Here is a 57,671-nt window from a genome sequence, read left to right on the forward strand (position 1 = left end):
CACCTAAATTCTTATTCGTCAGATGAAGACGGGGTTAATGTTTGCCATAATTTTTCAAGCTGATAAAAGTCACGAGTACTTTCTTGCATAACATGCAGCACAACTGGCCCCATATCAACTAATACCCATTCGCTATCGGCTTTACCTTCAACACCTAAAGGCATTTCTCCAGCTTCTTTAGCTTCATAAGCAACGTGTTCTGCAATTGATTGCACATGCTTTCTTGAATTACCTGAGCAGATCACCATGAATTCTGTAATGGTGGATGTAGCGCCAACGTCAATGGTAATGATGTCACGTGCTTTAAGATCGTCTATTTTATCTAATACGAATTCTAGAATTTGTTGAGTTTGCAAAGTGGTTATGGACCTGTTTTAACCTTGAAATTGTTTTAGATTCTACTTTGCTAACGCCATAGAGTACAGGGCTAAATAACATCTAAGTGTCTGCTTTTTTGCTTTTATTTAAAGTTAAGCGATTACGACTTGTATAAATTATGTAAATCTATGTATTGCTGGACTGCCGTAGGCAACATAGTTAACTCATTTTTGCTTATATTACTGGCTTTATTAGTGGACTGGCCATACATGTTTTGTATTTCAGAAGAGGAAATGTCGACTTCGGTAACCGAGGTAATAATTACTTGGTTTTGTAAATAGGCTTGTAGCTCAGAAGGGAGTTCATTAGGATTATATTCAACCCCAGGGCGCTGCATAACCAGTAAGTCGCAAAAAGAAAAAATCTCCTGCCACTTAAACCACAAATGAAAATTAATTAACGAGTCCATACCAATCAAAAAATACAATTTATGCTTTGGGTATTTATTATGAAAATACTCGATAGTTTGACGGGTATAAGAGGGCGTTGTTAATTGAGTTTCATAGTCGCTGACTTCAATGCTTAACGGGCTGTTATCAAGGTTTTGTAATGCCAGCTTAGTCATCTGTAAACGATGGGAACTGCTTACATTTGGCGTTTCTTTATGTGGTGGAATATGACAGGGTAAATAGATTAGCTTTTGTGCATTAACCGACTTAGCCGCCTCTATTGCCGGAAATAAGTGGCCATTATGAATTGGGTTAAAAGTACCACCGTAAATCACTATCACGGGCTTGTCTGATAAAGGCATCGCCTTAATTTAACTCCAAGTCTAAGTCCAGCGGTAACTCAACATTAGCCAAGTCCGCAGCACCCGTTAGCATTAAACAAACATGGGCGAACATAGAGTATGGGCAAGTTAACGTGTGAAACTTAATAGCCTGATCAATTTGCGCCAATTGATGCACCGCCGCATTTAAAATATGCGTTGGGATACGCTTGGCTTGATTCAAATAAACTGCCTGTTTGTTTTTCCACACTTTATGGCTGTCTAAAATCGATTTAGTGTCGAGCTTATAGTTTAACGCCTGATTCAATTGTTGGATTAACACCACGTCTTTTTGTAATGCCCAAAGAATAATATTGGGTTCCAACTCTTCAATTTTTAAGCGCTCAATAATATTGACACATTGTTTGGCATTGCCCGCCCATAATTGATCTATAAGCTGAAAAACCGAATAACGAGATTGGTCGGCAACTAACTTTTTAACGTCGGTTAAAGTAACGTTTGACGTGGACAGCGCCATAGATATTTTTTCTAACTCTTGGGCACAAGCCAATAAATTACCCGCGGTAAACTCCAACAAATACACTTGAGCTTCATAACTCATTTGCATTTTATGTTTGGCTAATTGGTCTTTTAACCAACGTTGTAGGTGATTACCGTCAATATCATAAACGGGAATATAAATACCTACTTTGTCTAAACCTTTAAACCAAGCTGCGCGCGTTTGGCTACTTTCTAGTTTTGGCCCAAATATCACTAAGCTAGTCTCAGACGACAATTGTTCCGTTATTTGTTTAATAGCATCGCTGCCTGCTTTGGGCATTTTGCCTGAGGTAAGTTCTAATTCAATTAACTTGGTGGATGAAAACAAAGACATAGACTGGCAATGTTCTATTAAGTCATCCCACTCAAATTGGTCGTCATCAGACAGTCTGATAAATTCTTCTACGCCGTTTTGTTTGGCCGCTTGTTTTATTTGTAAACGACAATCATTAATTTGAAACGGCTCATCACCAAACAACAGATAGCAGGGCGCTAGTCCATCTTTAAGTGTGGTTGCTATTTGATTGGCGTAAATTTTCATAGCGGTTATTTAATACCATTGAGTTGCGACATTATACGGTCGCTAGCTAATACGCGTAACTCAGACAAAATCAATTCACGCTCACGTTCTTTACCAAGCGCATTGTTTGGATCATCTTGAAACTCTCGGGTTAACTCAAAAGAAAAGTGCTGAGCCGGCTTATTAGGTAAACGGACTTCAAACTCAACCTGATAAATTAATTCGTATTCGGCAACTTGGCCGTTAGGGAATAAAGACAGAGTACGGCGCTGAAATTGTTCAGGCAGTATTTTTAATTCGGCATTTTTTACATTGAACTTAGGCAATAAAACAACTTTGTTTTGGCTTAACCTGATTTTCACTTGTTTAGCCAAAGGGCTAAATTTCTTAGTGGAAGTTAAGTACAACGTTTGTAATGACTCAGGCAGGTAGTAATGCCCTTTAAGTTTAAAACCACAACTTGATGAGAATAAAACAATTAAAACAGTGGCGAATACTAATACAGATTTCATAGTTGAAATGGTGCTCATCAATAAGATTAAGGGTGATTAAATTTTATTACCGGACTATTAAACGCTATTTAACGTTTTTTTTAAATAGGCAATATTCAAAGCAAGTACTAAAGCGGCAATTAACAGCAAGTTAGGAAAACTAAAACGTTAAGTAAAAAAGAAGCCAAGAGTTTACCTTGGCTTCTGATTGTATTTTCTAGTTAACGCTAAGAGTCAATAACCGTTAGTTTGCAACGATATTAAGAACTTTGCCTTTAACAAAAATAACTTTACGTACTGTTTTGTCAGACAAGAAACGTTCAACATTTGACTCAGCAAATGCCAATTCTTTAACTTGTTCTTCAGTCGCATCAGCAGCAACGGTTAGTTTACCGCGTACTTTACCGTTCACTTGAACAATAATAAGTTTTTCGTCTTCAACCATTGCTGACTTATCAGCAACTGGCCATTGTGCGTTTTCAACGTCGTTGCCATTACCAAGCATTGCCCATAAGTCGTGACAAACGTGTGGTGTAATTGGCGTTAACATAATAACCACAGCTTCCATGCCTTCTGTTAACACTGCTTTATCAGCATCTGTTTCCAGTGGCGCTTTGGCAAGTTTATTCATCAATTCCATAATGGCAGCAATCGCAGTATTAAAGGTATTACGACGGTCTAAATCGTCGGTTACTTTTTCTATAGCTTTGTGTACTTCACGGCGAATAACTTTTTGCTCATTAGATAAGGTGGCAAAATCAAAGTCTTTTACCAAGCCTGCATCAATCACGTCGTTTGCAAGTTTCCAAACACGTTTAATGAAACGATGCGCACCTTCAACACCAGTATCAGACCATTCCAATGTTTGCTCTGGAGGCGCGGTAAACATCATGAATAAACGAACCGTGTCAGCACCTAATTTGTCGATAACTTTTTGCGGGTCTATGCCGTTATTTTTCGACTTAGACATTTTAGACATACCAGAAGAAATAACCGGCTGACCATCTCTAATATGCCATGCTTTAGTTACTCGGCCTTTATCGTCTCTTTCTACATCAACTTCCGTTGGTGCAATCCAAACTTTTCCGCCATTATCCGCTTCACGGTAATAGGTTTCTGCTAATACCATACCTTGACATAACAAACGTTTAAACGGTTCGTCAGACTCAACCAAACCAACGTCACGCATTAGTTTATGGAAAAAACGAGCGTATAATAAATGCAAGATGGCGTGTTCAATACCACCAACATATTGGTCAACAGGCAACCAGTAATTCGCTTTTTCTGGGTCTAACATCATGTCGTCAGACTGTGGCGAACAATAACGCGCGTAATACCAAGATGACTCCATAAAGGTATCAAAGGTATCGGTTTCTCTGAATGCAGTTTGTCCGTTAATTGTGGTTTTTGCCCACTCAGGATCAGACTTAATAGGTGACGCTGAACCATCCATTACCACATCTTCTGGCAATATAACTGGTAAGTCTTGTTCTGGAACTGGAACCGACGTGCCATCTTCCAAGGTTGCCATTGGAATTGGCGCGCCCCAGTAACGTTGACGAGAAACACCCCAGTCACGTAAACGGAAGTTAACTGTTTTTTTGCCTTTACCGTCTTGCTCTAATTTGGCAACAATCGCGGCAAACGCTTGAGTGAAGTCTAAACCGTCAAATTCACCTGAGTTAATTAACGTGCCTTTTTCTGTGAAAGCAGCAACAGACAAATCAATGTCTTCGCTAGCGCTAATTACTTGTTTGATCTGTAAACCGTATTTTGTCGCAAATTCCCAATCACGTTGATCATGACCTGGAACAGACATAACCGCACCTGTGCCGTAACCCATTAATACAAAGTTAGCCGACCATACTGGTACTTCTTCACCCGTTATTGGGTGAATAGCACGGTAACCTGTATCACAACCAAGTTTATCCATAGTCGCCATATCGGCTTCTGCTACAGACTGGCTTTTACAGTCTTCAATGAACTCAGCTAATTTAGAATTTGTTTCTGCGGCTTTTAATGCAAGAGGGTGTTGTGCTGCAACGGCAAGATAAGTTACACCAAGTAAGGTGTCTGGACGCGTTGTGTAAACCTCTAGTGCTTGCTCTTCGCCAAGCTCTTCAACAAAGCTTGAATCTTTTTTTCCGTTATTCACTAACGCAAATTTGATGTCAGCACCTTCAGAACGACCAATCCAGTTTTTTTGCATGGTCTTAACTTGCTCAGGCCAATTTTCTAATTGGTCTAAGTCTGTTAATAATTCGTCAGCGTAATCCGTGATTTTAATAAACCACTGTGGAATTTCTTTTTGTTCTACTAATGCACCTGAGCGCCAGCCACGACCGTCAATAACTTGCTCGTTGGCTAAAACCGTATTATCAACTGGATCCCAGTTTACCGTTGCGGTTTTTTTATAAACTAAGCCTTTTTCGTACAACTTAGTGAAAAACCATTGTTCCCAACGATAATATTCAGGGGTACAAGTGGCCACTTCACGATCCCAGTCATAACCAAAACCCAAAGAGTTAAGTTGGTTTTTCATGTAATCGATATTTTCGTATGTCCACTTAGCAGGTGCTGTTTTGTGGTTTATAGCTGCATTTTCAGCAGGTAAACCAAACGCATCCCAACCCATAGGTTGCATAACGTTTTTGCCATTAAGTCTTTGAAAACGAGAAATAACATCACCAATGGTGTAGTTACGAACGTGTCCCATATGCAGGCGACCACTAGGATAAGGCAACATTGAGAGGCAGTAAAACTTCTCTTTAGTTTCATCTTCCGTCACTTTAAACGTTTGATTGTCGGTCCAATGTTGTTGAACTTTTTGTTCAATTTCCTGATGGTTGTATTCTGATTGCATGGTTAGATCTCAGTTTGCGGTTACACCTAAATGACTGTATTTAGGCGTATAACGATTAGTCGCGGCATTAGAAATAATATCGAAAAATTGCCGTGGAATTTTAAGGCGCTAAGCATAACGAATAAGCCTGTTAGCAACAAGAGAGGATATGAGAAAAAACGCAATTTGTGTAAAAAAATTACAGTTAGAAATTTAATAAGCTGCACTTATGAAGTAAACAAGTCGTCAGCTCTCAGGCAATAAGTTGTGGTGTAATACCAATTGAATTAATGAATTAGTTATTCAGCGAGAATTAAAAGGTTCATAGGTGAGGCATTGATTGAAGAAAATGGTTGTTCCCTTGTTGAAATCAATAAAGACAATATGCTCCTGCATTGTCACCTTACCCTACATCCTTGTAGGGCAACAAAGCATATGAAGCTTTTAAACTCGCCCTTCGGGAGCTTGTTAGAGGCGCGCCAAACTATTCATATGAGCAGCGCAAAATTTATTTGATGTACGACTGCATGGATGCAGGAGATAGAGCGACTCAGGAGACAAAGCCGAGAATAACTATATCGACACAAATTTTGCTTATTCTCACACCTCTAACATAGCTCTGAACTAATCAATTCATTAATACAATTGGTATTAGTAAATACAGAATGAAAAATTATTTATCTCGCTATTTACTGATCTCAAACAATATTTTAGTTTATAAAGCATATTATGGTGTTATGCAGAAAATAGCATGTTGGCAATCGCTTTATGTAGAAGCTTATAAAAAGAGTAGCTTTGTACAGCTAAGAATTTTGTGCTGGGAGGCAGTAGTATGGAATGGTTCAAAAGTATTTATGACTTTATCGAGAGAAAGTTTTTCTTTACCTTAAGCAGAAAAATTATAGGTAATATAGGTTTTCTATTTTTGTTTCAAATAGCAAATCTGTACTTGTTTTCTAATTGGTTGTCGTCGCCCGATATTGATGAAGACACGATGAAAATGGTTTCGACTATTTTATTTATAGTTAGCGCGTTGAGCTTTATTTTCACCATTTTCTATATGCACCATCTTATTGTTAAGCCTGTGCAAGCCTTACTCTCTACACTGAACAATATAAACCACACCAAAGGCGACCTTTCAACTCGCTTGCCTAAATTTAGCCACGACGAATTTACCGAGTTATCTACAGCGTACAATACCTTTGCCAATAACTTAACTGGCTTAATCAAACAGGTTTACCTAGATGCCCAAAGTGCAACTAAAGCCAATCAAACCGTGACCAGTCTGGTCAACGAGAGTTACCAACAAGCTGATCAGCAAAAAACAATGAGTGACAATATTACAGATGCCGTGACACAAGTCAGCCAAAGTATTTTTGGGATTGTTAGCGCGTCGGAGCAAGTAACCTCAACCAATGAAAAAAACCAAGGGCATGTGCAAAATGCCAATCAAATACTATCAAGCTCACAACAACAAATTGAAAAAATCACCCAACTGTTAAGTCACTTCTCCTCCACAGTAAAAGGCTTACAAGATAACGCAGATAACGTACGTAATATTTTAAAAGTAGTGGAAGGTTTTGCCGACCAAACCAACCTTTTAGCATTAAACGCCGCGATTGAAGCAGCTAGAGCAGGAGAGGCTGGAAGAGGGTTTGCCATTGTAGCCGATGAAGTGAGAAGTTTATCAGCCAAAGTATCGGATGCAACGCAGCAGATCAGCAACTTCTTAAATCAAATGGAAACCTTGGTAAGTGAAACGCATACTGAATCAACCACCTTGATCACAGAGTCTAGTAATATGGAACAAAGCATAAAAGACACATCAAGTATTTTTGAATTGATGATCCGCGATTTTGAAGAAAACGTAACGGCTTTTGGCGTCATTATGGAGTCAGTAACGTCATTAGAAGTACAACAAAATAATACCGCAGATTTTGCCGCAGGAATTACCTCATTAAGTAATGACATTCAACAGCGTTTGCAATCAACCACAGAGCAAGCGAGTAAAGCACAAAGTATGGCTAGTTCTACTCAAAAGGGGTTAGGGCAGTTTGTTGAGTAAAATCAACTGTTTTTTTAGAGCCTCTAATGAGGCTTATTTTCTATTTGGTGTATTAACTTTGTCATGGTGCTTGTCAGAATTCTAAGGTTTCGCCCCTCGGCTGTCATCAAGTAAACATCCCTGTATTGATGACATCCCATCATCCTTGATGTGAACTATACCTTTTTGCAACAGCCCAAAAACGTAACCCGCTCTTATAATGAAACAGAGCGCCGCCCGTCACCAAATATCTATTTGTATTAACTTTTGTTTACTAAATACTAACTTTCATCTTCAAATACGGACGACTCCATGGATGGAGGAGGTAGAGCGAAGCAGGATGCCAGAGCCGAAAAACATTCGTCCCTGAATACTTTCCTCAATCGGGCATCCATGCCCGCTCGATTTGAGAAAAGTTATATTTAACACAGATATTTGAATCGGGAGTAAAAGTAAAAGTAAAAGCAAAAGCAAAAGCAAAAGCAAAAGCAAAAGCATTACAGCTTTATATGCCACTTTCTTCCATAGTCAGGAAAACGGCCCAATAGGTCGTTTTTGTTTTACATGGGAATTTGTACTTAATTTATAAAGTCTATAGATAGTAATAGCTTAATCTTTGTGCTAAAAATAATACCAAAATAAAAACAGCCCAATCGTCGGTAGAAATACAACCCATTGGGTCGATATTAAATTGTTAGCATTGCTTAGAGTCTGTCGTAGTAGCGGTTAAATTATCGAACGTTTATAAAGGAAAGTTAAATTGGAATTAGCAGTAAATGAACTCCCACGCTACAAAAGGTGGCCGTTCAAATTTTTTAATAAAGGACTATACCCGGGTATCTATAGTGTACTTGCTCTTGGTTACATTGGGATTCCCTCTAATATTCAAGAGATGGTTAGACATCAATTGCCTATTGAATGGCGAACGTGGGCATTAAACTATTGGAATTTAGATCAGTGGTTTACTGCTTTGTTTATCACCGCATTAATTGGCGCCATTTGGGGCGGGATTGGTAGTCAGTTAACATCCTCTTTTCTAAATAAAATTTATCGGAGAGTAAAAGAAGAAAATGAGCAGTTAAAAGAGAAAAATAGCAGTACAGCTATCAATTGTTATGAATTGTTTAGCCATTATATTTACAACAATTATTTCGCAAAATTTAGTTTAACTTCTAATGAAAGGTTAAGTTTATATAAATTAGATATGGATTTATTTTTATGTGTAGGGCGGTATTCAGAAAACGAACTATACAGACAAAAACCTAATAGATTATATCCACGCAATGTAGGGTGTATTGAAACAGTTTGGAAAACAGGTAAAGTAGAACACGTTATTCCTTTTGATTCAGAAACTGAATTTGATAAGTGGAAAAAGTACAATATTGAAAACTTCGGATTTGGAGACTCAGTACTAAACAACATGAAAATGAGAAGCCGGGCTTTTCTTGGATTTAGGATTCAAAATTCGCAAAAGCAAACTATTGCGGTATTAATTTTTGAATCCACCCAAGCTAGCGGGTTAAAATTCTCAAAACTAAATACCGCAATGACTCAAAGAGAATTACAAAATATTTCTCATCTTTTAGAATCTTTGAATAGTCATATGCCAAGCTTACAGTCAGCGTCATTGGAGGGTTTCTAATGGAAAACGTAATTATAAATGTCATTAAGTATATTTTATCTGCTTATCCTTATAAGGAGGAGCTTTCAGCATCAAGATTAACCAAAATGCTATATTTAACTGATTGGAAAAATGCTATAGAGCACGATACTCAGTTAAGTCAAACTGTATGGCACTTTAATCATTATGGTCCATATGTTGATGACTTTGTTGATATGGCTCGTAAAGATAAAGATATTAATGTAGTCAATACTAAAACTATGTTCGGTGGTAATAAGCAATTATTTAAATTGTCAGATAAAAATTCTGGAAAAATAGATTTATCTGATGAATTGAAAGTAATTGTAGATTTCGTAATAAACGCTACGAAAGATAAAAACTATGATGATTTTATCAAGCTTGTCTATTCTACGTACCCAGTCATTTCAAGTAGTAAATATAGTAACCTTGATCTAGTATCTAAAGCTAGAGAATACAAAAGTCAATTAAATGCAAGGTAATGATAACAAGCGGTTAAAGGTATGGACGTCTAACGCATGGCTGACATTCGTTCCTCACGATTATAGCCATGCTTTATCGGCCCCTTAACCGGGCGTTGAGGCCGTAGAATAACTCTCTTTAAGAAAAACGGCCGATTACATGGGTTCCAAGTACATTACCTAGTGCAAGAAAAACGTTTAGAATTTGTTACAGGAACTCGATTTTCCATTAATTTGGGCTGTTGGAGTAATTCTACAGCCTCGTTAGGCAATTGAGATAGCATGAGAGTTTATCATTTTTTAAACGAGCAATATGCATTAGATGCCCTAGTTAATAAAACCCTAAAAGTCTCACGATTAAAATCACTGAATGATCCTTTTGAATATTATCATATAGATACTGATAATTGTGGGACACGCTCAGTGATAAAAGGGCGTTTGAACCGAGCAAATAGAGAATTAGGGATAATCTGTTTTAGTCAAAACTATATTAACCCAGTCCAATGGGCTCACTACGGAGATTCACATCGGGGAATTTGTTTAGGCTTTGATATTCCAGATGAACTTCTATTTGAAATTGATTACGTTAAGAAGCGCACAGCAGGGAGTGAGTTTAAAAACTCTTTGGCTTTACAAGGGCGTGATTACATTCAATACATGCTTTCAAAGAAGCATGAGCACTGGCGATACGAAGAAGAAGTTAGAACCATTATTCCATTTTCTGAAAAAGTGATGGATGATCGTCTAATCTTTACTTCATTTAGTGACGAATTATCAGTGCGGGAGGTTATTTTAGGAGTTCGCTGTAAATCTAGTATGAAAGATATAAAGCGTTATATTCGTAAACTTAATTGTGATATTTCTGTTGTAAGATTAGAGATGTCACAAACAGAATATGCTATGCGTCTAGCTGAATAAATTGCCTAATAAAGAATAAAAGAGCCACCAACCTTTAACACCCAATAAAAAGCGAATACTCGGTTCGCTTTTTCTTACAGCTTAAAAAAATAACAAGGCCACCCACCTTAATTTGATAGTTATTTAAATGGCGTTAAAGTGGGTTTCTGTTATGTTGAATGAAGGAATATCATGCTAAAGAAGTTGAAGTCACTATTATTTGGTAAAGATGCTACACCTTCTCAACCAAAATGTAACAAGGCCACCCACTTTAATTTTTAATTAAAAAGGAAGTTTGCAGTGCAATCTAAATTAGGTCTTTCAAGTCTGGGGATTTGGCTATTGGCCATCACCTTAATGGTCGGTTGTGGGAATGAACCTGAGCCGATGAAGTCCAAATCTTTACACCGCTTTGTCGAGGCCCCTGTGATCTCGGGAGTCTTATCGAAAGATACTAAGTTGATCGCCTTATTGACCTCTGATCAACAAATCAGTGTCTGGGACACTGTATCACAAAAAAAGATACATTCGTGGAGCCCTAGGGTGTTTAACGGCGAAATCAATCATGTGGCATTATCTGGGAATAATCGTCGATTAGCAGTAGCGGGACATTGGAGTGTCAATATGCTCAATCTCGTTGATGGCTCTGTGATCACTTCATGGGATGTGGTCGGTTTTCAGGCCAGCGCAACTGTCTCTCAACTTCATGTTGACCACACCGGTCACAAAGTTTTAGTAGGCATGAGCGATGGTGCAGTGTTATCCGTCGACCTTAATTCAGGCTATACCCTTAAGTTAGATCACCATAAATTACAGATCACTCGACTGGCCTATGATGGCGATAACGGTTTTGCCATATCCGGTTCAACAGACAAAAATTTTGCTTACTGGGGAGTAACTGACGGAGATATCTCCTATCAGCATAACTTCCGTTCTCGGGTAACCGCCCTCGCTGTCGATAATGAGTCAAACAAGTTGTTTGTTTCTGACGCTTTGACCGACCATTTGATTTTGGATAAAAGCAGCGGCGAAAAATTGTCGAATCTGAGCTTTTTCGAAAGGTTTCGATTTTTTCGTCACGGATTTTTTGTTGAAAAAGGCAAATATCTTTTTACCACCTCACCGAAAAATGTCATTACCTTATGGGATACTGCCAATGGTGACGAAATTATCTCCTGGACTATCAAACGATATACTGCCGAGGCGACTGTGATGGATTTGTCGAAGAATGCCGCCGGCGATTTGGTAACCTTAAGTTCAGACGGTGCTTTACAAGTATGGGATTACCGAAAATACCTTTAAATTGGATAAGAGTAAAAAATAACAAGGCCACCCACCTTAATTTGATAGTTATTTAAATGGCGTTCAAGTGGGTCTCTGTTATGTTGAATGAAGGAATATCATGCTAAAGAAGTTGAAGTCACTATTATTTGGTAAAGATGCTACACCTTCTCAACCAATAGCTGAGGGAGCGCCTCCAATAGACGTTAAGGTTGCTGTTACCAATCCTTCGCTTGTCGATGCTATGAATCGATTAAATACAGATCAAAGCAGTGCGGCAAAAACCGATCTATTGCTAGAACTTAATAAGTCTAATTATCTGGCTGCTATTTTTTCTGACGAAATGAATATGTCAGAACCCGATGAGAACGGAAATAAAGAAATAGAAAAAGGTAGTCTTATCAAAGTATTAAACACATCAGATAGTGAAGGCAATATATATCTTCCTTTGTTTACTGATTGGTGCGCAATCAAAAATTATATAAATAAACCTGTTGATACTTTAGTATTTTCTCCACAGAAAGCATGGAGTTGGGCTTTGAGTGATTATCATGGCGTTGTTATCTATTCAGAAGAAAATTCACTGCCTTTAAATAAGTCGCAAATTCAATACCTAGCCAGTAAAGTTAACAAACCAACGTAATTAAAAGAATAAAAACAATTAAAGTAGGTGGCTCTGAAAAAGAGCGTGCCTTAAGTTGTCAGTATTAACTTACATAGGTAATATGGGAATTAACGTTATTTAATCTTGTTAGTCACATAATTACAATTGGATATAAATTTAAATATGGAAATTGAAAAAATAATAATTGAAGCACTTAAGCACTTTAATCAAAATAAAGTATTGTTTCTAAAAATATACCTCCCAAGTTTTTTAACTTTAATTGCTATGGTTGTTGGATGGTACGCTTTTGATATTGAAGTTAAAATAAATCAAAAACCTCTAAACTTTGGTTATCTTGCATTAATAATCATATCTGCTCTTATATGTTTAGCTCTTTTTATTAAATCTACAGTTCATATTCATCGGGCTTTTATATTAAATGAAGGCTCTACAATAAAAGCACTATTTAAAATAACAAAAAGAGATTTATATTTTTTTAAGAAAGTAATTTTAATAAGTTTAATTATGTTGTTTGTCACTTTTATAGTTAATTCATCTTTGAATAGGCATTTAAACGAAATTGAAGGCGTTTTTTTGACCCAAGTTTTTGTTTTAATAAAGGCTTTAATTATTGCATATTTAGGGTCTAGGTTAGCGCTTGTTTTACCTGCCGCAGCATTAGAACACAAGCTTTCGTTTAAAAAAGCTTGGGAGATTTCAGGTGATTATTCGGCTAAAATTTTTCTTGGGGTTGGTGTTCTTCCAATCATGACAAATTTGATTCTTTCTAATTTACCGAGTTACACATCGCTTTTTTATATGTTTGTGGTTTTATTAATAACTATTGTCATTACAATAATCGAAATAGGTATATTATCTCTTCTATATAAAGACATAACAGATAATAACCAATATTAGTTAGCGGTGGATTAAGAAAAATTCAATGGTGATAGGTCAGGGTCAGATCACTTTGATCCATAACTATTAAAACGATTTATGTAAACTACTTTTTTAGCAATTAGTTAACCACTTTGGTAAAAATAAATAATTCAGAAAAGTGAGTGATGACTCGGCATTAAAAGAGCCGGCATTAAAAGAGCCACCCATCTTTAACACCTAATAAAAGCGAACATTTAGTTCGCTTTGTTTTTTTATTTTTCTTACCGCTAGAAGCTCACTAAAGGATAATAATAAGATCATGGCTCACCAAATATCTTCAAATTCTGTTAACGTATCAAAGAAGAATGTAAAACTCACATTGCTTACTTTATTAGTCAGTAGTGTTTGCTTATCTGCTTCAGCTCTGACTGAGGCAAAAACTGTAAATGAGGCGCCAGCATTGACTAAAGAACAACTTACCAAACAGCAATTGAACAAACCGCAATTGACCCAAAATAAATTGACCAAAGAACAGGTGATTGAAAAACTTTCATTAGAGCATCATTTTGAAGGTGGGTATTTTCGTCAAACATTTAAAGCAGATCATAGAGACAAGGTAACTACAGCTCGTGGTGATAGAACCACTATGACGGCAATATTTTATATGTTGACGGATGACAATAGTATTGATCATTTCCATACTAAATACTCTGATGGTATTGAGTTTTATCATATGGGAGATCCAATTACTTATCACATGATTTATCCTGATGGACATTACGAAAAAGTAGTTGTTGGTCCGGATATATTAAACGGACAGCAACTACAACTTGCGGTTCCAGGTGGTACTTATAAAGCAGCAGAATTGAGCTCTGGAAGTTATGGCTTAGTTAGTGAAGCTGTAGCACCTGGTTGGGAGCCAGAAGATATGATAGATGTTAGTAAAGAGGAATTACTCAGTAAATTCCCTCAACATAAAATCATCATTGAGCGTTTAGCAAATAAGAAATAGCCGTTTAACATCCAATAAAAAAGCGAACACTCAGTTCGCTTTGTTTTTTCTTACAGCTTAAAACTTACGGCTTACAGCTGCTGTTCCTTAAAACCTTCCAGCCTTAAAGCCTTCCAGCTGCTTTACCTTCAAACCTTCATATCAATTATTTCCATTTCTTAAGTTTCACATAAGTTTCAAGGTTTATTCTATTGGCATACCCAATTTAATAGGCGATTACTGTGAACAACAAATTAATCAAACGTTTTGTGTTAACCATTAGTTTATTTATGTCCTTTGCTTCCTTGTCAGCTTCCATTGACACGCCAGAGGAGCAACTACAAAAAATGTTAAGCCAACATAAAGGCCAAGTTGTGTACTTGGACTTTTGGGCGTCTTGGTGTGGCCCTTGTCGTAAGTCATTCCCATGGATGAATATGGCTCAAAGCAAATACAGTGAATTAGGTTTTTCTGTGATAAGCATTAATTTAGACACTGAAATGCCACTTGCTAAAGATTTCTTAAAAGAAACCCCTGCGTCTTTTCCTGTTATTTATGATCCTGACGGAACCATAGCGCAAGCTTATAAAATCAAAGGTATGCCAAGCAGTTACTTAATTGACCGTGATGGAAATATTGCTAAAGCGCATACGGGATTTTTTACTAATAAACAGGATTTATACCAGCAAGAAATAGAAAACTTATTATCTAAAAAAGCAGATGGCTCGGTGAGTGTGTCTGATCACAAAGTGGAGAATTAATGATGAATTTAAAAGTTAAATTAGTGTTAGCAACGGTTTGTTTTTCAGCTTTATCTGGTTGTTCGTCACTTGGCGTACAACCTTGGGAGAGAGACTTGTTGGCAAAAAAAGAAATGGAGTTAACCAGCTCACCGATAGATGCCGCTTTGGATGATCATATTTATTTTAGTAAAGAAGCGTCAAGCGGTGGACGTGGTTTTGCTGGTGGAGGTTGTGGATGCAATTAAGTAATAAAAAACCAAACGTTGCTAAGTTATTAACACTGGCAACTTGTTCACTGTTAGGTACGGCACCAGATGCTATTGCCGCAGAGGACACAAACCAATGGCGCTTTGATACGGCATTAATGTATTACGGTGAGTCTGAACGAGTGACAGCGGTAGAGGGTATTATTGCTGCCAGTAAAGAGTTTTCTGACCAGGAGTTTTTGAATTTAAAACTGACTTTAGATACGTTAACTGGGGCATCTGCCAATGGTGCCGTTGCGCAACCAAATGTGCAAACTTTTACTCGTCCGTCAGGCCGAGGCAGTTATGATATTGAAGCTAAGGACACGCCGCTAGACGATACGTTTAGAGACTCAAGAGTGCAAGTTAATGCTCAGTGGTCACAACCGTTAGCTGAGAATTACTTAGGATCCGTTGGAGCTTATGTTTCAAGTGAGCATGATTATTTCTCGCTTGGTTTTAACGCTAATATCGCTCGTGAGTTTTACAATAAAAACACCACGTTATCTTTTGGTATTGCGGCGGCTCAAGATCAGATATCTCCAGAAGGTGGTTTACCTACGCCGTTTAGTGAAATGCTTACGGTTCAAGATGGTAATGCCAATGGACTTAATCGACTAGGAGCTGACGATGATAAAACCACGGTGGATTTATTGTTTGGGTTAACTCAAGTTATTAACCGCAAAATGATCATGCAATTTAATTACTCATACTCGCAGGTTGATGGTTATCAAACTGACCCGTATAAAATTGTCAGTGTGGTTGATAATAATGGTTATGCATTGCGCCAGCTTTACGAGTCACGCCCAGACTCGCGCAATAAAAACAGCGTGTTTTGGCAAACTAAATATCATTTAACGAATTCGGTTATCGACTTTTCATATCGTTATTTATGGGATGACTGGGACGTTAAGTCACACACCTTTGATGTGCGTTATCACATACCGCTTGAAGGCGCTTATATAGAGCCGCACGTTCGTTATTATCAACAACAAGCTGCTGAGTTTTATCAGCCATTTTTACTAGACGGTGAGCCATCACCTGAAAATATTAGTGCTGATTACCGTGTTGGTGAAATGAATGGTTTAACGCTTGGTGTTAAATACGCCATGGAGTTAGAAGGCGACTCTGAATTGGCCTTTAGATTAGAGTTTTTCCAACAAACACCAACGAACCCAGGTTTTGAAACGCCAGGGGTGTTAGCTGACGTGGAATTGTTTGAAAGTGTCTCTGCGGTTGTGGCACAAATTAGTTACTCTTTTTGAGTATCGCTTTGACAATAATTTTGATGATTTTTTGAGTAGCAGTTTGAAGCTTTTTTTGAATAACAGTGTGAGAAGAATATGAATAAACGAGTATTTGATGTTTCAGTAAAGGGCACTTGTTATTGCATTGGTTTTGATGCCATGGCAAGTCCCTGTGAAGTACTGATTGAAACTGATGATGCTCAGTTGGTTGATAGATTAGCGCAACAAATAACGGCTGAAACTTGGCGAATAGAAGACAAGTTTAGTCGTTATAACCCCAACAGTCTTGTTAGTAAAATCAACAGGGCAATGGGTAAAAGTATTCCAATCGACATAGAGACATTTAGGTTGTTGGAATTTGCGAATGAGTGTTTTTTATTAACCGACGGTTTATTTGATATTACCTCTGGGCTATTAAGAAAAGTCTGGCAGTTTGACGGCAGCAATAACATACCAAAGCAGTCGCAGATTAATGCCTTGTTGCCCCAAATCGACTGGCAACAAGTTCGTTATACGGACTCAAGTATTACTTTGCCAGCAGGCATGGAAATCGACTTTGGTGGCATAGGTAAAGAGTATGCGGTGGATAAGGTGGTTCAGCTTATTGCTCAAACTTCGGATGCGCCTGTTTTAGTTAACTTTGGTGGTGATTTATGCGCGTCCAAAGCACGCAAAAACAACGAACCTTGGGTGGTTGGTATTGAGCTAAAAGGCATAAAAGAAAATACGGAAACCATCATTTCTTTTTCCCAAGGTGGGGTAGCCACCAGTGGCGATGCCAACCGCTATTTGCTGAAAGACAATGTTAGGTATAGCCATATTTTAAATCCTAAAACAGGATGGCCAGTGCAAGGCTCAGCAAATTCAATAACGGTAGCGTCGCATAACTGTGTTCAAGCCGGAATGATAGCAACGATATCTATGTTGTTAGGCAAAGATGGGCAAGATTTTCTCGAACAAAATGGTTTTAAGTATTGGCTGTTTAACAACCAATAGCTTAATTTTTATATAAATTAAAAGGTAACCTCACAATGGTTAAATCTAAATGTATTTTTAATAATATGAGACAACTGTTGTCACACGTTATTTTATTAGTATTGCTGACGACATCAATGTTTAGCATGTCTTCCGAAAGCCAACTCGATGAAGCTTCGGCAGCAGAGGTTGAATTTTTATCTGCCGATCAGGCATTTAAGTTTAGTTATGTGAAAGCGATTGTTAATCGCGATAGCGCCGACACTAACTTCAGTAATGCTGTCAGTATCAGTATTGATATAGCACCAGGTTATTACCTTTATAAAAGTAAAATCAAAGTGATGCTAGGCAATCAAGTATTGACCAATGTTGACTTGCCAAGAGGCTCGGCTCATTCGGATGAATATTTTGGTGAGCAGGAAGTGTATCGAGATGAGCTTAATTTCATCCTTGAGCTAAGTCAGACCGCACTTGAAAATGAAGTAAAACAAGAGGCTGAACTTAAGATCCGTTATCAAGGTTGTGCTGACTTACAGCTATGTTATCCACCAATCACTCAAAAAATATTATTAGCTGATTTAGGCTTGTCTCTGGATCTAGCTCAAACCCAAACCGCAGAACAAACAAAAAGTGAACCTGCTACAAACGCGGGTGAATTGGATGCATTTTTAGACTCTGAAAATGTAGCTTGGAGTTTGTTTGTGTTCTTTCTACTAGGTTTAGGTTTGTCCTTTACGCCTTGTGTTTTTCCAATGTATCCAATTTTGACTGGCATTATTGTTGGCCAAGGTGAGGCTATTTCCGTTAAACGAGGCTTTTTATTGTCGTTCTTTTATGTGCAAGGTATGGCAATTACCTACACTATGTTAGGTGTCATTGTAGCCTTTGCAGGAATGCAATTTCAGGCTGCGTTTCAACATCCTGCGGTGCTTATCGGCTTAAGTATATTGTTTGTAGTATTAGCTCTGTCTATGTTTGGCGTAATTAACTTAGCCTTACCGGCGAGTTTACAGTTAAAACTGAATGCAATGAGTAATCAACAACAGGGCGGTTCTTATGTAGGTGTTACCTTAATGGGCGTTATTTCCGGTTTAGTGGCCTCACCTTGTACAACCGCACCATTAACCGCTGCATTATTGTATATTGCACAAGATGGCAATGTGCTATTTGGCGCTTCAGCCTTGTATGCGTTAAGCATAGGCATGGGCATTCCATTACTGATCTTAGGTAGTTCTGGTGGTAAATTATTACCAAGAGCTGGTGCTTGGATGAATGTGATAAAAAGTATCTTCGGTTTCTTATTGTTAGCGGTTCCGGTTTTATTATTACAACGTTTTATCCCAGAATTTTATGGTGAGCTATTATCAATTGCATTGTTACTGTCTTTTTCTATCTACTTGTATGTAGCTAATGGCGCTAAGTCTGGTCAAGACGGTTCAGCTGGTTTTTGGTATGGTGTAAGAAGCTTAGTTATATTCTTAATGCTGTTTTTTGCCAGCCACCAAGCTTATGATTTACTTGTGCCAAAAACGTCAAATAATATGGCGAATAACAGCGCACAAACTCAAGAACGTCACTTTAAACAAGTGGCTTCATTAACTGAATTACAAAGTGAAATAGCCCTTGCGACACAAACGGGTAAAACGGTTATTGTCGACTTATACGCGGACTGGTGTATTGCTTGTAAAGAGTTTGAGAAATACACCTTTAATCAAGCTAACGTGCAAAATGCGTTTGAAAATAGTGTGTTGTTACAGGTTAACCTTACCGATAGTTCGTCGGCGTTAAGTAAAGAAGTAATGAAACAGTTTAATGTATTGGGCTTACCGACTATATTATTGTTTGATAAAGCGGGTAATGAATTGACTAATTCTAGAGTGACTGGTTACATGTCGGCAGATTTATTCACCGCGCATCTAGAGCAACACTTATGATCAGCGCCTAGAGTAAAACGCTTAAAGGCTAGTTACCGCAGCATCCAAAGATTTGAGAACCATGAGAATATTATTAGTAGAAGATGATATACCGTTAGCACAAGGCCTAAAACATTCACTGCACAGAGAAGGTTATGCTTTGGACTGGGTGCAATTTGGCCAGTTAGCTATCGACACTGTAAACTCAGGTGATGTGGATCTGGTTATTCTTGATTTGGGTTTGCCCGATATGGACGGTTTGTCAGTATTACGTAAGCTCAAATCATTAAACAAACTGTTGCCTGTGTTAATATTAACAGCACGGGACGGAGTGGAGAATAAAGTTGCGGGGCTGGACTTAGGCGCGGATGATTATTTAGCGAAACCATTTGATATTGCCGAATTATTGGCGAGAATAAGAGTACTGGCTAGGCGAATTAACACACACCAAAGTTCTATCATTAGCATTATGGATGTGGAGCTTGATGTAAAAGCCAATTTAGTTAAGTTTCAGCAGCAAGACGTTGAGTTTTCTCGTCGCGAATATATGATAGTCAAAGCGTTAATGGAAAGCGCTGGCAGAATTCAATCTAAAAACCAATTGGAAAATAGTCTGTACGAATGGGGTGAAGAAGTGAGCAGTAATACAATAGAAGTTCACATTCATAATATTCGTAAAAAGCTGCCAAAAGAATTTATTAAAACCGTAAGAGGTGTGGGTTACATAGTGAGAAAAAGCTAAGTGTCAATTCAACGACAACTCTTATTACTGATCATTTCAGCGGTTACCTTAGCGACATTTTTTGCTGCGTTACACGGTTATCAAGACAGCAGTAAACAGCTGGATAACGTGTTTGATCAAGAGCTGGTATCCATTGCTGAGTTTATTGCATCAAACAGTTCTGACGAGCTATCTAACGCATCACCTGCAATAGAAACATCTAACCATAAAGGCGCAATAGTTAATCATTTTGTCTTCCAAGTATTTCATCAAGGTCAGTTAATTAATAAAAGTAACAATGCGCCGAATGAGCCAATTGTTGCTGATCAGCAAGACAACGTTGCTGGTGGGTTTAGTGAGCAGACATTTAATGATTTAAGGTGGCGTGTATATTCGTTAGGGGGTAACGGTAAACGTGTGTTGGTAGCACAGCCTATTGAATATCGAATTTTATCGGCTGAGTCGATACTTTTTGTGACTATTAAACCGATTGTTTTTACCATTCCAATTATTGCGTTTTTGATCTTTTACATCATCAATAAAAGCTTAAAACCTTTGGTTGAATTGTCCCAGCAGCTAAAACTAAAAAGTAGTGACGACTTAACTCAGCTGCATGTTGATAATTTACCGCAAGAATTAACGCCAGTTGTTACTAGGCTCAATAGTTTGTTAGTTAAATTGGACAATGCTTTTGACCGAGAAAGGCAATTAACCGCCAACGCAGCGCATGAGTTACGTACACCTATCAGCGTATTAGCTATTACCAGCCATAATATTTTACAAGACTTTAATCAGCAGGTATTAGAACAAAGCTCACTGGAAGAATTGCAAAGTAATGTTGAGCGGATGGCGCATGTTATTGAACAAATTATTGCATTGTATCGATACTCTTCTGACAACTTTAAAGACACGGTTAAGCCTGTCGAGCTAGATGAGGTGTTAAAAGAAGTCATAAGTAATAATTACGAGGCTTTGGCGAACAAAGGCCAAAATATTAGTTTACTGCCATCTTCTAAGCCGCAAGTTATATTGGGTGAGACGTTTGCACTGTATACCTTGTTTGAAAATTTATTAAAAAATGCCATCAAATACAGCGGCAATAACAGTGAAATTCAATTTCAAATCACAGAACAAGCCAACGGCGTAAACGTGAGTATTGAAGACAATGGCGTTGGTGTCAGTGATGCGGAGTTGGACAAGTTATTTCAACCCTTTTATCGAGCAGGTTTGGCTAAGTCCAAGTACAAGCAATCGCAAGTCATTAAAGGTTCAGGTTTAGGCTTGTCGATTGTGAAACACATAACTGACTTACACCATGGCGAGATAAACTGTTACCACAGTGCGTTAGGTGGCTTAGGTGTGAAAGTGTATTTCCCTATGAACCGTTTTGCTAAACATGAGGCGTAATTGATCATGTTTAAGAAATTATCTCCGCAGGTTTGGACCATATTATTAACTGTATTTTTAACTTTTCAGACGTTTGCTGAAACCCAAGTGTTTTATCTCACCTTAGAAAATCATGTTTTTACCCCGTCATCGTTAGAAATACCGGCTAATAAAAAAGTCAAAGTGATCATTCACAATAAAGATAAGGTGCCAGAAGAGTTTGATAGCTTTGAGTTAAACCGAGAAAAAGTCATTTTTCCAGGCAAAAAAGCCGTTATTTATGTCGGCCCTTTACCTGCTGGCGAATATAAATATTTTGGTGAATATCATCCCAACTCTGCAAGAGGCAGGATTATTGTGAAAGGGGACGCCAATGTTAATTAATACGGTTGTGCTGTTCTTACGTGATTTATTACCGCTGTTTATTTTTATTTGTTATTTAAAGGCGACGTTAGAGTCTCAGGTTTTCACCTTAAAATATCAGCTGATTAGTGTTGTATTTGGCATTTTAGTCGCGGCGTTATTGTTTATAATTGCTGAGCCGTTGAGCGAATGTTTTGACGGACGTGGAACCGAATTAACCAAAGTATTGTTACTGACCATCTTTTATTTAAGCATGTTAGTTGTCAGCATAAAGTCAGAGTTGCCGTCCTTATTTAAGAAGCTCGTACCTTCAAAGTTAGTAGCTAAGATTGCAGCTGTTAGTTTTGTTTCATTGATTGCGGTAAATGGCAGTTCGTTTTTGATTTTCCTAGACGTGTATCTGCAGTTAAATATGTCGCCACTGGATGCCTCAGTTGCAGATAACCAAGCACTGAATGTTGTGATTGGTTTTGTGGTTGGCCTTGGTATTTGCGTCAGTTTTAGTGTGCTGTTCTTATTTATTTTAAGAGAACTAAAACAGTTAAATAAATTATGGTTGGTAAAAACAGGATTGTTTTTATTTATTGCTGGTCAATTTAGCTATATCGTTTCCCAACTGACTCAAATAGACATGCTCTCAGCTGGTTATCCTGTCGTTAATTTTAGCCAATATATTCAAGATAGCTCGGAGTATGGTCATATCTTACATGCGCTGATTGGTTTTGAAACATCCCCGTCGTTTAACTTTTTACTGGTTTATTTTATCTCATTTTTATTACCTATTTTGTTGTTGAACACCCTTAGGTTTCGCTTACAAAGCCAAAATAAAATTGCACCGCAATATAAGGAAGATTTATGAAAAAATATATAAGTGCAAGCTTTGGTGAAGTGCTTAAGCTTGTCACTGGCATATTACTTTCATTGAGTTCAATGGTCGTTCAAGCGGACGGTGTGGTTGTTGATAAAGTTTATCATCCGTATGTGACCGCCAATGAAAAAGAGTTTGAATGGCGCTTATTGTCCAGTGAAACGGATGAAGCTAATCGACTGGCTCAGCGTTTAGGTTATGGGCAATCCATTTTGGAAAATCTGGCATTAGACTTTTATCTGATAGCGGAAAGAGACGATTATAAAGACTTTACCTTGCAAGCTGTAGAAGTTGAAGCCCGTTGGATGATGACAGAACAAGGCCAGTATTGGGCTGACTGGGGCTTATTGTTTGAGGTAGAAGCGGCAGAACGCAACGACAATAAAAGCTTTGAAATCACCTCAGGGTTAATATTTGAAAAAGAATTTGGCAAAAAAAGCTTAACCATGAATTTGTTTCTTATCCAAGAATGGGGTGATGTTATTCCAACGGAAATGGAAACTGAGTTTAGGTTGAAATATCGCTATCGTTATTTACCTGGTTTTCAACCAGCGATAGAGCTTTATACTGGAGAAGATTTTTTGGGTATTGGCCCAGCTATGATGGGTGTTCATCGTTTTAAAGGTCAGAAACAACTAAAGTGGGAAGTCGGTTTTATAACGGAAATAGCCCATTCTGGCAAAGATCATTCGTTAAGATTTGCGTTGGAGTATGAGTTTTAATCTATGATTTTAAGCGTATGCTAAAAATAGATGGCAATAGAGCGTTGGCACTAGAACGTTGGCACTAGAACCTTGAGGAGACTGTTATGTTAACAAAAGACAATACGGGACTGATAGTAGTGGATATTCAGGGCAAACTGGCTCGGTTAGTCCATGACTCTGCGGCGTTAATTGCTAACTGTGAAAAGCTTATTAAAGGGGCGCAAGCTCTAGAGTTACCAATAATTACCTTGGAACAAAATCCTACCAAGTTAGGTGCTACGGTTGATGAACTTAGCACTTTGTTAAATCCTAATAAACCCATCACTAAGTTTACTTTTAATGGCTGCGAACAAGCTGAATTTGTCGATGCGGTTAAGCGTGCAGTTAGCAGTATGGACAAAGATAAACAAATAAATACTTGGTTAGTCTGTGGTATTGAAGCTCATATCTGCGTGTATCAAACCGCAATGGGATTGGTAGATTTAGGTTATAAAGTTGAGATAGTGACTGACTGCATTTCTTCCCGTACTTTAGCCAATAAACAACTCGCGGTGAATAAATTAGTTAATAACGGTGTTGATATAACTGGATTGGAAATGTGTTTGTATGAGCTTGTTAAAGGCTGTAATGAACCTGAGTTTAAACAAATACTTGGTTTAATTAGATAAAGAGTAAATCCAGTGCTCAATACAAAACTTAACCAGAATAAAAGAGTAAAGCATGACATCACCAGTGGTAATAATAGATATGAAGCAATAACACAAGTGACTTATGTGCATAGGTGTTGGTGTTGTGTTTTTAGTTGGAGTAAAGGATATGCGTTGTTGTTTGGAATAGTTTGCTTTGCTTACAGCTTACAGCTGCTTTTTAAGAGACAGCCATATTTAATACCCAATAAAAAAGCGAACACTCAGTTCGCTTTTTTATTACAGCTTAAAACTTACGGCTTATAGCTGTTTTCTCATTACCGCTATAACGTATCCAACTTTCCACCACGTTCTACAGCTTTTTGATAAGCCGGTAATGCATCTATTTGTTTAAGGTAACGTGCAATATTGGGAAATGCTGATAAATCCATACGAGTAGCTGAGGCTTGTAATGGAAAGCTCATTTGAATATCTGCTGCACTGAGTTCTTCACCCGTTAACCATGTACGATTTGCTAAAGTATTCTCTACTAACTCTATTTGTGGTGTTAGACGAGGGGAAATAAACATTTCCTGCACTTTATTACTTAACGCTTTGGCAATCGTTTTTACAAAAAATGGCATTGGATTTTTTGGCATTTTCATCATAACCAGCTTCATCACTAATAAAGGCATTAATGAACCTTCTGCAAAATGTAACCAGTAACGATAATCCAACAAAGCTTGGCCTTTTGTTGAACGTAAACGTTTCTCTGTGTCGTAGCTATCTAACAAATATTCAATAATCGCCCCTGACTCTGCAATGGTTAAATCACCGTCTGTTATTACTGGCGACTTGCCTAATGGATGAATTGCTTTTAACGACTCAGGTGCCGATGAAGTGACTGGATCTCGTTGGTATTGTTTAATCCCATATTCAAGCCCTAGTTCTTCTAATAACCATAAAATACGTTGTGAACGTGAATTGTTTAAATGATGTAATGTGATCATATTGTTCTCTTTATTTAGCTTTATACAAGGGAGTAATACCAATTGAATTAATGAATTGATTAGTTCAGAGCTATGTTAGAGGTGTGAGAATAAGCAAAATTTGTGTCGATATAGTTATTCTCGGCTTTGTCTCCTGAGTCGCTCTATCTCCTGCATCCATGCAGTCGTACATCAAATAAGTTTTGCGCTGCTCATATGAATAGTTTGGCGCGCCTCTAACAAGCTCCCGAAGGGCGAGTTGAAAAGCTTCATATGCTTTGTTGCCCTACAAGGATGTAGGGTAAGGTGACAATGCAGGAGCATATTGTCTTTATTGATTTCAACAAGGGAACAACCATTCTCTTCAATCAATGCCTCACCTATGAACCTTTTAATTCTCGCTGAATAACTAATTCATTAATTCAATTGGTATAATTCGTATTTTATAATGCGGCATTCCATTCTTCTTCAGTGGCTTTAGATTTTTGATTCTCCATCACAATTAACCATTTACCGTCTTTTTTAACTGACAATGCGGTTAAGTGAGCAATAAAGTCTTCTGTTTTACCTTTTTCATCTGTTGTGCTGTATTTGAACATGCCGGTTTCGTGCGCTGTATTTTCACTAATGTATCTTTGCGTAAAAACAAATTTCACGTGTGCTTTCATTTTACCGTTTTTGGTATCGGCAAAACCTTGTTGCCAACGGGCGAAGGCTTGTTTTATTGGATAGCTGTTTTGATTAAAACCACTGACTAAAACAGCATCCTCGTGATAACCCGCAGTATATTTTTCAAATTCACCGTCTATCACGCTTTGTGATAATGCTTGCCAAAATTGGTCGAGTTCTTGTTCTGTATTTGATGTATCCGCCGCTCGGGTATTAGCGCTGAATAATGCACTACTTATTGTAATGAGCATGACAAAAGTGGCTAAGGTGATCTTTTTAACGTTAAACATGTTTAATTCCTGTATTTATTAACGCAATTCTTAGCAAAGCCATGCGTTTTTAGATAATTCAATATAAACTAAGGCTACTAACCTATCAAACGGATATTTTTCTCTATTATCATGGAATTAAATAAAGCATTTCGCCTAAGTCACAAAAGTTTAGGCCCAACACTTAATTTAGACACTATCAAAAAGTTGATGCTTTCAGAGGCGGACACCAATATTAATTTTATTGGTCAAGAAAGAGCACAGCATGCGCTAGAGTTTGGTTTAGATATGGACATGACAGGCTACAATTTATTTGTCATGGGAGAACCTGCGACGGGTCGTCACACCTTAATAGATAATCATTTACAGCAAGTTGCTAAAATTAAAAGTACACCACATGAATGGTGCTATGTTAATAATTTTGACGACACCCGTACACCAACCTACATAAGATTAGCCGCTGGTGAAGGTAAACAATTTATTGAACACATTGAATCTTTTATTGATGTGCTGTTAGATACTTTTCCATCGGCGTTTGATAATCCATCCTTTCAGCGTAAAAAGCGTGTAATTGAACGTGACTTTAACGTTAAGTACGAGAAAGCGTTGGAGTTGGTTGAGTCAAAGGCGCTTGAAAGTGGTTTAGTGTTATACGAGGAAAAAGGTGCGGTAAGTTTTGCACCTGTCATTGATGGTAAACCGTTAACGGATGCTGAATTTTCTCAACTTAAAGAAGACCAACGTCAGCAGTTTTATGACCGTATTTCTGACCTTGAAGTCTTTCTCAATGAAACGCTATTAGAGTTACCGTTGTGGAAACGAGAAGCATCAGAGAATCAACGTAAGTTAAGTAAAGAAACCATAGAAAACGCATTAAAGCCTTTGTTAAAAGACTTAGAGCATATTTATGCGGCTGATCTTGGCGTTATTAAATTTTTAAAAGACATGCACGATACCTTAGTTGATATGGTGCAAGAGTTTTTGGCTGATGAGGCCGACGAAGAAAAAAATAAAGAAGATGTGGATGTTCGTAAGGTACTTGAAGAAGAGCTAATTCCTAACATTTTAAATGTTAGGAAAAGCCAAGACGGTGCACCAATCGTATATGAGCCTAATCCATCATTTCAAAATATATTTGGCCGTATTGAATACAGTTCAGTACAAGGCTCGGTTTATACCAGCTATAGAATGATCCGCGCAGGCGCATTACATAAAGCCAATGGCGGTTATTTGTTGATTGATGCTGACAAACTCATGCAGCAGCCTGCAGTTTGGGAGTCGTTAAAGTTAGCGCTGAAAAGCCAAGAAATAAAAATGGAGTCACCAACAGGTGAAGCCAATATTGTTAATGCGTCTAGTTTAACGCCGCAGCCAATCCCTATGGATATTAAAGTTATTTTAATGGGCAGTCGTGAATTGTATTATTTAATGCAAGAGTACGATAACGAGTTTAATGAACTGTTTAGAGTATTAGCTGACTTTGAACATTACATCCCACTTAACGACAAAGTACAGTTTGGCTTTGTGCAGAAAATTAAACAATATGCCGCTGAGCAACATTTAGAAATATCGGCAGATGCGGTTGAAGAACTGTTTAAATTTAGTTTTAGACAAGCGGAACATCAGCATAAATTATCAGCCCGCTTTGCCGACGTATTAGAATTGTTAAGTGAGTCGCAGTTTTACGCTAAGCGTGATGGCGATAAAGAAATTCATCAAAGTCATGTGATTAAATCCCTTGAAGGTAAACAGTACCGAACAGGGCAAATAAGCGAATCATTTTTGGAAGATATCCAAGAAGGCCAGATTTTAATTGATACCTCTGGTTTCCAAGTTGGTAAATTAAATGGCTTAACGGTATTAGAAATCGGCGATACGGTATTTGGTACGCCAGCGAGAATTTCAGCCACGGTTTATGCCGGTTCAGATGGTGTTGTGGATATTGAAGGTGAAGCTGAGCTTGGTAAAGCGATTCATTCCAAAGGTGTGATGTTGTTAAATGGTTATTTGGGCAGTAAATACGCACAGGACTTTAATCTGTGCTTTTCGGCCAATATAGCGATTGAACAAAGTTATGGTCACATAGACGGCGACAGTGCCAGTTTAGGTGAGGTTTGTACGTTAATCTCTGCCATTACACATATTCCGTTAAATCAGTCGATTGCCATTACTGGTTCTATTAACCAACATGGACAGGTGCAGTCTATTGGTGGTGTGAATGAAAAGATTGAAGGTTACTTTAAGCTTTGTCAGGCAAGAGGTTTGACGGGCGAGCAGGGCGTTATAATCCCTAAAACCAATTGCATTAACTTAGTGTTATCGTCTGATGTGATCAGTGCGGTAGAAGCTGGGCAGTTTCATATTTATGTGGTTAATGAAGTTGACGATGCGTTAACCATATTAACAGGCAAAAAAGCGGGAGCTTTATCGGCGAGAGGTCGTTACCCAAGAGATTCAGTGAATGGCATTGCCACTAAAAAACTACGCCGAATTGCCGACATCGTCGATGGTGCGGATAGCGAGTAATGAATAGTAAATAGTACAAAGTAAAATACAGAAAACAAAAAAGCCGATTAATCGGCTTTTTTGTTTTTTACTATTTATAAATATTGTTTACCCATGGAGCTTAGCTTTAATTTTAACTACAGCTCTAGATATTAGATATTGGATAGAAGCTCCTAATATTAAAAGATCAGCTTAGTCGTTAAGCTCACATTTTTTTTGTTCTTCTGAGCCTTTGTCAAACTCGTCACAAGGGTTTTTAGCTTTATTCATACCTAAGCTGGCAATCATGCCGTAAACCGATATACCGGCGATACCATCATCATCAAAGGTAAAATTAATTTGTGTTAATGTGTTGTTGAAAAAATAATCAACGCCGTCAATCGTTAAAATATAATCACCTTTCACTGGTTTATTTAACACTCGTTTGACGAGCTTTAATTTATGCTCGCCAAGTTCCAGTGAAAAACTTTCAAATTCTCGATCTGAAAGCTCTTGTAACCAAACAAAGTTATTGTCTTTTAATATAAGGGCAAATGAATAGCTTTCTGGCTGACCAGTTACTTGGAAAGTATGTGGACCAATGGAAAAGGTGTGGTCGTCATTTTCATGACTGTAAGAAAGAGGGAATGGAACTTCTTTTATTTCGTCATCGTAAGGATAAGTAAGCTTCAATTTGCCATCAATATTAAAGTCAGCAAAGCTAGGTAAGCTGACCAATAACAAAGATAGCAATATAGAACGTGAGAGTGTTGTTAACATTTATTCGCCTTTGTCTTATTAAATACTACTTATTAATATAGACGAAACTAGCAACTATGTTCTTGTCACATCAACAAATAATTTTAATGACTGACCTGGTCTAATATATTTTTTTAAATCCAGTTGATTCCATTTCGCTATGTCGACAACACTTACTTTAAATTTCTGAGCAATTCTAGCTAACGAGTCACCATTTCTTACTTTGTAAGTAATAGCACGCATGATTGCACTGGTAGATTGATGCTTAGATACTTGATCTTTCCAAATAACTAATTCTTGACCAAGTTTTATAGGATCGGTTGGCGCAATGCCATTCCATTTAGCTAAGCTGCGAATATTTACATCGTATTCACGGCTAATATCCCACATATTATCGCCAGATTTTACTGTGTGTTTTAACTTATTAGCACCACGTTTCTTGTTTTGTGTTTTTGTTAAACGGTTATCAGCGGTTAAGCTGTATTCAGTTAATGATTTAGACGATGTAGGAATTAACAACGCTTGGTTGATATTAATTATATTGCCTTTAATATCATTAACATCAATTAGCACACTTAATGACGTATTAAACTTATCTGCAATGCCACCTAAGGTATCGCCAGACTGAACAAGATAACGTTTCCATGACATACGTTCTTCTTTTGGTAACTCAGCTAAGTTCTGTTTAAATATTTCTACTTTCTCAACTGGCACTACAAATTTGTGTGGTCCTTTAGGATCCGTTGCCCATTGATTGTAACCAGGGTTTAGTCTGTGTAATTCGTTTACTTTTAATTCAGCAAGTTTTGCTGCCTTTGCTAAGTCAATTTGGCTTTTAGCATCAACAACTTGAATGTGTTGTTGGTTTTTAATTGGCGTCCAGCTGATTGCAAACTCTTCATGACGTTTTAATAAGTCAGCTAAGGCTAATAATTTTGGAACATAACTAGACGTTTCTTTTGGTAAATCTAAAGACCAAAAGTCGGTAGGTAAATGTTTCTTACGATTACGTTTAATTGCGCGCATCACTCGGCCTTCACCAGAGTTATAAGCTGCAATTGCATTTAACCAGTCACCATCTAAGGTTTTGTGTAAAAAAGATAAGTAATCTAACGCGGCTTTTGTAGCAGCTACAACGTCACGACGTCCGTCGTACCACCAAGATTGTTTTAATTTGAAGCGATTCCCTGTACCAGGAATAAATTGCCATAAACCTGAAGCTCGCCCATGTGAATAAGCAAATGGGTCAAATGCACTTTCAACAATTGGTAATAAAGCTAATTCAATCGGCATTTGGCGTTTTTCTATTTCTTCAACAATGAAGTATAAAAACGGTTCAGCACGAGCAGAAATACGTTTGAAATAATTAGGGTGTTTTGCATACCAGTTTCGCTCAGTAACAACTGGACGATTTTGTGGGATATCAATATTTAATTGGCTTTCGATTCGTTTCCAAACATCATCAAATTCGATGTTGTTTGCTTCTAACTCTTGTTCTTCGCTAAGAGCTGACAAGGTTAAGGCATCAACGACATCTTCAGGAGCCGCAACATTAGCTGGCTCTGATGAGTTTAAAGAGGCTTGAGATGATTCTGAGTTGGACGAACCTATCGTATTACAGCCAGATAAAACGGCTAATAAAGAAAGGTTAACTATTGTTTTTGCAGCAAATTTATTTTTTATCATATATACACAAATCAATGTAAGTAAAAGGGTGACTCAATAGGTTTTAATAAACACGTGAAAACCTTGAGCCATAAAGACCTAGAGATAGTAACTTAATAATTTCATAATGGCTACGATTGTGATTCGATTTAAAATTGGTCTTTCCATTTTCTTAAATAAGTAAAACAATCTGAATCTGATATCGGCAATATTAGATTAAACTTTTGGCTTATTGCTTTTTTTATCTCAGGGTCATTGCTACGTAGAAAAGGATTGATCTTTAATTGCGTTGACAGAGATGTTGGTATCGTCGGTTTGTTGTCTTTAATTAGCGCTTTGGTGGCTTCATTATATTCAACTAAGTCTTGGTTGGTTTTATCTACTGTTAGTGCAAATTTGATATTGGCTGATGTGTATTCATGAGCACAGTAAATGTTAGTATTTTCATCAAGCTGACTAATGCGAGTGAGTGAGTTATACATTTGCTCTGGACTACCTTCAAATAAACGGCCACATCCGGCTGAAAATAATGTATCTCCTACGAAGATATTGTCCTGATCAAAATAACAAATATGATCAATCGTATGACCAGGTACTTCCATGGTTGTTAGCTTGATGCCTAGTTGTGGTAAAACAATTTGGTCATTGTCTTTACAAGACTTAGTTACCATAGGAAAACGTGATGTGCTTGGCCCATATACGTTAACATTGGCGTAGGTGTTTAATAATGTATTTACACCCCCAATATGATCAGAATGATGATGGGTAAGCAAAATATCCGTTAATGTGTAATTATGTTTCTGTAAGAACTCGATAACGGGTGTTGCATCACCTGGGTCTACGATGGCACAGTGACCGTCTTTATTTACTAATGCCCAAAGGTAATTATCAGAAAATGCTGGAATAGCGAAAACTTGATACATAAAAATGCCTATACTTAAGTGATTATATTGCTGGCGTTATCGTTAATATTTTATTGTTTATAGTGAGTACGTATAATGAAATCCGCATTAACTTACACTGGAATTGAGTCGCTATCTCACTGGAGTCAAATCCTCACTGGTGACGAATTAAAACACATTCAGAATCAGATAATAAGCCATCGGCTTAAATTAAGTTTTGGTCACCACTTAATAAAATTAGGCCACTTAAGTAGTGCGCTAGATACCAGTTCTTGTTTGATCAAACACCAAGTGAATGTTGCTCCTAGTCCTGCCGTTTTAGATCTTAATATCGCAAACACAAATAAAGCAGACGCCAATCCAATAAACCTATTTAGTGAATTTGACGAATTAGCGTTGGCAACTAACTCAGTTGATTTGGTTTTAATGAATCACGAACTGGAGTTTTCTAACGATCCGCACCAAGTATTAAGAGAAGTGCACAGAGTATTAATGCCGGGTGGTGATTTGGTGTTATCGGTATTTAATCCTTTTTCTTTGTTTATGTTATCTAAGATATGGCCATTTAAAACTAAGTCTTCTTTGTGGCAAGCGCGGATGTTCTCGATAGGTCGAATAAAAGATTGGCTAGATTTATTAGGCTTTGAAATTATTGAGCAAGAATATTGTTGCTATTCGACGCTCTTCTTAAAAAATAAAGAGCTAAATAAGGAAGCCGCTAATAAAAGCTTTAGTAACTGGCTGCAACTCGGCTTTAAAAAGTATCTGCCTAAATTCGGTAGTGTATGCATTATTACCGCTAAAAAAAGAGAGTGGCCATTAACGCCAATTCGTTCCAGAAACAGCTTTAAATCGGCGTTTCAACCTGCCGTGTCAAGAGCTTCATCTCAGTCAGCTAAAGTGAAAAACTCAGACAACTGAAATAAATCATGACAGTTACATAAGTAAACGCTAATATACATAAATCGTAGAATAACTTTAATGTAACGAGACCACTTTGTCTGAACTCACCATTATAAGCGCTATCATTATTGGCTTGTCCCTTGGGATATTTGGCTCGGGCGGGGCGATCTTAACGTTACCTACTTTAATTTACCTACTCGGTTATGACGAGAAAGTGGCGGTTATAGGCTCTTTGTTTATTGTTGCTATTATTTCGTTTTTTACCGCAATTCCTCAAATACTTAACAATGGCGTTAGTAAAGTCCATTTAATTTACTTTGCTTTACCTGGTTTGCTAGGCAGCTATGTTGGCGCTTATTATGGTTCTCAAGCTGCACCAATTGTGCAAATGGCGGTTTTTGTTGGCCTGATGTTTATTGCAGCTATTAAAATGTTAACCATGAAGGATGACATGTCAGGTGATGCCGTGAGTAATCTAATACTTATAGTGATTGGATTAGCGGTTGGTTTTGTAACTGGTTTTATTGGTGTAGGTGGTGGTTTCTTAATTGTACCTGCACTAGTTTTATTGTCTAAGTTGCCAATCAATAAAGCCATTTCTACCAGTGTCATTATTATATTTCTACAATCAAGTATCGGTTTATTTTCCTACCACCAACATTCAATGGCTTTATTCAGCGAAATTGAATGGTCTATATTAGTTGTTATCGCTTTAGTCGGTATTGTGGGTTCTTATTTTGGGCTTTGGTTAAAGCAGTTTATAAACCAAGCTTTGTTAACACGGTTGTTTGGTTTGTTTTTGATTTTAATGGCAAGCTTTATCTTAATAGATAAAGTGTTTTAGCCACTGTAATTATTAATAAGCTGGATATGATATTTCAACAAAAAATAGTATTTTTATCAAGAATAAAAAGAGGTTCAAATGATCAAGTCAGCTGCACAGTTAGTTCAAGAAATGAAAGATACGATTAAAGAAGTTTCCGTTGAAGAATTAGCGGCTCATTTAGCCAATAACATAGTACTGATAGATGTTAGAGAGTCAGAAGAATTTAGCAGCGGTCACATTCCAGGTTCAGTTAACTTTCCCCGTGGTGTATTGGAAATGAAGTTGCAAATGCACCCAGAGTTTAAAGATGCGGAATCTCCGCTGGATGAAATGAACAAGCTAGATATGTATGTTATTTGTCGCTCTGGAGCTCGTTCTGCTTTGGCCACTGAGTCGTTACAAAAAATGGGGTTCACTAATGTGTTCTCGGTTGCTGGCGGCATGATGGAGTGGACTGAAAAAGGCTTTCATACTAAATAAGCTAATTTGATAGCAAACGATAAAATAAAACTAGGCTAAAAATTTCAGTTAAAGGGGTTAGTTAACGTATTTAGTTAGAACCACTTTGCCTTGTTGGATAAATTTCGTTAAATATTGTGATTGCTCTGGAGCTTCACAAATATTAAAACCAACACTCAAATACAGAGGCAGTAAAGCAGGCTCACAGATAGTGGTTAAGTTCGTTGTGGTGTTTTGTAATACATAGCGCAGTAGTTGTGATGCAAGCTTGTTATTTCTGTATTCAGGTGCGACAAACAAACTACGTAATAAATGTAGTTCGCCTTTGTCCGTTGTTAAATTTCTGATAAATACAGCTGCGACAATCGGGGATAGTTCACTTGGCTTTTTGTTATCTTGAACTGTGAATATATTGTCTAGCTTATGACAACTTACATTCTGATTGTGGGTTTTATAAAAATGATTAACTTGTTTTTGTTTTGGCTGTTGCCAAGGTTCAATTTGTAGTTGAGTCATGTTTGAGATTTAGTGTTGGTTGACGTTACTGTATGTCATCGTAATAAAAGTGTTAAAGCTAAAAAGCAGGCTAGGCCTGCTTTTTTTAATTTAATGTTCATTCATCACTGATTTTATATGAAGAAAAATTTTACCATTTTTTCTTCGGTGCAAATAAAGCATCTAAATTATCACCATCTTCATCAGTCTCAATTTTTGCTGATTTACTCGCCTTCATCTGGTTAGATATTTCGGCTAATATTGTAGTGGCTTTTGCTTTTGTTGCGGTAATGTAATCGCTAGTATTGGTTTGAGCATTTAAGGTGGCTAAGGCTTTTTCATAATATTGACGTGCTGAACCGACCATACCATTTGCTTTTGCTTTATTGCCTCTACGCATTTGCGATTCTACGTTAATTCTTAACTGTAGCTGTTCAATCTTTTTATCTTCTTCCATAAACGCAGGGGCGGTTAAGTTACCTTTACTGTGTTCAGATCTTAAAATAACACGATACTTTTTAATCCCTTGAATTAAGGTAATTAATGGTTTTTCACTTTCAGGAATTTTTAAGGTATCAGCATCTAGAATACGGAAGTCACACGCTTCTATTTTACCTGTGCAGTCTTTAATACGTGCATGCACATCTTTGTTACCTGGTGTGGTTGAATTCATTTTCTTTAAGGCATACAAAACACGACGGTGTAATATGATAAATCCATTTCTGGTGATAGGAACATTAGCATCATTGGCAATAATGAGTTCAGTATCTTCTACAATGGTTTTATATTTTGACATTTCTAGGCGTCTTTCAGCATCTTGTTTTTCTTTTTGTTGCTGTAATAGATTTGCTATTACGGCAATGATCACAAGACCGATAATTAACGCGATGATAATCGCCATTTGTTACTCCAATAAATACAGATAAGTTGACTCTAATAACGGCTACTAAAAATCAAAGAAATTCACTAACTTCAATAATAGTAAACAAATTATAGTGATTAGGGTAGTACTAAAGTGAATATGCTTCCATTAAGTGAACCACCATTTTCTAATTTAATACTGCCGTAGACACCATCTTGTTCATGTGCTGCTGCAATAAGTTGTGCAAAATAAAGACCAAGTCCGGTGCGACTGATGTTTAACTCTATATCTTGTGGCGACGAAATAGCCGACTGCAACATATGTTCAGGGTAACCATTACCATCATCAGCAATTGTGACGTGAAGCTGGTCATTGAGTGTTTTGGCACTGACCACAATAGAGCTATTACAATAACGCATGGCATTAACAAAGATATCATTGAGCAAGTTAGACACTAAGTCTTGGTCAAAATACCAAGACAACTCGTCTTCAATATCAAACGTAACAGAGAGGGATTTGTTATTTATATAAAGGCTATTTTGGGCAACAAGTTCTTCAAGGGTTTCATCTAAGTAATAGCTATCGACGTTAAGAGGCAAAACATCTTTTTCTGCTCGGTACATAGCTAACATTTGTAACAAGTTGGTATTTATTCTTGAGGCTTCGTAATGAATGCTGGCCAATTCTTCAGCTTCATCCATATTATTTAATCGCATTTTTTCGCTTAGCTGATCAATAAGTTGAATTAATAAACATAAACCGTTTTTCATATCGTGAGCCGATGATGCAAGCACAGTTGCAAAATCAATGACAGGACGTTCCATTTATAATGAGCCTATTTATCAGTAAGTAATGATTCATGTTATCGCTAAACTAGAAAAGGAAAAACTATTTATGCTTTATTTGGCCTTTTATTAGACTATTTATGCTTTTTTTGACTAATTTAAAAACTATTTTAAAATTTTATGGAATAAATGTGCCGTTATGTATATATTTTTAGCATAACAAAAACAGCTCGGGACAAATTAATGAAGTTACAACAATTACGTTATATTGTTGAGGTGGAAAATAACAACTTAAACGTGTCTGCAACCGCCGAAAATTTATATACATCACAACCTGGGATCAGTAAACAAGTTCGAATGTTAGAAGATGAACTTGGCATCCAAATTTTTGGTCGTAGCGGTAAGCATTTAACTCATGTTACTCCTGCTGGCAAAGAGATCATTGCGATAGCCCATGATATTTTAAGTAAAGTTGACGGAATTAAGTCTGTGGCGAAAGAACACACCTTACCGGATCAAGGTAAGTTGAATGTTGCCACTACGCATACGCAAGCCCGTTATGCCTTACCCGATGTGATCAAAGGATTTATGGGACGTTTCCCTAAAGTTTCTTTACATATGCATCAGGGCACGCCATCACAAATAAGTGATGCGGCAGCTCGTGGTGAAGCTGACTTTGCTATCGCAACAGAAGCGCTGCATTTGTATAACGAATTAGTTATGCTCCCTTGTTATCACTGGAACCGTTCAGTGGTGGTCAAAAAAGATCATCCTCTGGCAAAACGAGACGGTGCATTAACAATTGAAGATATAGCTCAGTTCCCACTCGTAACTTATGTTTTTGGCTTTACTGGTCGTTCAGAGCTAGACCGAGCATTTAACGACAAAGGCCTTGAGCCTAAAATAGTCTTTACCGCCACCGACGCAGACGTTATTAAAACGTACGTAAGAATGGGGGTTGGTGTTGGTGTTGTAGCAACTATGGCTATGGATGATTTAGATTCAGATTTAGTGGCGATAGATGCTAGTCATATATTCCAAAAATCCACCACTAAAATTGGATTTAGAAAAGGCAACTTCTTACGTACTTATATGTACGACTTTATTGAACGATTTGCACCGCACTTAACCAGAGATGTTGTGGAACGTGCATGTTTGTTAAGAAATCAAGAAGAAGTCGATAAAATGTTTGAAGACGTTGAGCTGCCAGTTAAATAATAACGGGCAGTTAATGTTTATAAAACATAGACTAAATTGCTAAAGCGATAGCACGAAATAAATAGCGCTAGGTGAATAGCACATTAAAAACCTCAGTTAATAGATAAATATTAATTGAGGTTTTTTTTATGGGCATAAAAAATCCGTCACATTGGACGGATTTTTTGTATCTCAATTGAATATTACTTTTACCATCTTTACTGTTCACGACTTATTGTGAACACTCTTGTAGTAAAGACGGTTTCTAGCAATTTTTTTACTAGAGAGTTCTTTTGCTAAAGAATTCTTATTACTGGTCAAACATCGCTGAGATAGATTCTTCGTTACTTAAACGACGAATTGCTTCAGCTAGCATATTACCTAACGTTAATTGGCGCACGTTAGGTAATGCTGCAATGTCTGGATTCAATGGAATTGAGTCGGTAACGATAACTTCATCAATCACTGAGTTTTTAAGATTCTCAACTGCATTGCCAGAGAATATTGGGTGAGTTGCATAAGCAAATACACGTTTAGCACCATGTTGTTTAAGTGCTTCAGCGGCTTTACATAACGTGCCACCAGTGTCGATCATATCGTCAACAATGATACAATCACGACCTTCAATATCACCAATAATATGCATAACCTGAGCTACATTAGCTTGAGGACGACGTTTGTCGATTATCGCTAAGTCTTTATCGTCTAATAATTTAGCGATAGCTCGAGCTCTTACTACACCACCAATATCTGGTGATACAACAACAACGTCATCAGCAAGGTCAAAGCCTTGGCTTCGCATGTCTTCAACTAAAATTGGGCTGCCAAATACATTATCTACCGGAACATCAAAGAAACCTTGAATTTGCTCGGCATGTAAATCAACAGTCAATACGCGGTCAACACCAACGCTTGATAAGAAGTCTGCAACAACCTTTGCAGTAATAGGAACACGAGCAGAACGTACACGACGATCTTGTCTAGCGTAACCAAAGTATGGAATAACCGCTGTGATTCTACCAGCGGATGCTCTACGTAATGCGTCAACCATAACAATCAATTCCATTAGATTGTCATTGCAGGGAGCACAGGTAGATTGAATAATAAATACGTCAGAGCCACGAACGTTATCATTAATTTGGACACTTATTTCACCGTCGCTAAAACGGCCAACAGTTGCATTTCCAAGTTTTAAATCAAGACGATTGCAGACGATTTCAGCAAGTTCTGGGGTAGCGTTTCCAGCGAAGAGCTTTATATCAGGCACAGAGTTATCCTATAGCTTCGTTAAGTGTGAGAAATAAAAGAGCACAAATGGCCAATATTTCTAGTTTAGTTGCTCACGTAGTTGTTGATGTGTGATAGAAATATTACAACCTTTTGCAATAAAACCAGACAGATCCGCAGGCAACATAGTAAAAATTGTTTCGGCTTCTTGTTGATTTTCAAACACTGAAAATACACAAGCACCAGTACCAGTTAATCTGGCAGGGGCGTATTCTAACAACCAGTCCAATGCTTTGGCAACGGCTGGATAGTTTTTATAGACTAAAGTTTCAAAATCATTTTTATGATTTGGGGATAAACCTGTGTAATTTAGCTCACTTAAGTCTATTTTCGTGGTATTTCGTGGCAGTTCATCACTGTTAAATAAAAGTGCAGTATTCACATGCGCATCGGGTGTTAATACCAAATACCACTTTTCTTCGATAGGGTAATCAAATAACTTTTCGCCAACCCCTTCGGCAATTGACGATTTACCTCGAATAAAAATAGGCACGTCTGCGCCTAAATCTTTACCTATGCTTTCTAACGTTTCAGCCGGAAGATGTAATTGCCACAACTGATTTAATGCTAATAAGGTTGTAGCTGCATTAGAAGAGCCCCCACCAACACCGCCTCCCATAGGTAATACTTTCTGTAAGTTGATACTTACACCATAGTGTTTATGTTCTACGGTTAAAAAGGGCGTTAATGCATTTACCGCTTTAATAATTAGATTTTGCTCAGAGATCAACTCTGGCAAATTACAGTCTAAGGTCACTTTGCCATTGTCGGTTAGTTGAAATGTTAGCTCGTCACCTTTATCTAAAAAATGAAATAAAGACTGTAACTCATGGTAACCATTATCCAGTCGGCCATTTATATGCAGAAACAAATTAAGCTTAGCTGGTGATGTAAGCGTTAAAGATTTTAGCGGTATTGAGCTTGGCATAATAACTGTCATTAAAGTAAAAACTCCCAACTTGAAACCGACAGTTTTAATTTGGTATTTTTACCAGTCAAAGAGATAGCCATAGGTAAGTGGTAAATATTCTGTTTTTGGTATTTTGAATACTTAACTTGCCACTTTTGCTGTTTATTTATTTGAACAAATTGTTTTATATTCTGACTGCCACGAACAATATGTTTTTCAGTTCCCGTTAGCTGACCACGTACCCAAAACTCTAAATTTTCTATAGGTAGGTCTAATCCTGTTACGGTTTGTATTAACCGAGTTGGGTTTGTGTCCTGATAAACACTACCGCCAAATTCTAATGTCGATATGCCATTTTCTGTGGTTAGACTCAGAATATTGATGCCAATAAATGCATTTAAAGAGAATTGATTGGTTTCTAGGTCTTTATGCCAATAAAAATAACCTGACACATTTTCGGTGTCGGTTTTGATTAATACTTTGCCTCGAACGGTCCATGACTTAAGTTTATTAATGTCGGCCGGTAATTTGAAATCTGGATCAGATGGCTTGTTTAATAGGCCACATGACGATAAAAATGCAGCAAGTAACACGATGATTAGCGGTTGAATTATAGTTTTTAAAGGTTTCATAAAGTGCAATTTTGGCGGTTAAGTTACGCCATTTTCCCAGATAAAAAATGAAAATCAATTTATTAGTTAATAAATACTATTGAGATTAGCAATGTTAAGGCTTTTAAATACCTCCGCTTTTTCGTAGAATTGCCGCCTTTCTTCAAAGGGTTCGGAATTAAGCCATTTATATGACGGTTCTTGCATTAGGAATAAATCACAAAACAGCATCAGTTGAGTTGCGCGAACGCCTTGCGTTTACGCCGGAACGACTATCTGAAGCATTAGAGTCGGTAGTAACCGACGGCTTATGTGATGAAGCCGTAATTTTATCTACATGCAATAGAACAGAAATATATTGTTTTGGTGAATTAATAAATTCAGAAACACTAACGTCCTGGTTAGCCGATTTCCATTTAGTACCAGAACAAGACTTAGATCAACATTTATATGTGCAAAGAGATGTTTCAGCAACCACTCATTTAATGCGGGTTGCCAGTGGATTAGACTCCATGGTGTTGGGGGAACCGCAAATACTTGGTCAAGTTAAGCAGGCATACCAACAAGCAAAGTCGATGGGTACAGTAAAAACCTATTTTGAACGTATGTTTCAGCAAGTATTTTCCGTTGCTAAAAAAGTAAGAACAGAAACTGATATCGCGGTAAATGCGGTGTCGGTAGCTTATGCTGCAGTAACATTGGCCAAACAAGTATTTGGCAGCTTCGATAATAAAAAAGTGTTATTAGTTGGCGCGGGCGAAACCATCGAATTAGTCGCCAAACATATTTTTGAGCAAGGCGCTAAAGATATAGTGGTGGCAAATAGAACTTTAAGCAAAGCTAAATTAGTTGCAGAACAGTTTGCGGCTAAGACTTGTACCATAGCTCAAATACCAGAGCAGATGTTAGAAGCCGATGTTGTGATCAGTTCAACCGCCAGTACTTTGCCAATTATTGGTAAAGGCATGGTTGAAAACGTATTAAAACGACGTAAGCATCGCCCTATGTTCTTAGTCGACCTAGCGGTGCCAAGAGATATTGAATCTCAAGTAGCCGAATTAGACGATGCTTATTTGTATACCGTTGACGACTTGCAAGAGATTGTCGCGCAAAATATGCAAGCAAGAACGGAAGCGGCAGAAGACGCTGAAGTTATTATTCAACAAAAAGCCAATATCTTCGATGATTGGCTAAACTCATTAGAGTCTGTTGATTTAATTCGAGATTATCGTGAGCAAAGTTTAGCGGTTAAAGATGAGTTGCTAGAACGAGCGATAAACCAGCTTCAATCTGGTAACGATGTAGAACAAATATTAAAAGAATTAGCGAATAAATTAACAAATAAATTAATTCATGCACCTACTTCGGCCCTAAAAGATGCCGCGGAAAAACAAAACGTGCAGGAATTAACCGCAATAAAAGCAGTATTAGGGATCCGATGAAAGACTCAATCAGAAGCAAATTAGAAACACTTGTTGAACGCCGCGAAGAAGTTGAAGCGTTATTAAGTGATGCACAAATAATTTCAGATCAGGATAAGTTTCGTACCTTATCTAAAGAATATTCTGACCTGGAAGACCTTACGGTTACGTTTAAACAATACCAAAGTGCAGAAGACGACTTTGAAGAAGCAAAGTTAATGATGGAAGAAGACGATGCTGAAATGCGCGAAATGGCGCAGGAAGAGTTTAAAGTATCGAAAGCTGAAATCGCACGTTTGGATCAAGAACTTCAATTGTTAATGCTGCCGAAAGATCCTAACGACAGTAATAACTGCTTCTTAGAAATTAGAGCGGGTGCTGGTGGTGATGAAGCCGCAATATTTGCTGGCGACTTGTTCCGTATGTATAGCCGTTATATTGAATCAAAAAAATGGAAGTTAGAAATAATCACTTCTAATGAAAGCGACCAAGGTGGCTTTAAAGAAATGATTGCCCACATAACTGGTAATGATGTTTACGGCACCATGAAGTTTGAATCTGGTGGTCACCGAGTTCAACGTGTACCAGAAACAGAATCTCAAGGCCGAGTTCATACATCAGCTTGTACGGTTGTGGTTATGCCTGAAATTCCAGAAGCGGATGCCATTGAGATTAATTCAGCCGATTTAAAAATTGATACTTTCCGTGCATCGGGCGCCGGTGGTCAGCACGTAAATAAAACTGACTCGGCTATCCGTATAACGCATATGCCAACGGGAACGGTTGTTGAGTGTCAGGATCAACGTTCTCAACATAAGAACAGAGCTCAGGCAATGTCGGTATTATCAGCAAGATTACAAGCCGCTGAAGATGAAAAGCGTATGGCTGAAGAAACGGGGATGCGTCGTAACTTAGTAGCCAGTGGTGACCGTTCAGAGCGTGTTAGAACGTATAACTTCCCACAAGGCAGAATGTCAGAGCATAGAATCAATTTAACCTTGTATAAATTAAATGAAATTATGGAAGGGGATTTAGATTGTGTTTTACATCCTCTAATGACGGAATACCAAGCTGATTTATTAGCGTCAATGTCTGAAGAGTAAATAGTCGCTTTGGATAATAAAAATCAAATAAAGTGGCTGCTCAATGCAGCCACTTCTGCATTCACTCCAATGTCAGACACGGCAAAGCTCGATGCTGAGATATTGATGTGTCATGTTTTAGATTGTAATCGTACGTATTTATTTACATGGCCAGACAAAGCCTTAGATGCAACTCAAATCGCTGTATTCCATCAACTCTGCGATAAAAGACACGCTGGACATCCTATTGCCCACATTGTGGGATTTAGAGCATTTTGGACGTTAAATCTAAAAGTCACACCAACCACATTAATCCCACGCCCTGATACCGAAACGCTTGTTGAACAAGCACTATTGTTAGTTAGCGAGCAGCAGGGAGATAATTTAACTGGGTTGGATTTGGGCACAGGTACTGGCGCAATAGCACTGTCGTTAGCTTCGGAGTTACCACATTGGAATTGGCTTGCTGCGGACTTTATTGCGGATGCCGTAACTCTCGCGCAAGAAAATGCAGAATTAAATGGCATAACAAATTGTAAAATAATCCAAAGTGATTGGTTTGAGCAAATACCCAATACAAAATTTAATCTAATTGTGTCAAACCCTCCGTATATTGAAGAAAACGATCCTCATTTAGAGCAAGGGGATGTGCGCTTTGAACCTTTGTCCGCACTGACTGCACCAGATAATGGCCTATCCGATATAAAGAAAATAGTGTCACAAGCGAAAGATTATTTACATCAAAATGGTGTGTTAATTATAGAGCATGGTCATGCTCAAGGTGAGGCTGTTAGAGATGTTTTTATCTATAATGGATACAAAAATACAACTACCATCAAAGATTTATCTGAAAATGAACGCATCACCGTTGGCTATTTTTAATTAATGGGGTAATCTTAAACGTATAAGGGAGCTTAATTTAGATTAACGATTGTAAATTAAATAAAGCAAATACATGAAAGGGGACTCACTATAATGAATGATGATTTTTTGTTTGCAAATGACACTGGCGAAGAAGACGAAGTTTTGTCGATCGGCAGTTGGAAAGTTATTATTGTAGATGATGAGCCTGAAGTACACGCCGTTACTAAATTAGCCCTCAATGATTTTATATTCCAGGATAAAAAGTTGGAATTTATCAGCGCTTATTCAGGGGCTGAAGGTAAAAAAGTGATCAGTGAAAATCCTGATGCTGCCATCGTATTGCTTGATGTGGTGATGGAAACTGATGACGCTGGTTTGCAAGTTGCACATTACATTCGTGAAGAAGCTAACAATCAAAAGATCCGCATTATTTTAAGAACAGGTCAGCCGGGACAAGCTCCAGAACGCCAAGTGATATTAAACTACGATATCAACGACTATAAATCTAAAACCGAACTTACCGCGCAAAAATTATTTACCGTTATTATGTCCAGCCTTAGAGCATATCGAGACATAGTTTCTCTGGATAACAGTCGCCAGGGCCTGACTAAAATTATCGAAGCGTCGGCAAATATTTTCTCAATACATTCCATGGATCAATTCATAGACGGTGTTATGCAACAGCTAACCTCAATCATTGGTTGCGGTAATGAAGAAGCCATGTACATCACAGACACCCTAATGGTTAATTGTGCTGACATAAAACACAAAGACAGCTTGACCATTATTGCGGCACAAGGTGAATTTGAAAACAGCTTAGGCAAAGATATTAAAGAAGTGGTCGATGAAGAGTTACAAGCTGCTTTCCAAGAGGCTATTGCCGGAAAATCAATTGTTTACCGTGAAGATTACCTTGTTGCGTATTGTTATAGCCGTTTCTCCAATAATTCTATTTTATATGTATCTGGTTTACCTAAACATGTAACCGATTCAGAGAAAACTCTAATAGAGCTCTTTGCCCAGAACGTACAAATCGCCTACGAAAATGTACAATTGCAATTAGAGTTAGAGGATACACAGCGCGAATTAGTTTATCGCTTGAGTGAAGCATTAGAGAATCGCTCAAACGAAACGGGTAATCACTCCAGGCGTGTTGCTTTGATCAGCAGTGTATTAGCCAATGGATATGGATTAACTGATAAAGAAAGTGACTTAATTTGCAGTGCCGCACCATTACATGATGTGGGTAAAATTAGTATTCCAGATAGTATTTTAAATAAACCAGACAAATTATTAAATGATGAGTGGGCCACAATGCAAACTCATGCGGAGAAAGGCGCTAAAATTCTAGAAGGCTCAAACCGCAGTGTTATTCAAGCTGGGGCAATTATTGCTCAAGATCACCACGAAAATTGGGATGGTTCTGGATATCCGGTAGGCAAGTCTGGAGACGATATCCATATTTATGGTAGAATCGTCGCAATGGCCGATGTTTATGATGCCTTACGTCATAATCGGTGTTATAAAAAAGCTTGGAGTAAAGACGAAACTCTGGAATTTATAAAATCAGAAAGCGGTAAAAAGTTTGACCCTAAACTTGTTCAAGACTTATTGTCTTGTGCCGATACAATAGAAGAAATTATTGAGCAATACCCTGAAAGGTAGTATCTCTTAAAACCTCAATTTATATCCTTGGTCATTTATTTAGTAATTTATAAATAAATGACACGGGATCTCAAATTAATTAAGAAGAATCTTTATTATGTACATGGCCGTAAAACACACCCATATAATGTTAGCGTTAATCAGCATAGTGCTATTTTACTTTCGTTTTTATCAAAAACAATTAAGAGGCAAAGAACTTAATAAAGCCCTTAAAGTTGTCCCTCATATCATAGATACTTTGTTACTAATCTCCGCTGGTGTTTTATCATATTTGATTTCACAGTATCCACTTGTCGATTATTGGCTAACCGCCAAACTTGGATTTGTTGTTGGTTATATTGTTTTTGCAGCGTTGGCTATGAAAGCAGAACAGAAATCTAAAGCCATACAAATGTTAAGCATCGCATCATTTTGTATTATATTCACCGCACTTTTTGCTGTGACTAAAGGGCAATTTTAACCACTGCGTGTGTTGAAATTTTTGAATTAATCCCCATAAAGTAGCGATTAAGGTGTTGTTTTCACCTCGTTATAAATTATATAAGAAGTCCCTATGTCTGCAAATTGGCTGTACGAGTCAGATAAGCCGGAGGATCTGCTAAGAGAAGTCATTCTATTAGAGTCCAGCTGGCAAGATGAGTTTTTCATCGATGATATTGATTTACAATTGGCTGAATTGACGGCTCAGTTGTCTGCTTCTATTGATAAAACTGAATCTGTACAAGAACAACTTTACCAGGCTGTTGACTGTTTGATTGATGAATTAGCTATCACAGGTCCTGGTTTACAAGACTTACCTGAGTCTAGCTTAGCTAACTTATCGTTTTGCATTATGCACCGTACTGGTAATGAAATGACCTTAGCTGTGTTATTCAGATACCTACTAAGACAGTTAGGTTTTAATGCACTTATCTCTGAATTAGAAGAGGGTATGGCGTTAGTGATTAGAATAAGCAGCTCAGAATTAATTATTTTGGATGCACTTTCTGGTGCGACGGAATACTTGATCTCCAATGATGATGTAAAAAATAGCTTAGTTAGCGACATCGCCGCTTACGCAAAAGAAATCCCACATGATGAACTGGTTAAAACGCTTATTTCAGATCAAAAGTTAGCCTTGTTAGACGAAGGGATGTTTGAAGAAGCATTAACCTGTGTTGAAACATTGATGGATTTATTGCCTGAAGACCCTTATGAACGTCGAGACCGAGGTTTAGTATTAAACCAACTTGATTGTGGAAAATGGGCAAAAGATGATTTTGACTACTTTATCAAAGCCTGCCCAAATGATCCTATGGCCATGTTCATAAGATTGCAGTTGGAAGAGCAAAGCCATATAGTAGAAACAATACATTAAGCATTCGCCTGATTGTATTAGAATAATCTAATTATCAAAAGCAGTTACAAAAATCTGTTACATCCATAACTAAAAAGTTACTATTTAAAATAGTAACTTACAAAAACAATAATCATATAAAAAGAGGGATTTATGACGCCATTGATCACTAATGACGCCACAGTTCTAGGCTTGCTTGCTATTATATTGGGCTTCGTTTTCTATACGAGTAAAAGTACAAATAGCGGTTGGCAAAAGTTCTATAAAGTCGTACCTGCAGTTTTAATGTGTTACTTCCTGCCTTCATTGTTAAATACATTTGGTATTGTCGACGGTAACAGCTCCCAAGTCTATTTTGTTGCATCTCGCTATTTACTACCAGCTTGTATCGTATTGTTGACCATTAGTGTTGATTTACCTGCCATTATGAAATTAGGGCCTAAAGCGTTAATTTTGTTCTTCACTGGTACATTGGGCATCGTTATCGGTGGTCCTATCGCGTTATTAACTATGGCTAGCCTTTTCCCTGAATTACTAAATGGCGCGGGTCCTGATGCGGTTTGGCGCGGAATGACAACGGTTGCGGGTAGTTGGGTCGGCGGTACAGCGAATCAAACGGCCATGAAAGAAATTTATGGTGTTGGTAATGAAATATTCTCCACTATGGTTACGGTTGATATTATTGTCGCCAATATTTGGATGGCGGTTTTATTAGTACTGGCTAGTAATGCTAAAAAGATTGATGCACGTACAGGTGCTGACACTAGAGCTTTAAATGAATTACGCAGTAATGTTGAAGAGTTCGAGAAGAAACACGCTCGTATACCTAAATTAGATGACATCATGTTAATTTGCGCCATTGGTTTTGGTGTTACCGGTTTTGCTCATTTTTGTTCAGACTTGATCACACCGTTTATGGTGAACAATTATCCAAACTTAGAAAAGTACAGTTTCCACAGCCAATTTTTCTGGATGATAATAATAGCCAGTGCCATTGGTATCGCCTTGTCTTTCACTAAATTAAGAAAAGTAGAAGCCGCTGGTGCGTCTAAATTTGGTAGTGCATTTTTATACATCTTAATCGCGACCGTTGGTTTGCACATGGATGTTACTCAGATATTTGATACCCCTAAATTCTTTGTGCTTGGTTTGATTTGGATGTTAGTTCATGCAAGTTTAATGTTAATCGTGGCAAAACTAATTAAAGCACCATTGTTTTATATGGCTGTTGGCAGCCAAGCAAATGTCGGCGGAGCAGCATCGGCTCCGGTTGTTGCATCTGCATTCCATCCAGCATTAGCACCTGTTGGTGTTTTATTAGCTGTGTTGGGTTATGCCGTTGGTACTTATGCCGCATGGTTCTGTGGGTTAGTGTTACAAGCAATCGCTTCTTAAAAATTATTGGAAATAAAATGACAAATAAAAATCAACAAACTATTCAAATTGGTTCAAATATCGAGCTTGCTAATGACAAGCCATTTGTATTGTTTGGCGGAATGAATGTACTTGAATCTCGTGACATGGCGATGAAAATTGCTGAGCATTATAAAGAAGTCACTACAAAATTAGGTATTCCTTACGTATTTAAAGCGTCTTTTGATAAAGCAAACCGTTCATCTGTATCATCTTACCGTGGTCCAGGTATGGAAGAAGGCTTAAAGATTTTTGAAGAAATTAAATCTCAATTTGATTTGCCTATCATTACTGACGTGCACGAAGCTTATCAAGCGGCTCCTGTTGCAGAAGTGGTTGATATCATTCAATTACCTGCATTTCTAGCTCGTCAAACAGACTTAGTAGTAGCGATGGCCAAAACCAATGCAATCATCAACGTGAAAAAACCTCAGTTTTTAGCACCACATGAAATGCGTCATATTATTAGTAAATTCATGGAAGCGGGTAACGACAAAGTTATTTTATGTGAACGTGGTTCACAGTTCGGTTATAACAACTTAGTTGTTGATATGCTGGGCATGGATGACATGAAAAAGTTTGCACCTGTTATGTTTGACTCAACTCATGCATTACAACGTCCTGGTGGTCGTGCTGATTCTGCTGATGGTCGTCGAGCTCAAGTGGCTGAATTATCACGTGCTGGTATGGCATTAGGTCTTGCGGGCTTGTTTATAGAAGCGCATCCAAATCCAAATGAAGCTAAGTGTGATGGCCCTTGTGCATTACCATTAGAAAAGCTGGAAGGTTTCTTAACGCAAATGAAACAAATTGATGATTTAGTAAAATCATTCCCAGCATTAGATACTTCAGCAAATTAAAGTAAACACTCGTCATAGATAAAGTTGGAATGAATATGGACTCTACACCAAATATTGAAGTAGCTGATGATAAAAATGTCATTACCGATATCGCTTTTGGTGTAGATGATGCCTTATTAGGAAAGTCATTGGCAAAACCTCTGCAACGAGGAATTGCTATGGTCATTGATGCATTTTTTGTATTAATGCTTACCCATGTCAGTGCTATATTTTGGGCATTTACTGCGGGTCTTTCTATATTCAAGTTTGGTAAGAAGAGTGAGCAGAAAAGTTGGCGAATTGCTCGTTACTTACTGCGATTTATTGGCGGGTTTACGGTTTTTGTGAGCGTTTTGGTTATTTTAAACAATACCTTTAACGATGATGAGCTATTAGGCAATGCAGGAACAGGCAACGCCGAAATCAAAGTAAACTCAGTCGACTCATTAACCAATTCGATAAAGTTTGGCGCTATGGCTTTATCTTTAAGTAATAAACTAGAGCAAGGTGATTGTGACCGTGCTTGTTATCACCCGTTAGTTGAAGAAATGTTAGATGCATTAATAAAACTCGATGCTCCAACTGATGAGGTTTATGAGTTCATCGATGATAATTCTACATCACTGTCTATGGATTCAGAGCAAGAGCGACTAGATTATGTTGCCGAGTTGTACGAGTATTATCAGAATGCTCTAGAAACCACAAAATCAGATCAAGAAACGACAACAGTAGATGCCTCAATTCTAGAAGGGCAAACTCCAGACGCACCGACTGCTTCAACTAATAAATACTATCAAGCTCGTAATGAAAAAACAGATAGCTCTAAAGTTAACAAAACAGAAAAGCCGGTTTACAGTCTTTTAGAATTTGCTAAAGGGATTGTTTCTGACCTAGGGTTGGGTTTTGGTTGGGCTGCGTTATATTTCACTGCCTTTCCAGCTTTGTGGCGCGGACAAACACCCGGTAAACGTTTAATGGGAATTCGAGTTATTCAACTGGATGGCACTTATATGTCAGCGTGGGATTCGTTTGGTCGTTACGGTGGTTATGGTGCTGGTTTTGCTACGGGTTTATTAGGTTTCTTCCAGATATATTGGGATTCAAACCGTCAAGCCATTCAAGATAAAATATCTGCAACCGTGGTAATTAAAGGCGATTTGTAGCGTATTAATGTTAAAAAATAGTGAAGTGTCATAAAAACTTGCACTTTATTAGCGCAAAATTGCATAATGCACCACTTCTTAAATTTTGGGATTTCATCATGACATCAGTTGTTATTTCGGGTTCAGGTCTATTTACCCCTCCTCATAAAGTATCAAATAAAGAACTTGTTGATGCATTAAATGCATACGCAGAAAAATATAATACAGAGCACCAGGCTGAAATTGAAGCTGGTACGTTAGAAGAGAAAAAAAGCTCTAGCGTAGAATTTATAGAAAAAGCATCGGGCATTAAATCTCGTTATGTTATGCATAAAAAGGGCATAACCGACATTAATGTTATGCATCCTACTATGACAAAGAATACCCCTGAAGAACCACCTGAGATGGTATTAATGGCCGTTGAAGCTGCTAAGCAAGCCTTAGCTAATTCTGGCAAACAAGCGTCAGACATCGACATGGTGATCCTAGGTTCTTCTAATATGCAGCGTTCTTACCCGTCTATGGCGGTTGAAGTTCAGCAAATATTAGGTGCGTCAGGTTTTGGTTTTGATATGAACGTAGCGTGTTCAACAGCGACTTTTGCTATTATTAATGCCTACAATGCAATCCAGTCAGGCAATGCTAATACGGTATTAGTGGTTAACCCAGAATTTACCACGCCGCAGTTAGATTATACTAACCGCGACAGCCACTTTATTTTTGGTGATGTTGCAATGGCACTTGTTATTGAAAAACAAGAAGCGGCAACCTCAAGCAATCAATTTAAAATTGTAAATACCAGTCAGGTTACTCAATTTTCAAATAACATTCGTTGTAGCCACAGCTATGTTGATCATTGTTATGACGAGTTAAGCTACGACAATTCATTCTTCTTCCAAGAAGGGCGTAAAGTATTCAAAGAGTTGTTACCACTGGCGACCAATACCATTACCAGTCATTTAGCTGAAAACAACTGGCAAGTAACAGATGTAAAACGCATGTGGTTACACCAGGCTAATATCAATATGAATTTATTTGCAGCTAAAAAGCTATTAGGCCGTGAGCCAGAGTTTTTAGATGCGCCTTTGATATTAGATGAATATGCCAATACCGCATCGGCTGGTTCTTTAGTGGCATTCCACAAATACCAAGATGACTTTAAGTCTGGCGATAAAGGTATTTTATGTAGCTTTGGTGCAGGTTATTCTGTGGGTTGTATTAGCTTAGAGAAAGTCTAATTAGCTAGAAAGTCATTAAAGTAAAAAACGAAAGCCGAGTAGATTTTGCGCTTAATTAATACAGTTAATTAATAAAATAATCTACTCGGCTTTTTTGATCTTAGTTATCAACTCAAAAGGGCAGTGGCCACTTTAGAGTTAGTTGTTTTGCCCAGAGCTTTACAAATATTGGCACCGGCTTGAGCCAGCTTAGTTAAATCCACACCGTGCTCAATGTTGAGACCGTTTAACATATAAACCACATCTTCAGTGGCAACATTACCCGATGCGCCTTTTGCATAAGGACAACCGCCTAAGCCAGCTACTGCAGAATCAACTACGCTGACACCTAATTGCAAACAAGCATAAATGTTTGCTAAAGCTTGGCCATAAGTGTCGTGAAAATGAACCGCTAAGTGCTCAATGGGCACTTGCTTTGCCACTTCGGCTAACATAGCTTGTGCTTTGGCTGGCGTACCAACGCCTATGGTGTCACCTAAAGAGATTTCATAACATCCCATGTCATACAGCGTTTTAGCTACTTCAGCCACTTTAGATACGTCTATGTCGCCCTCATACGGGCAACCTAATACACAAGACACGTAACCACGGACTTTAATGCCATCTAATTTAGCCTGTTGCATGATAGGTTCAAAGCGTTGCAAGCTTTCAGCGATAGAGCAGTTTATGTTTTTCTGACTAAAAGACTCACTGGCAGCGCCAAAAATAGCGACTTCTTTTACACCCGCTTGTTTGGCAAGTTCGTAACCTTGCATATTGGGGGTAAGAGCTGGGTAGTTAATGCCATTTATTTGATTAATTAAAGCGTAAATTTCAGCCGAACCTGCCATTTGCGGCACCCACTTAGGTGACACAAAAGAACCTGACTCAATCACGCTTAATCCAGTTTTTGACAAGCTGTTAATTAACGCGACCTTATGTTCAAGTGTGACAGGCACTTCGTTTTGTAAGCCATCTCTTGGACCTACTTCAACGATTTTTACCTGTTTAGTCATGACTTGTTTAGCTAATAGATCTTTGATTGTGGTGTCGATTGTCATGTTAACTCTCTACTTTTTGTTCTTTCTCTGTTATTACAACATCAGCAACTTCAAAAGTTAGCAGCTCTGAGCCACCATCAACCATGTCACCGTTTTTATAAAACAAGCCAGTTACCACACCATTACTTGGTGCTTTGATCACATGTTCCATTTTCATAGCTTCCATGATCATTAAGGCTTGGTCTTTTTCAACTTTGTCACCCGCATTCACTAATACACTGACCATAGTGCCGTTCATTGGTGCGGTTAAACCGCCGACAGTGGCATCGTCAGTCGAGTCGCCCATATCAGCTAACACTTGAGTGATGTTGAATACGCCTTGCTTGGTATACAAACAAACTTGTTGCTCAGTAAATACCACAGTCGTATTACTACGAAGCCCATCGATAAAACAATTAAGGGTGTTATCAACTAATTCGCCTTCGCCTTCAAACGAGTAAACATTACTTTCTAACGATTTGGAACTTGTTGTGATGGTATAAGAGTGTTTGGCATTAGTATGTTGCTCAAGGTTTACTTGATATTCAACACCGTCATGCGACAACGTTAATGTATGCAAATTATCCTGGTTTAAACGCCAGGCATTATTGTTATGCCAAGGCGAATTCACATCCGAGCTCTTTGCAGCAAGGGCGTTGGCTTTGTTTGCTTGTTGTAATACCAAGGCAAAAGCGGCCATTGCTATTTGATTGGTTATGGTTTGTTTATTAGTGCTTGATTTTGAGGTGTTAGCACTAAAAATCTCGTCGTGATTTTTTTCAATAAAACCAGTATCAATGTCTTCATTTTTGAATGCTTCACAGCTAGCTAAATTATGTAAAAAGTCGATGTTAGTCGTCACACCTTGTATACGGTATTCCATTAACGCTTTCGTTAAACGTTGTAATGCTTTTTCACGATTTTCATCCCATACAATTAACTTTGCAATCATAGGATCGTAAAACACACTAACATCATCACCTTGGCGTACACCTGTATCTACGCGGACGTGTTTACTTTCTGCTGGTGCTTGTAAAAACTGTAAATGGCCAGTCGCTGGTAAAAAGTCATTGTCTGGATCTTCAGCGTAAATACGCGCTTCAAAAGCATGACCCTGAATACTTAACTCTTGTTGAGTTTTCGGTAAGGTCTCATTAGCCGCTACACGTAATTGCCATTCAACTAAATCTTGCCCTGTGATCATTTCAGTGACGGGATGCTCTACTTGCAATCGAGTATTCATTTCCATGAAATAGAAAGAACCATCAATATCTAATAAAAACTCAACCGTTCCCGCACCTTGGTAGCCAATAGCTTGAGCTGATTTTATGGCCGACTCACCCATTTTTGCACGTAACTCAGGAGACATGTTAAATGCGGGCGCTTCTTCAATTACTTTTTGATGCCTGCGCTGGACAGAACAGTCACGTTCAAATAAATAAACGGCATTGCCATGATTGTCACAGAAAACTTGGATTTCAACATGACGTGGTTGGGTTAAGTATTTTTCAACCAACATGCGATCATCACCAAATGACGACAAGGCTTCACGTTTTACCGCTTCAAACTCAGACTTAAATTCTTTTTCACTCCAAACCTGACGCATGCCTTTGCCACCACCTCCAGCGGTTGCTTTTAATAAAACAGGATAACCCATATCATCAGCTGCTTGTTTGATCACCGCCATAGATTGGTCGTCACCATGATAACCAGGCACTAACGGTACATTAGCTTGTTGCATAATGTTTTTTGCTGCAGATTTAGACCCCATAGCTTCAATGGCGCCAATCGGCGGACCAATAAATACTATGTTGTTTTGCTCACACAAACGGCAAAATTCAGAATTCTCAGATAAAAAACCATAACCTGGATGGATAGCTTGTGCGCCAGTTAATAGGGCAGCGTCAATCACCTTTTGTGACAACAAGTAACTTTCACGAGATGGCGAACCACCTAAATAAACCGCTTCGTCGGCCATTTGTACATGCATGGCATTTTTGTCAGCGTCTGAGTAAACCGCTACGGTTAATATGCCCATAGCTCTTGCTGTCTTGATAACACGACATGCAATTTCACCACGGTTGGCAATAAGTATTTTAGTAAACATATTAGTTATCCTTCACGTCAGATGATTGCCAATTGGCCGGACGTTTTTCAAAAAATGACGTTAGACCCTCTTGGCCTTCATCAGATACCCGAATAGAAGCTATTCTGTCGCTCGTATCAGCTATCAGCTTGTCATCGATAGGTTGGTGTGCCACATCAAGAGCCAGTTTTTTAGCAGCTTTAACCGCCATTGGCCCGTTCGCTAATAAGGTATTAACAAAAGCATTTGTGGTGCTAGTAAGCTCGCTAATATCAACCACTTCATCAACTAAGCCAATAGATTTTGCTTGGTCAGCAAAAAAGCGTTCAGCCGTTAAAAAGTAACGTCTTGCGGCTTTTAAGCCTATGGCGTTTATCACATATGGGCTAATAGTCGCTGGAATTAAACCCAGCTTAACTTCACTTAAACAAAAACTAGCTTTGTTTGCTGCGACCACTATGTCGCAACAACTTACTAATCCAAGTGCGCCACCAAATGCCGCACCTTGCACCTGAACTATGGTTGCTTGTGGCATAAAGTTTAATACGTTAAATAAACGGGCGAGGGCATTTGAGTCCGCTAGGTTTTCTTGATAAGAATAATCCGCCATGCGTTTCATCCAACCTAGGTCAGCGCCGGCACAAAAGCTTTTACCTGTGGACGTTAATACCATGACTCTAATATCTGGATTATCCGCAATATTAGAAAATATAGTGGTTAATAAAGCGATAACGTCATCATCAAATGCATTATGTTTATCAGGATTGTTAAGGGTAACGGTGGCGACACCTAATTCATCTACAGTACACAAAACCTTAGGTTGCTCGCTGTCTTTCTTTTCGCTGAATAAGTCTTTAGTCACTTTTCTTATGGTCATGGCCTTGCCCTACATTCTAAAGATACCAAACTTGGTATCCTCAATGGTTTTGTTTAATGATGCAGAAATTGCCAACCCTAATACTTGTCTGGTGTCGGCAGGATCGATAATACCGTCGTCCCATAAACGCCCTGAGGCATAATACGGATGACCTTGGTGTTCATAAGTATCAATAATCGGCTGTTTAAAATCAGCTTCATCTTGCTCAGACCAAGACTCACCACGTTTTTCTTTTTGATCGCGAGTGACTTGCGCCAAAACGCCAGCAGCTTGCTCGCCACCCATCACTGAAATACGTGCATTTGGCCACATGAATAAAAAACGTGGATCAAAGGCTCGGCCACACATACCGTAGTTACCAGCACCATAACTGCCACCCACTAAAATAGTGAACTTAGGGACTTTGGCACAAGCCACAGCCGTCACCATCTTGGCACCATGTTTGGCAATACCGCCTGCTTCATATTGTTTACCTACCATGAAGCCAGTTATGTTCTGTAAAAAAACTAAGGGTATTTTTCGTTGGGCACAAAGCTCAACAAAGTGCGCGCCTTTCTCAGCTGACTCGCCAAACAAAATGCCATTGTTAGCCACAATACCAACAGGGTAACCATAAATATGAGCAAAACCACAGACTAATGTAGAGCCGTACAAGGCTTTAAATTCGTCAAACTCACTGCCATCAACCACACGAGCAATCACTTCTTTTATATCAAATGGTTTACGTGGATCTTTTGGGATAACGCCGTAAAGCTCTTCGCCAGAATAATCCGGAGCAATGACTTCTTTAATATTAAGCTGCACAGGTTTAACACGGTTTAAATTACCTACCGCGCTTCTGGCTATTTCTAATGCGTGATTGTCGTTTTGCGCTAGATGATCAGACACTCCAGAAGTACGGCAATGCACATCGGCACCACCAAGTTCTTCTGCTGTAACTACTTCGCCCGTTGCCGCTTTAACTAACGGCGGGCCTGCTAAGAAGATAGTGCCTTGTTCTTTTACAATAATAGATTCATCTGCCATAGCTGGAACATAAGCGCCACCTGCAGTACACGAGCCCATAACTACGGCAATTTGCGGAATGTTTTGTGCAGACATGGTCGCTTGATTAAAGAAGATACGACCAAAGTGTTCTTTGTCTGGGAAGACATCATCTTGATTTGGTAGATTTGCACCACCAGAGTCAACCAAGTAGATACATGGCAAGTTATTCTCAAGGGCAATGGTTTGTGCTCTTAAGTGTTTTTTAACCGTTAATGGATAATAAGTACCACCTTTTACAGTGGCATCGTTAGCAACTATCACACATTCTTGACCACCAACACGCCCAATGCCGGTAATAATACCCGCAGCAGGCACGTCATCTTTATACACCTCATAAGCTGCTAGTTGTGACAGTTCTAAAAACGGTGAGCCTTTATCTAGCAATTGATCAACGCGGTCTCTAGGTAATAACTTACCTCTAGACAAATGACGTTCACGGCTGCGCTCGCCACCACCAAGTTTAATCTTTTCTAACTTGGCTTTTAAGTCATCAACCTGTGTTTGCATGTGTTGTGCATTCTCAATGAAGTCTGCACTGCGTGGATTTAACTTACTTATTATCTTTGCCATGGTATCTCTTCTTAACTCTTAATCCTTTAGAACTGGTTGTGAAAAGCCAGTTCTAAACATAGTCATTAAAGTAAACGTATATTGTTTTAATTATTTTGATTCGTTAAATAATTCACGACCAATCAACATACGACGAATTTCAGATGTACCTGCGCCAATTTCATATAACTTAGCATCACGCAATAAACGACCAGCTGGGAATTCATTAATGTAACCATTACCACCTAATAACTGAATGGCGTCTAATGCCATTTTTGTTGCTAGTTCAGCAGAATACAAAATAACACCAGCGGCATCTTTACGAGTGGTTTCACCACGGTCACAGGCTTGCGCAACCAAATATACATAAGACTTAGCGGCATTCATTTGTGTGTACATGTCAGCAATTTTGCCCTGAATTAATTGGAACTCACCAATAGACTGACCAAATTGTTTACGGTCATGTATGTAAGGAACCACTAAGTCCATACACGCGTCCATAATGCCTAGTGGCCCACCGGATAACACTAAACGTTCGTAATCAAGACCAGACATTAATACGCGTACGCCTTTGCCTTCACCACCGAGAATATTTTCAGCTGGGACTTCACAATCTTGGAACACTAATTCACAGGTATTAGAACCACGCATACCTAACTTATCCAGTTTCTGGTGGCGGGAAAAACCAGGGAAGTCACGTTCAACAATAAATGCCGTTATGCCTTTTGAGCCAGCAGAAGTATCTGTTTTGGCATAAATGATAAAGACATTAGCGTCTGGACCATTAGTGATCCACATCTTGTTGCCGTTTAAAATGTACTTGTCGCCTTTTTTCTCAGCTTTCAGTTTCATGCTGACGACGTCTGAACCTGCATTTGGCTCTGACATGGCTAATGCACCAACGTGCTCACCAGTACAAAGTTTTGGTAAGTA

The 57,671-nt window shown here is 38.2% G+C and carries 55 protein-coding genes (1 of these 55 cut by a window edge); 34 read left to right on the forward strand and 21 right to left on the reverse strand.

Annotated elements, in window-relative coordinates; translation table 11 throughout:
• Nucleotides 1–11: 11 nt before the first annotated feature.
• From rsfS to leuS, 5 genes are all read right to left on the reverse strand, one after another.
• Complete coding sequence (gene rsfS / locus BTO11_RS09530) at nucleotides 12–356, reverse strand: ribosome silencing factor (RefSeq protein ID WP_105052389.1); 345 nt, start codon at nucleotides 354–356, stop codon at nucleotides 12–14.
• Between the two features lie 122 nt (nucleotides 357–478).
• Complete coding sequence (gene nadD, locus BTO11_RS09535; protein WP_105052390.1) at nucleotides 479–1,129, reverse strand: nicotinate (nicotinamide) nucleotide adenylyltransferase; 651 nt, start codon at nucleotides 1,127–1,129, stop codon at nucleotides 479–481.
• A 4-nt stretch (nucleotides 1,130–1,133) separates the two neighbouring features.
• A complete protein-coding gene (gene holA / locus BTO11_RS09540) occupies nucleotides 1,134–2,189 on the reverse strand; it encodes a DNA polymerase III subunit delta (RefSeq protein ID WP_105052391.1) in 1,056 nt (351 codons plus the stop codon).
• A 5-nt stretch (nucleotides 2,190–2,194) separates the two neighbouring features.
• A complete protein-coding gene (locus BTO11_RS09545; RefSeq protein ID WP_105053720.1) occupies nucleotides 2,195–2,680 on the reverse strand; it encodes an LPS-assembly lipoprotein LptE in 486 nt (161 codons plus the stop codon).
• Nucleotides 2,681–2,903: 223 nt separating this feature from the next.
• Complete coding sequence (leuS, locus tag BTO11_RS09550) at nucleotides 2,904–5,522, reverse strand: leucine--tRNA ligase (RefSeq protein WP_105052392.1); 2,619 nt, start codon at nucleotides 5,520–5,522, stop codon at nucleotides 2,904–2,906.
• An 811-nt stretch (nucleotides 5,523–6,333) separates the two neighbouring features.
• Here leuS and BTO11_RS09555 point away from each other — a divergent pair.
• The 19 genes from BTO11_RS09555 to BTO11_RS09650 all read left to right on the forward strand — a co-directional run bounded on the left by BTO11_RS09555 (nucleotide 6,334) and on the right by BTO11_RS09650 (nucleotide 24,130).
• On the forward strand, nucleotides 6,334–7,566 hold the full coding sequence (locus BTO11_RS09555; RefSeq protein ID WP_105052393.1) for a methyl-accepting chemotaxis protein: 1,233 nt from the start codon (nucleotides 6,334–6,336) through the stop codon (nucleotides 7,564–7,566).
• A gap of 739 nt (nucleotides 7,567–8,305) precedes the next feature.
• Entirely contained in the window at nucleotides 8,306–9,187 is an 882-nt protein-coding gene (locus tag BTO11_RS09565; RefSeq protein WP_105052395.1) for a hypothetical protein, read from the forward strand.
• Entirely contained in the window at nucleotides 9,187–9,666 is a 480-nt protein-coding gene (locus BTO11_RS09570) for a Panacea domain-containing protein (RefSeq protein WP_105052396.1), read from the forward strand. The genes BTO11_RS09565 and BTO11_RS09570 overlap by 1 nt, the downstream gene beginning before the upstream one ends.
• Nucleotides 9,667–9,927: 261 nt before the next feature.
• On the forward strand, nucleotides 9,928–10,563 hold the full coding sequence (locus tag BTO11_RS09575; RefSeq protein WP_105052397.1) for a DUF2971 domain-containing protein: 636 nt from the start codon (nucleotides 9,928–9,930) through the stop codon (nucleotides 10,561–10,563).
• A gap of 279 nt (nucleotides 10,564–10,842) precedes the next feature.
• Complete coding sequence (locus BTO11_RS09580) at nucleotides 10,843–11,844, forward strand: WD40 repeat domain-containing protein (RefSeq protein WP_105052398.1); 1,002 nt, start codon at nucleotides 10,843–10,845, stop codon at nucleotides 11,842–11,844.
• A 100-nt stretch (nucleotides 11,845–11,944) separates the two neighbouring features.
• Complete coding sequence (locus BTO11_RS09585; RefSeq protein ID WP_105052399.1) at nucleotides 11,945–12,466, forward strand: SseB family protein; 522 nt, start codon at nucleotides 11,945–11,947, stop codon at nucleotides 12,464–12,466.
• Nucleotides 12,467–12,610: 144 nt separating this feature from the next.
• Entirely contained in the window at nucleotides 12,611–13,345 is a 735-nt protein-coding gene (locus BTO11_RS09590) for a hypothetical protein (protein WP_105052400.1), read from the forward strand.
• Between the two features lie 421 nt (nucleotides 13,346–13,766).
• Nucleotides 13,767–14,318 carry a cupin domain-containing protein gene (locus BTO11_RS09595; RefSeq protein WP_373295189.1) on the forward strand — a complete coding sequence of 184 codons (552 nt, stop codon included), beginning with the start codon at nucleotides 13,767–13,769 and terminating at the stop codon, nucleotides 14,316–14,318.
• A 221-nt stretch (nucleotides 14,319–14,539) separates the two neighbouring features.
• Complete coding sequence (locus BTO11_RS09600) at nucleotides 14,540–15,058, forward strand: TlpA disulfide reductase family protein (protein WP_229793310.1); 519 nt, start codon at nucleotides 14,540–14,542, stop codon at nucleotides 15,056–15,058.
• On the forward strand, nucleotides 15,058–15,285 hold the full coding sequence (locus BTO11_RS09605) for a DUF4266 domain-containing protein (RefSeq protein WP_373295167.1): 228 nt from the start codon (nucleotides 15,058–15,060) through the stop codon (nucleotides 15,283–15,285). The genes BTO11_RS09600 and BTO11_RS09605 overlap by 1 nt, the downstream gene beginning before the upstream one ends.
• Entirely contained in the window at nucleotides 15,276–16,550 is a 1,275-nt protein-coding gene (locus BTO11_RS09610) for a DUF3570 domain-containing protein (RefSeq protein ID WP_105052401.1), read from the forward strand. Before BTO11_RS09605 ends, BTO11_RS09610 begins: the two co-directional genes overlap by 10 nt.
• A gap of 78 nt (nucleotides 16,551–16,628) precedes the next feature.
• Nucleotides 16,629–17,528: an FAD:protein FMN transferase gene (locus tag BTO11_RS09615; protein ID WP_105052402.1), complete on the forward strand. Its 900-nt coding sequence runs from the start codon at nucleotides 16,629–16,631 to the stop codon at nucleotides 17,526–17,528.
• 35 nt (nucleotides 17,529–17,563) lie between these two features.
• On the forward strand, nucleotides 17,564–19,441 hold the full coding sequence (locus BTO11_RS09620) for a protein-disulfide reductase DsbD (RefSeq protein ID WP_229793309.1): 1,878 nt from the start codon (nucleotides 17,564–17,566) through the stop codon (nucleotides 19,439–19,441).
• Between the two features lie 61 nt (nucleotides 19,442–19,502).
• Entirely contained in the window at nucleotides 19,503–20,162 is a 660-nt protein-coding gene (locus BTO11_RS09625) for a response regulator (protein WP_105052403.1), read from the forward strand.
• Nucleotides 20,163–21,548, forward strand: coding sequence for an ATP-binding protein (locus tag BTO11_RS09630; RefSeq protein WP_105052404.1), 1,386 nt, complete (start codon nucleotides 20,163–20,165; stop codon nucleotides 21,546–21,548).
• Nucleotides 21,549–21,554: 6 nt separating this feature from the next.
• Nucleotides 21,555–21,911 carry a cupredoxin domain-containing protein gene (locus BTO11_RS09635; RefSeq protein WP_105052405.1) on the forward strand — a complete coding sequence of 119 codons (357 nt, stop codon included), beginning with the start codon at nucleotides 21,555–21,557 and terminating at the stop codon, nucleotides 21,909–21,911.
• A complete protein-coding gene (locus BTO11_RS09640; RefSeq protein ID WP_105052406.1) occupies nucleotides 21,901–22,749 on the forward strand; it encodes a hypothetical protein in 849 nt (282 codons plus the stop codon). The genes BTO11_RS09635 and BTO11_RS09640 overlap by 11 nt, the downstream gene beginning before the upstream one ends.
• 71 nt (nucleotides 22,750–22,820) lie before the next feature.
• Nucleotides 22,821–23,480 carry a hypothetical protein gene (locus BTO11_RS09645; RefSeq protein ID WP_229793322.1) on the forward strand — a complete coding sequence of 220 codons (660 nt, stop codon included), beginning with the start codon at nucleotides 22,821–22,823 and terminating at the stop codon, nucleotides 23,478–23,480.
• An 86-nt stretch (nucleotides 23,481–23,566) separates the two neighbouring features.
• Entirely contained in the window at nucleotides 23,567–24,130 is a 564-nt protein-coding gene (locus BTO11_RS09650) for an isochorismatase family protein (RefSeq protein ID WP_105052408.1), read from the forward strand.
• Nucleotides 24,131–24,432: 302 nt separating this feature from the next.
• Here BTO11_RS09650 and BTO11_RS09655 read toward each other — a convergent pair whose 3' ends face one another.
• Both BTO11_RS09655 and BTO11_RS09660 read right to left on the reverse strand, forming a co-directional pair.
• Nucleotides 24,433–25,098, reverse strand: a complete 666-nt coding sequence (locus tag BTO11_RS09655) for a glutathione S-transferase (RefSeq protein ID WP_105052409.1) — start codon at nucleotides 25,096–25,098, stop codon at nucleotides 24,433–24,435.
• A gap of 422 nt (nucleotides 25,099–25,520) precedes the next feature.
• Entirely contained in the window at nucleotides 25,521–26,036 is a 516-nt protein-coding gene (locus tag BTO11_RS09660) for a YybH family protein (protein WP_105052410.1), read from the reverse strand.
• A gap of 111 nt (nucleotides 26,037–26,147) precedes the next feature.
• On the opposite strand from BTO11_RS09660, the gene BTO11_RS09665 reads away from it, so the two are divergent.
• Nucleotides 26,148–28,541 (forward strand): Lon protease family protein, encoded by a 2,394-nt coding sequence (locus BTO11_RS09665; RefSeq protein WP_105052411.1) that lies wholly within the window; start codon nucleotides 26,148–26,150, stop codon nucleotides 28,539–28,541.
• 171 nt (nucleotides 28,542–28,712) lie between these two features.
• Here BTO11_RS09665 and BTO11_RS09670 read toward each other — a convergent pair whose 3' ends face one another.
• The 3 genes from BTO11_RS09670 to gloB all read right to left on the reverse strand — a co-directional run bounded on the left by BTO11_RS09670 (nucleotide 28,713) and on the right by gloB (nucleotide 31,846).
• On the reverse strand, nucleotides 28,713–29,279 hold the full coding sequence (locus BTO11_RS09670) for a hypothetical protein (protein WP_105052412.1): 567 nt from the start codon (nucleotides 29,277–29,279) through the stop codon (nucleotides 28,713–28,715).
• 54 nt (nucleotides 29,280–29,333) lie between these two features.
• Nucleotides 29,334–30,944: a lytic transglycosylase gene (locus BTO11_RS09675; protein ID WP_105052413.1), complete on the reverse strand. Its 1,611-nt coding sequence runs from the start codon at nucleotides 30,942–30,944 to the stop codon at nucleotides 29,334–29,336.
• 128 nt (nucleotides 30,945–31,072) lie between these two features.
• Entirely contained in the window at nucleotides 31,073–31,846 is a 774-nt protein-coding gene (gene gloB, locus BTO11_RS09680; RefSeq protein WP_105052414.1) for a hydroxyacylglutathione hydrolase, read from the reverse strand.
• A 75-nt stretch (nucleotides 31,847–31,921) separates the two neighbouring features.
• Between gloB and BTO11_RS09685 the strand changes: the two genes are divergently transcribed.
• The 3 genes from BTO11_RS09685 (at nucleotide 31,922) to BTO11_RS09695 (ending at nucleotide 34,034) form a co-directional block, all read left to right on the forward strand.
• On the forward strand, nucleotides 31,922–32,746 hold the full coding sequence (locus tag BTO11_RS09685; protein ID WP_105052415.1) for a class I SAM-dependent methyltransferase: 825 nt from the start codon (nucleotides 31,922–31,924) through the stop codon (nucleotides 32,744–32,746).
• A gap of 76 nt (nucleotides 32,747–32,822) precedes the next feature.
• Complete coding sequence (locus tag BTO11_RS09690) at nucleotides 32,823–33,572, forward strand: sulfite exporter TauE/SafE family protein (protein WP_105052416.1); 750 nt, start codon at nucleotides 32,823–32,825, stop codon at nucleotides 33,570–33,572.
• 78 nt (nucleotides 33,573–33,650) lie between these two features.
• Complete coding sequence (locus BTO11_RS09695) at nucleotides 33,651–34,034, forward strand: rhodanese-like domain-containing protein (RefSeq protein WP_229793308.1); 384 nt, start codon at nucleotides 33,651–33,653, stop codon at nucleotides 34,032–34,034.
• Nucleotides 34,035–34,091: 57 nt separating this feature from the next.
• Here BTO11_RS09695 and BTO11_RS09700 read toward each other — a convergent pair whose 3' ends face one another.
• The 3 genes from BTO11_RS09700 to BTO11_RS09710 form a co-directional block, all read right to left on the reverse strand.
• On the reverse strand, nucleotides 34,092–34,529 hold the full coding sequence (locus tag BTO11_RS09700; protein WP_105052417.1) for a GNAT family N-acetyltransferase: 438 nt from the start codon (nucleotides 34,527–34,529) through the stop codon (nucleotides 34,092–34,094).
• A gap of 130 nt (nucleotides 34,530–34,659) precedes the next feature.
• Nucleotides 34,660–35,409, reverse strand: coding sequence for a hypothetical protein (locus BTO11_RS09705; protein ID WP_105052418.1), 750 nt, complete (start codon nucleotides 35,407–35,409; stop codon nucleotides 34,660–34,662).
• A gap of 98 nt (nucleotides 35,410–35,507) precedes the next feature.
• The gene (locus BTO11_RS09710) at nucleotides 35,508–36,194 is read right to left on the reverse strand and encodes a sensor histidine kinase (protein WP_105052419.1); all 687 of its coding nucleotides are present in this window, start codon (nucleotides 36,192–36,194) and stop codon (nucleotides 35,508–35,510) included.
• 204 nt (nucleotides 36,195–36,398) lie between these two features.
• Between BTO11_RS09710 and cysB the strand changes: the two genes are divergently transcribed.
• Nucleotides 36,399–37,373 (forward strand): HTH-type transcriptional regulator CysB, encoded by a 975-nt coding sequence (gene cysB, locus BTO11_RS09715; protein WP_105052420.1) that lies wholly within the window; start codon nucleotides 36,399–36,401, stop codon nucleotides 37,371–37,373.
• Nucleotides 37,374–37,662: 289 nt separating this feature from the next.
• On the opposite strand, the gene BTO11_RS09720 is transcribed toward cysB, so the two are convergent.
• From BTO11_RS09720 to lolB, 3 genes are read right to left on the reverse strand one after another with little or no spacing between them, the layout of a single operon-like run.
• Nucleotides 37,663–38,619 carry a ribose-phosphate pyrophosphokinase gene (locus BTO11_RS09720; protein WP_105052421.1) on the reverse strand — a complete coding sequence of 319 codons (957 nt, stop codon included), beginning with the start codon at nucleotides 38,617–38,619 and terminating at the stop codon, nucleotides 37,663–37,665.
• A 60-nt stretch (nucleotides 38,620–38,679) separates the two neighbouring features.
• Nucleotides 38,680–39,579, reverse strand: coding sequence for a 4-(cytidine 5'-diphospho)-2-C-methyl-D-erythritol kinase (ispE, locus tag BTO11_RS09725; protein ID WP_373295166.1), 900 nt, complete (start codon nucleotides 39,577–39,579; stop codon nucleotides 38,680–38,682).
• Nucleotides 39,579–40,181, reverse strand: a complete 603-nt coding sequence (gene lolB / locus BTO11_RS09730; protein WP_105052422.1) for a lipoprotein insertase outer membrane protein LolB — start codon at nucleotides 40,179–40,181, stop codon at nucleotides 39,579–39,581. The genes ispE and lolB overlap by 1 nt, the downstream gene beginning before the upstream one ends.
• A gap of 170 nt (nucleotides 40,182–40,351) precedes the next feature.
• Here lolB and hemA point away from each other — a divergent pair, with 170 nt between their 5' ends.
• The 10 genes from hemA (at nucleotide 40,352) to BTO11_RS09780 (ending at nucleotide 51,160) form a co-directional block, all read left to right on the forward strand.
• Nucleotides 40,352–41,602, forward strand: a complete 1,251-nt coding sequence (hemA, locus tag BTO11_RS09735; RefSeq protein ID WP_105052423.1) for a glutamyl-tRNA reductase — start codon at nucleotides 40,352–40,354, stop codon at nucleotides 41,600–41,602.
• Entirely contained in the window at nucleotides 41,599–42,684 is a 1,086-nt protein-coding gene (prfA, locus tag BTO11_RS09740) for a peptide chain release factor 1 (protein ID WP_105052424.1), read from the forward strand. The genes hemA and prfA overlap by 4 nt, the downstream gene beginning before the upstream one ends.
• A gap of 9 nt (nucleotides 42,685–42,693) precedes the next feature.
• Nucleotides 42,694–43,545, forward strand: coding sequence for a peptide chain release factor N(5)-glutamine methyltransferase (gene prmC / locus BTO11_RS09745; protein ID WP_373295165.1), 852 nt, complete (start codon nucleotides 42,694–42,696; stop codon nucleotides 43,543–43,545).
• 93 nt (nucleotides 43,546–43,638) lie between these two features.
• Nucleotides 43,639–45,192: a DUF3369 domain-containing protein gene (locus BTO11_RS09750; RefSeq protein WP_105052425.1), complete on the forward strand. Its 1,554-nt coding sequence runs from the start codon at nucleotides 43,639–43,641 to the stop codon at nucleotides 45,190–45,192.
• Nucleotides 45,193–45,289: 97 nt separating this feature from the next.
• Complete coding sequence (locus BTO11_RS09755) at nucleotides 45,290–45,652, forward strand: SirB2 family protein (RefSeq protein ID WP_105052426.1); 363 nt, start codon at nucleotides 45,290–45,292, stop codon at nucleotides 45,650–45,652.
• 93 nt (nucleotides 45,653–45,745) lie between these two features.
• Nucleotides 45,746–46,549, forward strand: coding sequence for a tetratricopeptide repeat protein (locus tag BTO11_RS09760; RefSeq protein WP_105052427.1), 804 nt, complete (start codon nucleotides 45,746–45,748; stop codon nucleotides 46,547–46,549).
• 132 nt (nucleotides 46,550–46,681) lie between these two features.
• Nucleotides 46,682–47,923: a DUF819 family protein gene (locus BTO11_RS09765; RefSeq protein ID WP_105052428.1), complete on the forward strand. Its 1,242-nt coding sequence runs from the start codon at nucleotides 46,682–46,684 to the stop codon at nucleotides 47,921–47,923.
• Between the two features lie 17 nt (nucleotides 47,924–47,940).
• Nucleotides 47,941–48,801 carry a 3-deoxy-8-phosphooctulonate synthase gene (gene kdsA, locus BTO11_RS09770; RefSeq protein WP_105052429.1) on the forward strand — a complete coding sequence of 287 codons (861 nt, stop codon included), beginning with the start codon at nucleotides 47,941–47,943 and terminating at the stop codon, nucleotides 48,799–48,801.
• 35 nt (nucleotides 48,802–48,836) lie between these two features.
• Nucleotides 48,837–49,943: an RDD family protein gene (locus BTO11_RS09775; RefSeq protein WP_229793307.1), complete on the forward strand. Its 1,107-nt coding sequence runs from the start codon at nucleotides 48,837–48,839 to the stop codon at nucleotides 49,941–49,943.
• Nucleotides 49,944–50,041: 98 nt separating this feature from the next.
• Complete coding sequence (locus tag BTO11_RS09780; RefSeq protein WP_105052431.1) at nucleotides 50,042–51,160, forward strand: beta-ketoacyl-ACP synthase III; 1,119 nt, start codon at nucleotides 50,042–50,044, stop codon at nucleotides 51,158–51,160.
• A 107-nt stretch (nucleotides 51,161–51,267) separates the two neighbouring features.
• Here the strand turns inward: BTO11_RS09780 and BTO11_RS09785 are convergent, their stop codons facing one another.
• The 5 genes from BTO11_RS09785 to BTO11_RS09805 all read right to left on the reverse strand — a co-directional run.
• Complete coding sequence (locus BTO11_RS09785) at nucleotides 51,268–52,200, reverse strand: hydroxymethylglutaryl-CoA lyase (RefSeq protein WP_280530438.1); 933 nt, start codon at nucleotides 52,198–52,200, stop codon at nucleotides 51,268–51,270.
• Between the two features lies 1 nt (nucleotide 52,201).
• Complete coding sequence (locus BTO11_RS09790; protein ID WP_105052432.1) at nucleotides 52,202–54,286, reverse strand: acetyl/propionyl/methylcrotonyl-CoA carboxylase subunit alpha; 2,085 nt, start codon at nucleotides 54,284–54,286, stop codon at nucleotides 52,202–52,204.
• A 1-nt stretch (nucleotide 54,287) separates the two neighbouring features.
• Nucleotides 54,288–55,142, reverse strand: a complete 855-nt coding sequence (locus BTO11_RS09795) for an enoyl-CoA hydratase/isomerase family protein (protein WP_105052433.1) — start codon at nucleotides 55,140–55,142, stop codon at nucleotides 54,288–54,290.
• A 9-nt stretch (nucleotides 55,143–55,151) separates the two neighbouring features.
• A complete protein-coding gene (locus BTO11_RS09800; protein ID WP_105052434.1) occupies nucleotides 55,152–56,759 on the reverse strand; it encodes a carboxyl transferase domain-containing protein in 1,608 nt (535 codons plus the stop codon).
• Between the two features lie 90 nt (nucleotides 56,760–56,849).
• A protein-coding gene (locus tag BTO11_RS09805) for an isovaleryl-CoA dehydrogenase (protein WP_105052435.1) crosses the window boundary here: on the reverse strand, nucleotides 56,850–57,671 show its 3' portion. The gene runs 348 nt beyond the window's last position; the window shows 822 of its 1,170 coding nt (coding positions 349–1,170); the start codon falls outside the window, past its right edge — the gene reads right to left on this strand; the stop codon is at nucleotides 56,850–56,852.

Source organism: Psychrosphaera saromensis, assembly GCF_002954545.1.
GTDB lineage: Bacteria > Pseudomonadota > Gammaproteobacteria > Enterobacterales > Alteromonadaceae > Psychrosphaera > Psychrosphaera saromensis.

What these genes read in the sequence shown, in the direction of transcription:
- nadD (WP_105052390.1), bottom strand. Translation starts at nt 1,129, where the DNA reads ATGCCTTTATCAGACAAGCCCGTGATAGTGATTTACGGTGGTACTTTT.
- holA (WP_105052391.1), bottom strand. Translation starts at nt 2,189, where the DNA reads ATGAAAATTTACGCCAATCAAATAGCAACCACACTTAAAGATGGACTA.
- BTO11_RS09545 (WP_105053720.1), bottom strand. Translation starts at nt 2,680, where the DNA reads ATGAAATCTGTATTAGTATTCGCCACTGTTTTAATTGTTTTATTCTCA.
- leuS (WP_105052392.1), bottom strand. Translation starts at nt 5,522, where the DNA reads ATGCAATCAGAATACAACCATCAGGAAATTGAACAAAAAGTTCAACAA.
- BTO11_RS09555 (WP_105052393.1), top strand. Translation starts at nt 6,334, where the DNA reads ATGGAATGGTTCAAAAGTATTTATGACTTTATCGAGAGAAAGTTTTTC.
- BTO11_RS09570 (WP_105052396.1), top strand. Translation starts at nt 9,187, where the DNA reads ATGGAAAACGTAATTATAAATGTCATTAAGTATATTTTATCTGCTTAT.
- BTO11_RS09575 (WP_105052397.1), top strand. Translation starts at nt 9,928, where the DNA reads ATGAGAGTTTATCATTTTTTAAACGAGCAATATGCATTAGATGCCCTA.
- BTO11_RS09585 (WP_105052399.1), top strand. Translation starts at nt 11,945, where the DNA reads ATGCTAAAGAAGTTGAAGTCACTATTATTTGGTAAAGATGCTACACCT.
- BTO11_RS09590 (WP_105052400.1), top strand. Translation starts at nt 12,611, where the DNA reads ATGGAAATTGAAAAAATAATAATTGAAGCACTTAAGCACTTTAATCAA.
- BTO11_RS09605 (WP_373295167.1), top strand. Translation starts at nt 15,058, where the DNA reads ATGATGAATTTAAAAGTTAAATTAGTGTTAGCAACGGTTTGTTTTTCA.
- BTO11_RS09610 (WP_105052401.1), top strand. Translation starts at nt 15,276, where the DNA reads ATGCAATTAAGTAATAAAAAACCAAACGTTGCTAAGTTATTAACACTG.
- BTO11_RS09615 (WP_105052402.1), top strand. Translation starts at nt 16,629, where the DNA reads ATGAATAAACGAGTATTTGATGTTTCAGTAAAGGGCACTTGTTATTGC.
- BTO11_RS09620 (WP_229793309.1), top strand. Translation starts at nt 17,564, where the DNA reads ATGGTTAAATCTAAATGTATTTTTAATAATATGAGACAACTGTTGTCA.
- BTO11_RS09625 (WP_105052403.1), top strand. Translation starts at nt 19,503, where the DNA reads ATGAGAATATTATTAGTAGAAGATGATATACCGTTAGCACAAGGCCTA.
- BTO11_RS09635 (WP_105052405.1), top strand. Translation starts at nt 21,555, where the DNA reads ATGTTTAAGAAATTATCTCCGCAGGTTTGGACCATATTATTAACTGTA.
- BTO11_RS09640 (WP_105052406.1), top strand. Translation starts at nt 21,901, where the DNA reads ATGTTAATTAATACGGTTGTGCTGTTCTTACGTGATTTATTACCGCTG.
- BTO11_RS09645 (WP_229793322.1), top strand. Translation starts at nt 22,821, where the DNA reads ATGGTCGTTCAAGCGGACGGTGTGGTTGTTGATAAAGTTTATCATCCG.
- BTO11_RS09650 (WP_105052408.1), top strand. Translation starts at nt 23,567, where the DNA reads ATGTTAACAAAAGACAATACGGGACTGATAGTAGTGGATATTCAGGGC.
- BTO11_RS09655 (WP_105052409.1), bottom strand. Translation starts at nt 25,098, where the DNA reads ATGATCACATTACATCATTTAAACAATTCACGTTCACAACGTATTTTA.
- BTO11_RS09660 (WP_105052410.1), bottom strand. Translation starts at nt 26,036, where the DNA reads ATGTTTAACGTTAAAAAGATCACCTTAGCCACTTTTGTCATGCTCATT.
- BTO11_RS09665 (WP_105052411.1), top strand. Translation starts at nt 26,148, where the DNA reads ATGGAATTAAATAAAGCATTTCGCCTAAGTCACAAAAGTTTAGGCCCA.
- BTO11_RS09670 (WP_105052412.1), bottom strand. Translation starts at nt 29,279, where the DNA reads ATGTTAACAACACTCTCACGTTCTATATTGCTATCTTTGTTATTGGTC.
- BTO11_RS09675 (WP_105052413.1), bottom strand. Translation starts at nt 30,944, where the DNA reads ATGATAAAAAATAAATTTGCTGCAAAAACAATAGTTAACCTTTCTTTA.
- gloB (WP_105052414.1), bottom strand. Translation starts at nt 31,846, where the DNA reads ATGTATCAAGTTTTCGCTATTCCAGCATTTTCTGATAATTACCTTTGG.
- BTO11_RS09685 (WP_105052415.1), top strand. Translation starts at nt 31,922, where the DNA reads ATGAAATCCGCATTAACTTACACTGGAATTGAGTCGCTATCTCACTGG.
- BTO11_RS09695 (WP_229793308.1), top strand. Translation starts at nt 33,651, where the DNA reads ATGATCAAGTCAGCTGCACAGTTAGTTCAAGAAATGAAAGATACGATT.
- BTO11_RS09700 (WP_105052417.1), bottom strand. Translation starts at nt 34,529, where the DNA reads ATGACTCAACTACAAATTGAACCTTGGCAACAGCCAAAACAAAAACAA.
- BTO11_RS09705 (WP_105052418.1), bottom strand. Translation starts at nt 35,409, where the DNA reads ATGGCGATTATCATCGCGTTAATTATCGGTCTTGTGATCATTGCCGTA.
- BTO11_RS09710 (WP_105052419.1), bottom strand. Translation starts at nt 36,194, where the DNA reads ATGGAACGTCCTGTCATTGATTTTGCAACTGTGCTTGCATCATCGGCT.
- cysB (WP_105052420.1), top strand. Translation starts at nt 36,399, where the DNA reads ATGAAGTTACAACAATTACGTTATATTGTTGAGGTGGAAAATAACAAC.
- ispE (WP_373295166.1), bottom strand. Translation starts at nt 39,579, where the DNA reads ATGACAGTTATTATGCCAAGCTCAATACCGCTAAAATCTTTAACGCTT.
- lolB (WP_105052422.1), bottom strand. Translation starts at nt 40,181, where the DNA reads ATGAAACCTTTAAAAACTATAATTCAACCGCTAATCATCGTGTTACTT.
- hemA (WP_105052423.1), top strand. Translation starts at nt 40,352, where the DNA reads ATGACGGTTCTTGCATTAGGAATAAATCACAAAACAGCATCAGTTGAG.
- prfA (WP_105052424.1), top strand. Translation starts at nt 41,599, where the DNA reads ATGAAAGACTCAATCAGAAGCAAATTAGAAACACTTGTTGAACGCCGC.
- BTO11_RS09750 (WP_105052425.1), top strand. Translation starts at nt 43,639, where the DNA reads ATGAATGATGATTTTTTGTTTGCAAATGACACTGGCGAAGAAGACGAA.
- BTO11_RS09755 (WP_105052426.1), top strand. Translation starts at nt 45,290, where the DNA reads ATGTACATGGCCGTAAAACACACCCATATAATGTTAGCGTTAATCAGC.
- BTO11_RS09760 (WP_105052427.1), top strand. Translation starts at nt 45,746, where the DNA reads ATGTCTGCAAATTGGCTGTACGAGTCAGATAAGCCGGAGGATCTGCTA.
- BTO11_RS09765 (WP_105052428.1), top strand. Translation starts at nt 46,682, where the DNA reads ATGACGCCATTGATCACTAATGACGCCACAGTTCTAGGCTTGCTTGCT.
- kdsA (WP_105052429.1), top strand. Translation starts at nt 47,941, where the DNA reads ATGACAAATAAAAATCAACAAACTATTCAAATTGGTTCAAATATCGAG.
- BTO11_RS09775 (WP_229793307.1), top strand. Translation starts at nt 48,837, where the DNA reads ATGGACTCTACACCAAATATTGAAGTAGCTGATGATAAAAATGTCATT.
- BTO11_RS09780 (WP_105052431.1), top strand. Translation starts at nt 50,042, where the DNA reads ATGACATCAGTTGTTATTTCGGGTTCAGGTCTATTTACCCCTCCTCAT.
- BTO11_RS09785 (WP_280530438.1), bottom strand. Translation starts at nt 52,200, where the DNA reads ATGACAATCGACACCACAATCAAAGATCTATTAGCTAAACAAGTCATG.
- BTO11_RS09790 (WP_105052432.1), bottom strand. Translation starts at nt 54,286, where the DNA reads ATGTTTACTAAAATACTTATTGCCAACCGTGGTGAAATTGCATGTCGT.
- BTO11_RS09795 (WP_105052433.1), bottom strand. Translation starts at nt 55,142, where the DNA reads ATGACCATAAGAAAAGTGACTAAAGACTTATTCAGCGAAAAGAAAGAC.
- BTO11_RS09800 (WP_105052434.1), bottom strand. Translation starts at nt 56,759, where the DNA reads ATGGCAAAGATAATAAGTAAGTTAAATCCACGCAGTGCAGACTTCATT.